Genomic DNA, 56,695 nt, shown 5'->3' on the forward strand with positions numbered 1-56,695 from the left:
GTGCGCTCAAACGCCGCGCGGGCTATCTATGGCCCCGCCGGCGTTTGAGGCGCGGGGGTCTGGGGGCGGAGCCCCCAGGGAACGGGCGAAGGGTGGGTAGGGGACCTCCGCCCCGCGCAGCGGCCCACACCGCGCGCCGAACCCACCCGAACGGCACAATGGCGACATGCGTACGCACCGCGCCACCGCAGTGGCCGGGGCCGCGATACTGCTGGCCGTCGGCACGGCCGCGGCGGAGCCGACCCCTCCCCCGCCCCCCAAACCCCGCATCAGCGACGCCGCCGTCGCCAAGGCCGTGGCCGGCCTCGACGCCGCCGTCGCGGACGTGATGCGCCGCACCGGCATCCCCGGCGTGGCGGTGGCCGTCGTCCACCGCGACAAGGTGCTCTACCTGAAGGGCTTCGGCCTCCGCCGCACCGGCGAGTCCGCCAAGGTCGACCCGGACACCGTCTTCCAGCTCGCCTCCGTCTCGAAGCCGATCTCCTCCACCGTCGTCGCCGGCGCCCTCAAGGACCCCGACGCCTGGGACGAGCCCCTCGCCTCCTCCCTCCCCGGCTTCGCCCTGAAGGACCCCTGGGTGACCTCCCACGTCACCCCCGCCGACCTGTTCTCCCACCGCAGCGGCCTCCCCGACCACGCCGGCGACCTCCTGGAGGACCTCGGCTACGACCGGTCGTACATCCTCGGCCACCTCCGCGAGGAGCCCCTCACCCCCTTCCGCTCCAGCTACGCCTACACCAACTTCGGCCTCACCGCCGCCGCCGAGGCCGTCGCCCGCGCCCACGGCACCACCTGGCAGAAGCTCAGCGCGGACACCCTCTTCAAGCCCGCCGGGATGACGCACACGAGCGCCGAGTTCTCCGCCTTCGCGCACGCCCCCGACCGCGCCTACGGCCACGTGAAGACGGGCACGTCGAAGAACGGCGCCGGCATCTGGAGCCCCCGCTACGTGCGCGACCCCGACGCCCAGGCCCCGGCCGGCGGGGTCAGTTCCACCGCCCGCGACATGGCCCGCTGGCTGCGCCTCCAGCTCGGCGACGGCGTCCTCGACGGGAAGCGGATCATCCCCGCCGACACCCTGAACCGCACCCGCCTGCCCGAGATCGTCTCGCAGGCCGACACCCTGCGCGGGGTCCCCCAGTTCTACGGGCTCGGCTGGAACGTCAGCTACGACGACGCCGGCCGGCTGCGCCTGGGCCACTCGGGCGGCTTCGAACTCGGCGCCAACACCAACGTCACCCTGCTCCCGCTCGAACAGCTCGGCATCGTCGTCCTGACCAACGCCGCCCCGGTCGGCCAGGCCGACACGATCGCCCTGGACTTCTTCGACACCGCCGAGCACGGCAAGCCGACCGCCGACTGGCTGGCCCTGACCGGCGCGCTGTACGCGCAGGAGCTGAACGAAGGCCACCGCTCCCGCACCGACTACGCGCACCCGCCCGCCGCCGCCGAGCCCGCCCGCGAGGCCGGCACCTACACGGGGACCTACCGGAACCCCTTCTACGGCCCCCTCACCGTCACCGCCGACGCCAAGGGCGCCCTGACCCTCTCCCTCGGCCCGAAGCCCCTGCGCTTCCCCCTCACCCACTACGACGGCGACACGTTCAGCTTCGAGACCGCCGGCGAGAACGCCGTCGGCCGCACCGGGGTGTTCTTCTCCGACGGCACGGTCCGCATCGAGTACCTGGACGCCGAGCACCTGGGCACCTTCACCCGGAAGTAGCCGCCTACCCTGGTCCCGATGAGCCGCAGATCCCACATCCCGCCCGCACCCCTCCCCCAGCAGGACGGCATCGACCCGGTCCGGATGCGCCTTCCCCCCGACCCCGGGGGACGCTGGCCGCACCTGGGCGACTACCTGACCGAGCGCTACGCCGGCACCCGCGGCGCCGAGTCGATGGCCCGGCTGCTCGCCGGCGGCCGGGTGCTCGGCGAGGGCGGGCGGGTGCTGCGGCCGCAGGACCCGTACGAGCCCGGGGGCTGGCTCTGGTTCCACCGGGACATGCCGGCCGAGCCGCCCGTGCCCTTCCCCCTGCGCGTCGTCTACCGCGACCGGCACCTGCTGGTGGTGGACAAGCCGCACTTCCTGGCGACCACCCCGCGCGGCAGCCACGTCACGCAGACCGCCCTGGCCCGGCTGCGCCGGGAGCTGGACCTGCCCGCGCTCAGCCCGGCGCACCGCCTGGACCGGATGACGGCCGGACTGGTGATGTTCAGCATCCGCCCCGAGGACCGCGGCGCCTACCAGCTCCTCTTCCAGCAGCGGCGGGTCCGCAAGGAGTACGAGGCCCTCGCCGCCTACGACCCCGGCGTCACCCTGCCCCGGACGGTGCGCAGCCACATCGAGAAGGTCCGCGGGGTGATGGCGGCGGTCGAGGTACCGGACGCCGAGCCCAACGCCGAGAGCCTGGTCGAACTCACCGGGACCCGGGGCACGGTGGGCCGCTACCGGCTGACCCCGCACACGGGCCGCACCCACCAGCTGCGGGTGCACATGAACGGCCTGGGCCTGCCCATCCTGGGCGACCCGGTCTACCCGGTGGTCGCCGAGCCGGCCGACCCGTCGGACTACCGGCGTCCGCTCCAGCTGCTGGCCCGGACCCTGTCCTTCACCGACCCGGTCACGGGTCTCGTCCACCGGCTGGAGACGGGGCTGACCCTCCAGGCCTGGGACGACCCGCAGGGCTGGGAAGCCGGCCCCACCCCCGGACAGACGGCCTAGCGCGCCACCCCGGCGATCCGCAGCGCCGCGTCCGCGGCGGCCTCCGCGAAGGCCGCCACCGGGCGGGCCGGGTCGGAGCGGCGGATCAGCATGACGCCCTCGATCAGGCCGAAGACCAGGTCGTTGCGCAGGGCCAGTCCGGACGTGTCCCCGGCCAGTTCGGCGCCGACAGGGGTGGCGTGGAGCAACGCCCGGTAGTTGTCGCGCAGTTCGTCGCGCATCCGCCGGAAGCGGCCCAGCCGGGGCCGGTCCAGCTCGGGCAGCAGGTAGAGGGCGCCCAGGTTGTACGGCCCCCCGCACAGCAGGAGCACGTCCGAGCGGCACAGCTCCCACAGCCGACGCGCGGCGGGGCGGTCGGTCTCGGCCAGCAGCCGGCGGGAGAGCACGAGCGAGGGAGCCACCGTGGACTCCAGGAGTTCGGCGAGGAGTTCCTCCTTGCCGCCGAAGTAGTGGTACATCGTGGCCTGGCGCATTCCGGCCCGTTCGGCGACCGCCCGCGTGGTGGTGGCCGCGTATCCGCGTACGGTGAACAGCTCGGCCGCCGCGCAGAGGAGTTCCTCGCGCGGCGGCCGGCCGCTCGACGGTCTCAGCTGATCAGCACGCGGACGGCCGACCCGTCTCGGCCCTTCGCCCGTTCCCCCACTCATGATCCGATCGTCGCACAGGACACCACTGAACGATCATGGCAAGAGATGAGATCCGGCCATCGACGGCTTCGGAGGAAGCCCCAAAAAGGGCTACCCGACCGAGCTGTAGGCCACTACGCCCCGCAGCAGGGCGTCGACGGCCTTGCGCGCGTTCTTCGCCACCGTGCTCCCGCCCGCCGAGGACGGCGGGGCGGTGGAGGCCGGCGCCGCCGCCGCGATCTGCCCGAGGACGTCGATGACCTGCTTGCACCAGCGCACGAAGTCGCCGGCCGGCATCTCCGCCTCGCGCAGTACCTCGTCCAGGCTCTTGTCGGAGGCCCACTGGTACGCCGCCCACGCGAAGCCGAGGTCCGGCTCGCGCTGGCCCACGCCCTCCGCCTGGTTGATGCGGTGCTCCTCCTCCAGGGCGTCGAGCCGGCCCCAGATGCGGACCATCTCGCCCAGCGCCGCCTTCGCCGGACCGTTCGGCACCTTCGGCGGGGCCGCGTCGTCGGACTGACGGGCCTCGAAGACCAGCGCCGAGACGCAGGCGGCCAGTTCGGCCGGGTTCAGCCCCTCCCAGACCCCCTCGCGCAGACACTCCGAGGCCAGCAGGTCGAGCTCGCCGTAGAGCCGGGCCAGCCGCTTGCCGTGCACGGTGACCTCGTCCTCGCGCAGGTAGTCCAGCTCGGTCAGCAGCGCGTGGATCCGGTCGAAGGTGCGGGCGATGGTGTTCGTCCGGCCCTCGATGCGCCGCTCCAGCTGCTGTGTGTCCCGCTTCAGCCGGTGGTAGCGCTCGGCCCAGCGGGCGTGGTCCTCCCGCTCGTCGCAGCCGTGGCAGGGGTGCGCCCGCAGCTCGGCGCGCAGCCTGGCGATCTCGCGGTCGTCGGCCGCCTCGGCCCGGCCGCGCCGGTGCCGCTCGGGGTGGACGTGCCCGGCCTTGTTGCGCAGGGCGGTCGCCAGGTCCCGGCGGGACTGCGGGGAGCGCGGGTTGAAGGTCTTCGGGATCCGCATCCGGTCGATGGCCTCGACCGGCACCGGGAAGTCGATCGCGGCGAGCCGCTTGACCTGCCGCTCGGCGGTGAGCACCAGCGGGCGGGGGCCCTCGGCGTACTCGTACCCGCGGTGTCCGTGGACCCGCCCGGCCGGCACGCCCGGGTCGAGGACCAGGGCGAGGCCGGCGAACTTGCCGGTGGGGACGTGGATGATGTCGCCGGGCTTGAGCCGCTCCAGCGAGCCGGCCGCCTGGGCGCGGCGCTGCGCCGCCCCCTGCTTGGCCAGTTCGGTCTCGCGGTCCTTGAGTTCGCGGCGCAGCCGCGCGTACTCCTCGAAGTCGCCGAGGTGGCAGGTCATGCCCTCGCGGTAGCCCTCCAGGCCCTCCTCGTTGCGCTGGACCTGGCGGGAGATCCCGACGACCGAGCGGTCGGCCTGGAACTGTGCGAAGGAGGTCTCCAGCAGTTCGCGGGAGCGGTGCCGCCCGAACTGGGAGACCAGGTTGACGGCCATGTTGTACGAGGGCCTGAAGCTGGAGCGCAGCGGATAGGTGCGGGTGCCGGCGAGTCCGGCGAGCTGCACCGGGTCCATGCCGCGCTGCCAGAGCACCACGGCGTGGCCCTCGACGTCGATGCCGCGGCGTCCGGCCCGGCCGGTGAGCTGGGTGTACTCGCCGGGGGTGATGTCGGCGTGCTGTTCGCCGTTCCACTTGACGAGCTTCTCCAGGATGACCGTGCGCGCGGGCATGTTGATGCCCAGGGCGAGGGTCTCGGTGGCGAAGACGGCCTTCACGAGGCCGCGGACGAACAGTTCCTCCACGACCTCCTTGAAGGTGGGGAGCATGCCCGCGTGGTGGGCGGCGATGCCGCGCTCCAGGCCTTCGAGCCACTCGTAGTAGCCCAGGACGTGGAGGTCCTCGGCGGGGATGGAGGCGGTGCGCTCCTCGACGAGCTCGCGGACCTTCAGCCGTGCGGTGTCGTCGTTGAGCCGCAGGCCCGCGTACAGGCACTGCTGGACGGCGGCCTCGCAGCCGGCCCGGCTGAAGATGAAGTTGATCGCGGGCAGCAGGTCGTCGTTGTCGAGGCGGGCGATGACCTCGGGGCGGCCGGGGGTCCAGATCCGGCTGCGGGAGCGGCGTTCGCGCTCGCGGTCGGCCTCGCGGACCATCTTGCCGCGCCGCCGGTCCTTGGGGCTGTAGGTGCGGCTGTTCTCCTCGCGGGCCATGCGCAGGAGGTCGGGGTTGACCTCGCGGCGGGCGGAGCCGCGGCCTCCGTGGTCGGACTCCTCCTCGAAGAGGTCGTAGATCCGGCGGCCGGCCATGACGTGCTGCCACAGCGGTACGGGCCGCTCCTCGGAGACGATCACCTCGGTGTCGCCGCGCACGGCGTCGAGCCAGTCGCCGAACTCCTCGGCGTTGGAGACGGTGGCGGAGAGCGACACCAGGGTCACCGACTCGGGGAGGTGGATGATCACTTCCTCCCAGACGGCGCCGCGGAACCGGTCGGAGAGGTAGTGCACCTCGTCCATCACGACGTAGCCGAGCCCGCTCAGCGCCTGGGAGCCCGCGTACAGCATGTTGCGCAGGACCTCGGTGGTCATCACGACCACGGACGCGTCGCCGTTGACGCTGTTGTCACCGGTCAGCAGGCCGACCTTGTCGGCGCCGTAGCGCTTGACGAGGTCGGCGTACTTCTGGTTCGACAGCGCCTTGATGGGCGTCGTGTAGAAGCACTTGCGCCCCTGCTGGAGGGCGAGGTGCACGGCGAACTCGCCCACGATGGTCTTGCCCGAGCCGGTCGGGGCGGCCACCAGGACGCCTTTGCCGGCCTCCAGTGCCTTGCAGGCCTCGACCTGGTACGGGTCCAGGTCGAATTCGTACATGTCGCGGAAGGGGGCCAGGGCGGAGGCCTCTTCGGCGGCGCGGATCCGGGCAGCGGCGTACCGCTCGGCGGGTGAGAGTTCTTCGGTCATCTTGCTGTCGAGCCTACCCGCCGCCTCCGACAACAGTCGCGATCATTTAAGTGATCAGCCTGAGGGCCCCGGGAGCGCATTCGGCGGTCACCGGGAGGGGGCCGAGGGGTTCCCCGTCGGCGTAGGCGGTCAGGTCCGGTGCCTCCAGGACGACCTTCGCGGCCCGGTGGACGGTGACCGCGGGGTGCGTGAGGTGCGTGCCCTTGTAGACCTGCGGGAACACCTTCAGCAGGGTCGCGCGGCTGCAGTCGCCGACGATCGTGACGTCGAAGAGCCCGTCGTCGGGCACGGCGTCCGCGCAGATGCGCATCCCGCCGCCGTACGAGGAGCCGTTGCCGACGGCCACCAGCGTGGCCTCGGTCTCGATCACGGGCCCGTCGTCGAGGGTGATCCGGTAGGGCACGGGCCGGAAGGCGGCCAGCTCGGCGAGGATGGCCAGGTCGTACTTGAAGCGGCCCAGCGGCAGCCGCATCCGGTTGCCGCGGTCGTTGACCCGCGAGTCGAAGCCGGAGCACAGCACGGTCCCGTACCAGGTGTCCGCGACCCGGCCGAGGTCGGTCTCGCGGATCCGGCCCTCCTTGAGGGCCTCGGCGGCCAGCCGGCCCGCCCGGGCAGGTTCCCGTACGGGCAGTCCCATGGCCCGCGCGAAGTCGTTGCCGGTGCCGGCCGCGACCACGCCGAGCGGTACCAGGGTGCCGGCCAGGGCCTGGAGGGCGAGGGAGACCATCCCGTCGCCGCCCACCGCGATCACGGCGCCGGTGCCCTCGCGGACGGCGGCGCGCAGCCGGGCCAGGGCGTCGGCGGCGTCCGTGCCGACGACGGTCCGGACCGAGAATCCGGCCTCCCGGAGCGCGGAAGCGGCCGGCTGCGCGGCGTGCGCGCCCCGGCCGCGTCCTGCGGTGGGATTGACGAAGAGGGTGATCTCCGCACTCATCACCTGGGCCCCCTCCCAGCGGTAGCTGGGGGAGAATCTACAGGTCAGGTGGCGTCGTCGTAACCGTTGATCTGGCGGCGTCCGCCGTCGGACTGCTCGGGCAGGACGGAGGGGGCCGGGGCCGTGTCCGTCGCGCCGATCGACGAGGGGGTGAGGTCCAGGTCCGAGGCCTCGTCGTCGTCGAGGTCGGCGTCCGGGTTGGCGCGCCGGCGACGGCGGTCGTTGAGGAGGCAGATCCCGAGGGCGAGGAAGTAGAGGGCCACGATCGGCGAAGCCAGGGTCAGCATGGTGACCGGGTCGCCGGTGGGCGTGGCGAAGGCCGCGAAGATCGTGATGCCGAGGACCATGGCCCGCCACCAGCTGGCCAGCCGCTTGGCGCTGAGCACTCCGGTGAAGTTCAGCAGGACCAGGATCAGCGGGAGCTCGAAGGCGAGGCCGAAGACCACGACCATGCGCGTGACCAGGTCGAGGTAGTCGTCGACCGGCAGCAGGTTCTTGACGTGGTCGGGGGTGAAGCCGAGGAGGATCTCCGCGGTCTGCGGGAGGATCTTGTACGCGAGGACCGCGCCGGCCAGGAACAGCGGCGCGCCGACGGCGACGAAGCTGAGCGTGTACCGCTTCTCGTTCTTGTGCAGGCCGGGGGCGGCGAACGCCCACAGCTGGTAGAGCCAGACCGGTGCGGACAGCACCAGGCCCGCGGAGAGGCCGACCTTCAGCGCGATGGAGAAGGGCCCGGTCAGGCCGTTGGCGGTCATCTCGGCGCAGGGGGCGCCGTTGCTCTGGTGGGTGGCCCCGTTGACGCAGCCGACGGAGGAGAGCATCGGCTCCAGCAGGAAGTCGATGATCGGCCGGAAGTAGTACGCGGCGACGATCGTGACCACGACGATCGCCAGCACCGACTTCAGCAGGCGGTTTCTCAGCTCACGCAGGTGCTCGACGAGCGGCATCCGCCCTTCGGCGTCCTTCGGAAGCCGATCTCGTTTCTCCTGCTTGCGGGCAGACTTGAGCAACCCACGTCCCTTGTCTCGTTGCAAATGACCGGCGTGCTGGGGGTGACCCCCCGGGGCTCAGCCCTGGGTGGTGCGGCCCGGCTCGCCGACCGGACGGGAGCTGGTGACGTCGCCGGGCGCGGCCTGGATGGTGCGCGGGGCCACGGGCTGCTGGGCGTCGGCGGCCGGGGCGGCGGCGGGCGCGTCGTCGGCCTCGCCGTCCTTCTTCATGGCCTTGGCCTCGCTCTTGAGGATGCGGGCCGACTTGCCGAGCGAGCGGGCCATCTCGGGGAGCTTCTTGGCACCGAACAGCAGCACGATGACAGCGATGATCAGGAGGATCTCAAGGGGCTTCAGATTGCCGATCATGTGTGTCTTCCTTCTCACCGAGACGGCTGGTTGTGGTGGCCTCGCGATACCGGAACAGACGTCCGGCACCTCTCTGACATGGATCGTAACCCCCGAGGGTTAACGCCCGGCAATCCCCGGGGGTGTCCGCGCTTGACTGCGGCTCCGAACGGTACGGGTCCGCCCCCACGGTTTCCATATCCTGAGGACTACATGCTGGTGAAGCTTCCCTCGCGGCGTGCCGCTCCGGCCAGGTCGGTCGCGGCCCGCTCCAGGTCACCCGAGGCCTCGGTGATCCGGCGGCTGGCCAGGGCCACCTGCCCCGAAAGCCGCCGCACCTCCCGGAAGACCCGCAGGGCCTGCACGGACAGGACGGCGACCCCGAGGAATCCCAGGGCAATCGCAAACATCGGCCACAGCATGGGACGAGCCTAGCGCGCCCGTCTCACAGGCTGCGCAGGGTGCTCACTCCCCCGCCGGTCAGCAGCTCCACGATGCGCTCACCGGCGGGTTTGCGGACCTGGGCGGCGCACTCGGGGCAGGTGAAGGAGTAGAAGGTGGTCCGCCGGCTGCCGCCGATCGCCAGCCGCAGGGCGTCCGCCGCGAGCTCGAAACGCGCCCGGCACTCGGGACAGGCGGCCTTGAAGGTGACCGGTTCCGGACCGGAAGATGGCGACATCTCTCCGCTCTCCCTCTAGACCTGTTCCCCGTACCCCGCGAGTGCTTCTGTGGCGGCCCTGCGGGCGCTCTGTGCCAGCTCCGGGGGCGAGACGATCCGGCCGTCGCGGCCCAGGCGCAGCGCCAGGCGGCGCAGGGAGGCCGGGTCGGGGCTGCGCAGCACGATCCGCAGGCCCCCGTCGGAGAGCTCCTCGGCGCTGTCGTGCGGGTAGTACTCGGCCACCCAGCGGCCGCCGGGGCCGACCTCGACGACCACCTCCGGGTCCTCGGCGGCCGGCTGGACCAGGCCCTCGGACAGGTCGCGGGGCTCGATGGCCGGCGGCTCGGCGCGCTCGTCGAGGAGGCGGATCTCGGCCACCCGGTCCAGGCGGAAGGTGCGCCGGGCCTCCGAGAGGTGGCACCACCCCTCCAGGTAGGTGTGCCCCACCGCGAAGAGCCGGATCGGGTCGACGGTGCGCTCGGTGAGCTCGTCGCGGGCGGGCGAGTAGTAGCGCAGCCACAGCCGGCGCCGCTCGGAGATGGCCCGGTCGACGTCGGCGAAGACCCCGCCCTCGGACTCGAAGGTCACCGACAGCCGGGAGCTGGCCCCGGCGGCCTCGCCGGCGGCCGCCTCCAGCTTGGCGGTGGCCCGCAGCAGTGCGTCCCGGTCGCTCTCGCGCAGGCCCGGCAGGGTCGCGACCGCCCGGGCGGCGACCAGCAGGGACGTGGCCTCGTCGGCGGCCAGGCGCAGCGGCTCGGCGGTGGACTCCCCCGAGGCGTCGGCGTTGTGCCACCAGATGCGGTCGCCGTCGGTGTCGATGTCGAGCAGGTCCCCGCCGCGGAAGCTGGTGCCGCACATGGGCAGCACGTCGAGGTCCGAGATCAGCTCGTCCTCGGTGATCCCGAAGGCGCGGGCGACGTCCGCGACGTGCGCTCCGGGGCGCTCGCGCAGGTAGGTCACCAGGGACAGCATCCGGCGGGTCTGGTCGATGGCGTTCGCGGCCATGCTGGTAGGTCTCCCCCTCAGGGCGTTGCTAGTGAAGTTCCGGTCAGCCCTGGGCGACGGCGCGCAGCCGGTCCACCACGTCGGCCCGCAGGTCGGCGGGTTCCACCACCACGACGTCGGGGCCGAACTCCACGAGCCAGGCGTCCAGCCCGTGCCCGTACGGGATCTCCAGCTCGTCCCAGCCGTCGGTGCCCTCGCGGACCTCGGTGGCCTTGGCCCGCAGCGGATAGCCGGCCCCGGCGCGCAGCCGGATCAGCGCCGAGCGCTGGGCGCCCTCGCCGGCCCAGGCCGCGACGGTCTCCCGCACGGTCACCACGTCCGGTACCCCGGCGGTGTACTTCCCGGCGCGCGAGCGGACCTTGCCGGTGATCCGGGAGAGCCGGAACACCCGCTCCGCGCCGCGGTCGCGGTCGTAGCCGGCCAGGTACCAGTGGCCCCGCCAGCACTCCAGGGCCCACGGCTCGACCTGGCGCGGCTCGGGCCGGGCGGCGTTGGACTTGCGGTAGTCGAAGACCACGGGCCGGCGGTCGCGGCAGGCCAGCATCAGCGGCTCGAAGGCCGCCTCGTGGACGGGGATGCGCGGCTCGATCGCGCTGTGCTGGCCCTCGTACGGGTCGCCGGCCTCCGGCATCCCGCCGGCGCGCAGCTTCTGCAGCGCTCCGCTGGCCGCGCCCGCGAGGCGGGCCTGCTGCCAGACCTTGGCGGCCAGCCCCAGGGCGGCGGCCTCCTCGGTGTCCAGGGAGACGGGCGGCAGCCGGTTGCTGTCGCGGCGGGCGAGGTAGCCGGTCTCGCCCTCCAGGTTCTCCACCGTCTCGATGACCAGGCCGAGTTCCCGCAGGTCGTCCTTGTCCCGCTCGAACATGCGGTTGAAGGAGTCGTCGTTCCCGGCTTCCAGGTAGGCCTCGATCGAACCGCGCAGCTCACGCTTGCTGAGGGGACGTCGGGTCCCCAGCAGACACAGCGCCAGGTTCATCAGCCGCTCGGCCTTGGCAATCGCCATCGACGCCCTTCCCCCACTTCCAGGACACACACGCTCGTGACCGTTGACCGTACCGCCAAGGCGCTCCCGGACAAAAGCGAGGGCCCCCGCCTCACGGCGGGGGCCCTGCGCGGTGACAGCCCGTGGATCAGGCGGCCATCAGGTCGCAGACGAAGATCAGCGTCTCGCCCGGCTTGATGGCGGCGCCCGCGCCGCGGTCGCCGTAGGCGAGGTGGGCGGGGATCACCAGCTTGCGGCGGCCGCCGACCTTCATGCCCTGGATACCGCGGTCCCAGCCGGTGATGACCTGGCCGGCACCCAGCTTGAACTGCAGCGGGGAGCGGCGGTTCCAGGAGGCGTCGAACTCCTCGCCGGTGGAGTAGGCCACGCCCACGTAGTGGACGGAGACCATGGAGTTGGCCTTGGCCTCGGCGCCGTCGCCCACCCAGATGTCCTCGATGACCAGGTCGTCCGGGACCGGGAAATCGGGGAAGTCGATCTCGGGCTTTTCGAGCTTGTCGCTCACGGAACTGCTCCTCATGCGTACGAATGCGGGCCCCTCACCGCGGAGGCGGAAAGGGGCGACCTCACCAGTCTTACACTGCTCCGACGATGTCCACGACGAAGACGAGGGTGGAGTTGGCCGGCAGGTCCTCGCCCTTGGCCTGGTCCTTGTAGGCCTGCTCCGGCGGGATCACCAGCAGGACGCGGCTTCCGACCTTCTTGCCCACGAGACCCTTGTCCCAGCCCTCGATGACCTGGCCCTCGCCGATCTTCGTCGAGAACGGGGCGCCCGTCTTCCAGGAGGTGTCGAAGAGCTTGGCGGAGTCCTTGCCGGCGTTCGGCGCCCAGGCCGCACCGCTGTACTGCATGTACACGGTCTGGCCGGACTTGACCTCCGCGCCCTTGCCCTCGATCAGGACCTTGTCGACCAGCTCCTTCGGCGGGTCGTTCTTCGGGATCGTGATCGTCGCGGCCTTCTCCTCGTCGGCCTTGACCTGCGGCAGGTCCGACGGGATGGGGGCCTGGGTGCCCTCGGCCTTCTTCGGCATGACCGTGTCGAGGTCCATCACGAAGACCAGGTTGTCCTTCGGGCCCACGCCCAGCTGCGGCTGGCCCTGGTCGCCGAAGGCCGCGGCCGGCGGGGCCACGACCAGCAGACGGCTGCCGACCTTCTTGCCGAGGACGGCGTCGCTGAACAGCGGGAGGATCTGCTGCGAACCGGCCGGGACGACGACCGGCTGGCCGTCCTTGTCGTAGGAGCCCTGGAGCTCCTTGCCGCTCTTCCAGACCTTGCCCGTGTACTTGGTGACCACGAGATCGTCCTTCTTGATCTCCGGGCCGGTGCCGTCCTTGAGGACGTTCACCACGAACTTGCCGCTCGGCTCACCCTTGGGGATGGTGATCTCGGCCTTCTTGCCCGCGTCACCGGCCACCGTCGGCATCGGGTCGGCCGACGCGACCGGCTTCGGCACCTCGGCGGGCTTGGAGGCGTCGGCGGAGGGAGAGGAGTCCTTCTTCTTCCCCGAGTCGTCGCCCCCTCCGCAGGCTGCGGTGAGCATCAGAGCCGGCACGATGAGCGCGGCAGCAAGTCGGCGTCGCACAATGGTCCTCAGGGTCGCTGGAATGGTCCGTCGTAGCGGCCCACTCTACGGGCTGGCCCCTGCGCCACAAGGCTCTGGCATGCGAAGACCCCGCACGCGCACGCGTACGGGGCCCCCTGCCGGACCGGTCACATACCGGCGATGAGCTTCTCCACCCGGTCGTCCACCGACCGGAACGGGTCCTTGCACAGCACGGTGCGCTGCGCCTGGTCGTTGAGCTTGAGGTGCACCCAGTCCACGGTGAAGTCCCGCCGCTGCTCCTGCGCCCGGCGGATGAAGTCACCGCGCAGCCTCGCCCTGGTGGTCTGCGGGGGCACCGACTTGCCCTCGAAGATCTTCAGGTCGTTGCAGACCCGCTCGGCCTGTCCCTTGCGCTCCAGCAGGTAGTACAGGCCGCGCCGGCGGTGGATGTCGTGGTACGCGAGGTCTATCTGGGCGACCCGCGGGTTGGACATGGTCATGTTGTGCTTGGCCCGGTAGCGCTCGATCAGCTGGTACTTCATGACCCAGTCGATCTCGCGGCCGATCCGGTCCAGGTCCTCGGCCTCGATGGCGTCGAGGGTGCGGCCCCACAGCTCCAGCACCCGCTCCACGACGCCGGTGCGGATCCCCCGCCGTTCGGCGAAGTCCAGCGCCTTGTCGTAGTACTCGCGCTGGATCTCCAGGGCGGAGGCCTCGCGGCCGCTGGCCAGGCGCACCTTGCGCTGGCCGGTGATGTCGTGGCTGACCTCGCGGATCGCCCGGATCGGGTTCTCCAGGGTCAGGTCCCGCATCACCGTGCCCGCCTCGATCATGCGCAGGACGAGGTCGGTGGCGCCGACCTTGAGCAGCATGGTCGTCTCGGACATGTTGGAGTCGCCGACGATCACGTGGAGGCGGCGGTAGCGCTCCGCGTCCGCGTGCGGCTCGTCGCGGGTGTTGATGATCGGCCGGGAACGGGTGGTGGCGGAGCTGACGCCCTCCCAGATGTGCTCGGCCCGCTGGCTGACGCAGTAGACCGCGCCCCGGGGGGTCTGCAGCACCTTCCCCGCGCCGCAGATCAGCTGGCGCGTCACGAGGAAGGGAATGAGGATGTCCGCCAGACGGGAGAATTCACCGTGCCGGGCCACGAGGTAGTTCTCGTGGCAGCCGTACGAATTGCCCGCCGAGTCGGTGTTGTTCTTGAACAGGTAGACGTCGCCCGCGATTCCCTCCTCGTGCAGGCGGCGTTCGGCGTCGACGAGCAGGCCTTCGAGAATGCGCTCGCCGGCCTTGTCGTGAGTGACCAGTTCGGTCAGGCTGTCGCATTCGGGAGTTGCATATTCCGGATGCGATCCCACGTCGAGGTACAGGCGGGCGCCGTTCCGCAGGAAGACATTGCTGCTGCGGCCCCATGACACAACACGGCGGAAGAGGTAGCGCGCCACTTCGTCAGGAGACAGTCGGCGCTGTCCCCTGAACGTGCACGTGACGCCGTACTCGTTCTCCAGCCCGAAAATGCGGCGGTCCATGACTGAACATTACGCCTTCTGCCCTCTTCTGAAACCGGGTTCGAGAGCGGCGTTCGGATCAGTTTTTGATCAACTGCTCCGCGGAAGCCCCTTCGGAGCCCGCCACGGCCCGGCTGCGGCCGCCGCCGGCCAGCACGGACTGAGTGGCCGTCAGGACCAGCAGGGCGGCCACGCCCGCGCCGCCCGCCACCGCGAAACCGGCCGTCGTCCCGCCCAGTTCCACCGCCGGACCGGCCACCGCCGTGCCGAGGGCCGCGCCCACCCCGAAGAAGGTCACCAGCCAGGAGAAGGCCTCGGTCACCGTGCCCGCCGGAGCGTGCCGGTCGACCACGATGAACGCACAGGCCAGCGAAGGCGCCAGGAACACGCCCGACAGCGCGGCCAGCGCCGTCATCGCCACCGGCCCGACGCTCAGCATCAGCGGCAGGTAGCCCACGGCCAGCAGGCCCACCAGCAGCCGCAGCCGGCGCTCCGGGGCCCCCGCCCACTGCCGGCCGCCGTAGACCACACCGCCGACCAGTGCGCCCAGGCCCAGCGCCGCCATCAGCCAGCCGTACACCGCCTGGCCGCCGTGCCCGTCCGCGTACGCAACGGCCGCCACCGCGATCGAGCCCAGCGCCATGCCGACGAAGAAGAATGCGCCCAGCAGCGCCAGCAGCCCGCGCGAGCGCAGCGCGCCCAGCCAGTGGGCCTCGCGCGGGGCGGAGCGCCAGGTGCGGGAGGGCTCGGAGAGGATCACCATCAGCACGCCCACGACGCCCACGCCGTTGAGCACGAGCAGCGCCACGGCCGGCGACCACAGGGCGACGCACAGGGTGACCAGCAGCGGGCCGACCGTGTACATGATCTCCTGGGCCACCGCGTCCATCGCGTACGCGGCGTGCACCCGCTCCTCACGGCCGCCGAGCACCGACGGCCACAGGGCCCGCAGTCCGCCCTCCAGGGGCGGGGTGAACAGGCCGGAGACCAGCACCGCCGCGTAGGCGGCGGCCATCGAACCCGTGCCGGCGACGGCCAGCCACACCATGCCCAGCGCCGAGACCAGCGCGGCCGGAAGCTGCACCCGCGGCTGCCCGTACAGGTCCACCGCCCGGCCCAGCAGCGGCTGCCCCACGGCGTTGGCCAGCCCGTACGCGGCGGCCAGCGCGCCCGCGAGGCTGTAGCTGCCCCCCTCGGAGCGGATGAAGAGGACGATCGCGATGGCGGCGGTGCCGTTCGGCAGCCGGCCCAGCAGCGTGCCCGCCAGGAGCCTCGCCGCGTACCGGGTCCTGAGCAGCTCCGCGTATCCCGCGGCCATGTGCGCCCCCTTCTGCCCGGACTCTCCGCCGGGGTAATACGTATAACTCGACCCGTCATACGTACCATGGCCGCAGACCCGGGGTCCACCCCGCGGACCAGCCCCACCCGCCCCACCTGGCACTTCAGGAGTTTCCTGTGACGAGACCCACCAGCCGCGACGTCGCCACCGCCGCCGGGGTCTCCCAGGCCACCGTCTCCCTCGTCCTCGGCGACAAATGGCGCGGCCGCGTCTCCGAACGCACCGCCGCCCTCGTCCGCGAAGCCGCCTCCACCCTCGGCTACCGCCCCAACCTCGCCGCCCGCAACCTGCGCCTCGGCAGCACCCGCACCGCCCTCCTCGTCGTCCCCGCCCTCACCAACGAGTTCTTCGCCCGCGTCTACACCGGCGCCGCCCGCGTCGCCGCCGCCCACGGCTTCGGCGTCGTCCTCTACCCCTCCCCCGACGGCACCGGCCCCGCCCGCGACCCCTTCGCCTCCGCCCGCGCCGCCCTCGACGGGGTCATCGCCTCCTCCATGGCCGCCGGAGCCCTCGACGCCATCGGCGGCGACGACCTCCCCCTCGTCATGCTCGACAGCGACCCCGCCTCCGGCCGCGCCGCCGCCCACGTCAACCTCGCCATGGCCGACGGCGTCCGCCAGGCCGCCGAACACCTCCTCGGCCTCGGCCACCGGCGCCTCCTCCACCTCGCCGCCGACGTCGACACCTGGACCTTCCACATCCGCGCCCGCGCCCTCGCGGACCTCCTGGGCCCCGGCACCGAGCTGCGCACGGTACGGGCCGCCCTCAGCGTGGACGCCGCCCGTACGGCCATGGAGACGGCCCTGACGGCCCCCGGGGACCGGCCCACCGCCGTGCTCTGCGACGACGACGTCCTGGCCGCCGGCGTCTGCAAGGCCGCCCGGCGCCTGGGCCTGCGCGTCCCGGAGGACCTCTCCGTCACCGGCATCGACGACCTCGGCCTGGCCACCGCCGTCGAACCCGAGCTCACCACCGTCCGCCTGCCCGCCGAGCAGGTCGGCGAACAGGGCATGACCGCCCTCCTCGCCGTCCTGGAGGGCAACCCCTGGACCGCCCCCGACATCCCCGTCGACCTCGTCGTCCGCGACTCCACGGGCCCCGCCCCCGCCCCCTGACACGGCGAAGGCCCCGGCCCGCCCCCGTGCGGGGCGGGCCGGGGCCTCCCGGACTCCCACCGCTACTCGGCGTCGTCCTCCGGCGCCTCGTCGTTCGACACGGCATCCACCTGGGCGGCGGCCGGAACCTCCGCCTCCAGCAGCCGCGCCAGCTGCCGGCCCCGGATCCGCTTGAACTTGCGCTGCTGCGACCGCGTACGGTCCAGCACCGCGACCTCCAGCCGCTCCGCCGGGATGGCCTTGTCCGCCCCGCCGGCCTGGCTGGACAGCGCCTGCACCGCCAGCTTCAGCGCCTCGGACAGGTTCATCCCGTCCTGGTGCCGCTGGTCGAGGTAGTTGCTGATCTGCTCCGCGTTGCCGCCGACCGCGACCGAGCCGTGCTCGTCCACGATCGAGCCGTCGTGCGGCAGCCGGTAGATCTGGTCCCCGGCGGCCGTCGCACCGACCTCCGCCACCACCAGCTCCACCTCGTACGGCTTCTCGCCGGCCGAGGAGAAGATGGTGCCGAGGGTCTGCGCGTAGACGTTCGCCAGCCCACGCGCCGTCACATCGTCACGGTCGTAGGTGTATCCGCGCAGATCGGCGTAGCGCACGCCACCGATCCGCAGGTTCTCGTACTCGTTGTACTTGCCGGCGGCCGCGAAGCCGATCCGGTCGTAGATCTCGCTGAACTTGTGCAGCGCACGGGACGGGTTCTCGCCGACGAACACGATGCCGTCGGCGTACTGCAGCACGACGAGGCTGCGGCCGCGGGCGATGCCCTTCCGGGCGTATTCCGCCCGGTCGGCCATGGCCTGCTGGGGTGACACATAGAACGGAGTCGACACCGGTTGTCCGTCCCTTTCTTCTGGGCGACGAGAGGACTGGTCAGAGCAGGGCGGCGCGCGGACCGTCGGGCTCCTGGAGCCGGCGGTCCGTCACCTTGCGGGCGAGCGACTGCGACTCGTCCTCGTCCAGCCTGCGGAAGCCCTCGTCGGTGATGACGGTGACGATGGGGTAGATGTGGCGGTACAGGTCCGGCCCGCCGGTCGCCGAGTCGTCGTCGGCGGCGTCGTACAGCGCCTGCACGACCAGCGTGGTGGCCTGCTCCTCCGTCAGGTCGGGGCGGTAGAGCTTCTTCATGGAGCCCCGGGCGAAGATGGAACCGGAACCGGTGGCGGCGTAGCCGTGCTCCTCGGAGCGGCCGCCGGTCACGTCGTAGGAGAAGATCCGGCCCTTCTCCTTCGCCTCGTCGTACCCCGCGAACAGCGGCACGACCGCCAGCCCCTGCATGGCCATCCCCAGATTGCTCCGGATCATGGTCGAGAGCCGGTTCGCCTTGCCCTCCAGCGACAGCGTCGCCCCTTCGACCTTCTCGAAGTGCTCCAGCTCCAGCTGGAACAGCTTGACCATCTCCACGGCCAGGCCGGCCGTACCGGCGATGCCCACCGCGGAGTACTCGTCGGCCGGGAACACCTTCTCGATGTCCCGCTGCGCGATCATGTTCCCCATGGTCGCGCGCCGGTCACCGGCGAGGACGACCCCGCCGGGGAAGGTCGCGGCGACGATGGTCGTCCCGTGCGGGGCCTCGACGATCCCCTCGGGGAGCTTCCGGTTGCCCGGCAGCATCTCGGGCGCGTGCGCGCCCAGGAAGTCCATGAAGGACGACGACCCCGGCGTCAGGAAGGCTGCCGGTAGACGCCCTGTGCCACGAGTGTTGGGTTCCACAGGTTTCCTTCCACGTATGCGGCTGCACGCCCTGTGACGTCCGGCCGATCTTGAACTACGCCCCGGACCCTACCCGTCCGATGATCGTGATCCGTCGGGACCCGGGGCCCGCTCCAGGGTGGGAGCCAGCGCCCCACGACGCCGGCACGACACCGGACGGCTCTCGTGGACATACCCCCACCCCAGCAAATGACCTTCGATTCGAAGATCAAATGGTGTTACTGGCCACCCTTTTGCACGAAGGACCGCACGAAGTCCTCGGCGTTCTCCTCGAGCACATCATCGATTTCGTCGAGTACCGAGTCGACGTCGTCCGAGAGCTTCTCCTGCCGCTCCTTGAGGTCGGACTGCGCTTCCGCGGCCTGCTCCTCGACCTCCTCGGTCGAGCGAGTGGCCTTCTGCTGTCCGCCGCCGGTGTCCTTGGTCGCCATGTCTACCTCACCCCGCTCGGTTCGCACGCTCACACGGAGAGACCCCGGGATTCGGGACCTCTCAAGATCAGACCCTATGCCGGACCCTACAAGGAGGGTCCGACATTCGTCCCCGTACTTTCACAACGTCCGGCTGCTTTCATGATTCCCTGACCGGAGGCTTTTCAGGCCCGCTCACTGTCCCGAAAGCACCCGCACCAGGTCCTCCGCCGTGCGGCAGCGGTCCAGGAGCTCCTTGACGTGCTTGCGGGTGCCCCTGAGGGGCTCCAGGGTCGGGACCCGCTGGAGGGAATCGCGGCCCGGGAGGTCGAAGATCACCGAGTCCCAGGAGGCCGCCGCGACGTCGTCCGCGTACTGCTCCAGGCAGCGGCCGCGGAAGTACGCCCGGGTGTCCTCCGGGGGCTTGCTCTCGGCCCGCTCCACGGCCGGCTCCTCCAGCAGCCGCTTCATCTTCCCTCGGGCCACCAGGCGGTTGTACAGCCCCTTCTCGGGGCGCACGTCCGAGTACTGGAGGTCCACCAGGTGCAGCCGTGCCGCGTCCCAGCCCAGTCCGTCGCGCCTGCGGTAGCCCTCCAGGATCTCCCGCTTGGCGATCCAGTCCAGCTCGCCCGCCAGGCTCATCGGGTCGGTCTCCAGCCGGCCCAGCACGTCCTCCCAGCGGCTCAGGACGTCCTTGGTCTGCTCGTCGGCGTCGGCGCCGAACCGCTCGTCCACGTACTTCCTGGCCAGCTCGAAGTACTCCATCTGGAGTTGTACGGCGGTCAGGGTGCGCCCGCTGCGGAGCGTGATCAGGTGCCGGAGGTCCGGATCGTGGGAGACCTGGTGCAGGGTGCGCACCGGCTGGTCCACGGCCAGGTCGACGCTGACGAACCCGTCCTCGATCATGGACAGGACCAGCGCGGTCGTGCCCAGCTTGAGGTACGTGGAGATCTCGGAGAGGTTCGCGTCCCCGATGATCACGTGGAGCCGGCGGTACTTCTCCGCGTCCGAGTGGGGCTCGTCGCGGGTGTTGATGATGGGGCGCTTGAGGGTGGTCTCCAGCCCGACCTCGACCTCGAAGTAGTCCGCGCGCTGGCTGATCTGGAAGCCGTGCTCGCGGCCGTCCTGGCCGATGCCGATCCGGCCGGCGCCGGTGACCACCTGGCGGGAGACGAAGAAGGGCGTCAGGTGGCGCACGATGTCCGAGAAGGGGGTCTCCCGCTTCATCAGGTAGTTCTCGTGCGTGCCGTAGGAGGCGCCCTTGTTGTCCGTGTTGTTCTTGTAGAGGTGGATCGGCTGGGCCCCGGGCAGCTGGGCGGCCCGCTCGGCGGCCTCGGCCATGATCCGCTCGCCGGCCTTGTCCCAGAGCACCGCGTCGAGGGGGTTGGTGACCTCCGGCGAGCTGTACTCGGGGTGCGCGTGGTCGACGTAGAGCCGCGCCCCGTTGGTGAGGATGACGTTGGCGAGGCCGATGTCCTCGTCGGTCAGCTGGCTGCTGTCGGCGGCCTCGCGGGCGAGGTCGAAGCCGCGGGCGTCCCGCAGCGGGTTCTCCTCCTCGAAGTCCCAGCGGGCGCGTCGCGCCCGGTGCATCGCCGCCGCGTAGGCGTTGACGATCTGGGACGAGGTGAGCATGGCATTGGCGTTCGGGTGGCCCGGAACGGAGATCCCGTACTCCGTCTCGATCCCCATTACTCGCCGTACGGTCATGCGGCCCTCCTTGCCCGGCGGCGCTCCCGTTCGGGGCGGCGCTCAAGTACCGCTGGTGCTCCGGTGCGTCATGTGCGGTGCCCGTCCCGCACTGCGCGACCGGCGGTACGGAAGAGCCTAGAACCACTCCGCGCTGGTGGGGAGATCATTTCAGTCATTGACTTCGCCTTGTCACGGCCGGAAAAGGCGGGCGGTAAAGAAGACGGCCGCGGGTGCCCCGTGAGGCACCCGCAGCCGCCTCGTGCCGTCAGAGGTACTGACCGGTATTCGCCACCGTGTCGATGGAGCGTCCGGTGTCCGCGCCCTGCTTTCCGGTGACGAGGGTGCGGATGAATACGATCCGCTCGCCCTTCTTTCCGGAGATCCGGGCCCAGTCGTCCGGGTTGGTGGTGTTCGGCAGGTCCTCGTTCTCCTTGAACTCGTCCACGCAAGCCTGGAGGAGGTGGGAGACGCGCAGGCCCTTCTGGTTGTGTTCGAGGAAGGCCTTGATGGCCATCTTCTTCGCCCGGTCGACGATGTTCTGGATCATCGCTCCGGAGTTGAAGTCCTTGAAGTACAGGACTTCCTTGTCGCCATTGGCGTACGTGACCTCAAGGAAGCGGTTTTCCTCGGATTCCGCGTACATCTGCTCGACGACGGTCTGGATCATGCTGTGGACGGCCACCTCGGGCGAGCCGGAGTGTTCGTTCAGGTCGTCCGTGTGCAGCGGGAGCGAGGCCTTCAGGTACTTCGCGAAGATGTCCTTCGCGGCCTCGGCGTCCGGGCGCTCGATCTTGATCTTCACGTCGAGGCGGCCGGGCCGCAGGATGGCCGGGTCGATCATGTCCTCGCGGTTGGAGGCGCCGATGACGATGACGTTCTCCAGGCCCTCCACGCCGTCGATCTCGGCGAGCAGCTGGGGGACGATGGTGTTCTCCACGTCCGAGCTGACGCCGGATCCGCGGGTGCGGAAGAGGGACTCCATCTCGTCGAAGAAGACGATGACGGGGGTACCCTCGCTCGCCTTCTCCCGGGCACGCTGGAAGACGAGGCGGATGTGCCGCTCGGTCTCGCCGACGTACTTGTTGAGGAGCTCGGGGCCCTTGATGTTCAGGAAGTAGGACTTGCCCGCCGCCTGTCCGGTGACCTCCGCGACCTTCTTGGCAAGGGAGTTGGCGACGGCCTTGGCGATGAGCGTCTTGCCGCATCCGGGCGGGCCGTAGAGCAGGATGCCCTTCGGGGGCCGCAGTTCGTGTTCCTTGAAGAGGTCCGGGTAGAGGTAGGGGAGCTCGACCGCGTCGCGGATCAGCTCGATCTGGTCGCCCAGGCCGCCGATCTTGTCGTAGTCGATGTCCGGGACCTCTTCGAGGACGAGGTCCTCGACCTCGCTCTTGGGGACCACCTCGTAGACGTAGCCGGAGCGGGGTTCGAGCAGGAGGGCGTCGCCGGGGCGGATGGTGATGTCCAGGAGCGGCTCGGCGAGCCTCACCACCCTCTCCTCGTCGGTGTGCCCGACCACCAGGGCGCGCTCGCCGTCCTCCAGGATCTCCTTGAGGGTGACGATGTCCCCGGCGCGCTCGAACTCCATGGCCTCGACCACGTTGAGCGCTTCGTTGAGCATGACCTCCTGGCCGCGCCGGAGGTCTTCCGGGTCGACGCTGGGGCTGACGTTCACACGGAGCTTGCGGCCGCCGGTGAAGATGTCGACGGTGCCGTCCTCGTTCGCCTGAAGGAAGACACCGAAGCCGGCCGGCGGCTGTGCGAGCCGGTCGACTTCCTCTTTGAGGGCCACGATCTGGTCCCGGGCCTCACGGAGGGTATTCGCCAGTCGTTCGTTCTGCGCGGAGACGCCTGCCAGATTCGTCTGGAGCTCGACGATCCGCTCTTCGAGAATCCTCGTGTGACGCGGAGAGTCGGCGAGCTTGCGTCGCAGGACGGCGATTTCCTGCTCGAGATAGGCAACCTGGCCAGCGGGGTCCTCAGACCCTCGCCCGGGCCGGATGCCGCGGTTGATGTCGTCGTCGTGGGCTGCCACGGTCCTCACCTCCTCCAAGGGGAGCTGGACGCTTCCTGACCCTACCTGGGCTGGTGGTGATTGAAACCCCTAGATCACAAAGACGGTAGGGGTGTGTCCGATCTTCACCCTTGCGTACTCCCTCACGCCAGGGAAATACCCACCCTTCAACATCGGAAAGCAGCCGGTTGTAAGGTCGAGGAGTTCAACACCCGTCCGGGCCCGCGCGACTTGCCGAGAGCCGCCTCCGGAACGGGTCGGTCAGCGCAGGGAACGGCAGGAGATATGACCGTGCAGCAGGACGCCCCGACGGGCGGTGCCGGCGGAGCCGGAGAGCCGCTTGAGGTCTGGATCGACCAGGACCTCTGCACCGGGGACGGCATCTGCGTCCAGTACGCCCCGGAGGTGTTCGAGCTGGACATCGACGGTCTGGCGTACGTGAAGAGCCCCGAGGACGAGCTCCTCGTGGAGGCGGGAGCGACGACTCCGGTTCCCCTCACGCTCCTGCGGGACGTGGTCGACTCGGCGAAGGAATGTCCGGGCGACTGTATTCACGTAAGGCGCGTTTCGGACAGGGTCGAGGTGTACGGCCCGGACGCCGAGTGACGGTTCAAACACGTCCGGCGGTCGAGTCCGTCAGCTCCTGGCGGAATTTCCCGCCGGTCCAACGCCACTTGGCGAACTGCTTGACGTCGGGGCTGTAGCGCGGGACCGCGGGCGAGGAATAGCCCAGGAGGTTCGCGGTGACGGTCCGGTCGCGCACGGTGAGGTCGGTGGCGGTCTGCCGCCTGGCGGGGTCGAGCAGGGTGGCCACAACGCGGGGCGTGGCCCCGGGGCCGGCCTGCTGCGTCAGTACGTAGATGGCGTGGGGCGGGGTGCCGGAGCCGGCGTCGCAGCGGACGGCCGCCACGGTCTCGGGGCGGCCGTCGCCGTCGAGGTCGCCCTCGGCGGTGGCGGTGACGGTGTGCGCGGCGCCCTTGCAGTCGAGGGGGTACGGGGCCGCCTGTGCGTCGGGCGCGGCGGCCTGCGGGCCGCTCGACGGCCCGGGTCCGGGGGTGGCCCCGGTGGCCCGGCCGGGCTGGAGCAGGCCCGCGCCGGCTATGACGGCGGCCATGGCGGTGGCGGTGGCCACCCAGTGGACGGGTTTCGTGCGGTGGTGCGCGAGGTCTTCGGGCGACAGGTCTTCCCACGACGGGGACGGGTCGGTGGGGCTGTGCGTCACGCTTGGTGTCTCCTGTGCGAAGGGTGACGGTGAGCCAGCATCGTGCCACACCTCACACCGGGGTGGAACGGCCGGGTCCGCGTGCGCGGGGGCGGCAACGAAAAGGCGCTGTGGCGCAGTTCCCGGGTCGGTCCGGTAACTGCGCCACAGCGCTTTCGTGTTGGTGGGTCGGCGGCTACGCGGAGCGGTCGCTGCCGGGGCCGTCGTAGTCCTCGCCGTAGGCGCCCTTGGCGGGGCGGCGGCGGCGCATGGGCGGCTCGACGCCGTCGGCGAGGCGGCGGGCGGTGACGAGGAAGCCGGTGTGGCCGATCATCCGGTGGTCCGGGCGGACGGCGAGGCCCTCGACGTGCCAGTTGCGGATCATCGATTCCCAGGGCTGCGGTTCGGCGAAGCAGCCGATCTCGCGGATGGACTCGACGGTCTTGGACAGCTGGGTGGTGGTGGCCACGTAGCAGCAGAGGATGCCGCCGGGGACCAGCGCCTTCTTGACCGCCTCCAGGCACTCCCAGGGGGCGAGCATGTCCAGGATCACGCGGTCGACGTCGGTGTCGGACAGGTTGTCCTGGAGGTCGCCGACGGTCAGCTTCCACGCCGGGTGGGGGCCGCCGAAGTAGCGCTCCACGTTGGCGGTGGCGATCTCGGCGAAGTCCGCGCGGCGCTCGTAGCTGTGGAGCATGCCCTGGTCGCCGATGGCGCGCAGCAGGAAGCTACTCAGGGAGCCGGAGCCCACCCCCGCTTCCACGACGCGGGCGCCGGGGAAGATGTCGGCGAAGGCCAGGATCTGGCCCGCGTCCTTGGGGTAGACCACGGCGGCGCCGCGGGGCATGGACAGGACATAGTCGGGGAGCAGGGGGCGCAGCGCGAGGTAGGCGACGTTGCCGGTGGTGCGGACAACGCTGCCCTCGGGAGCGCCGATCAGCTCGTCGTGCGGGAAGGAACCCTTGTGGGTGTGGAAATTCTTCCCGGCTTCGAGCGTGAACGTGTAGTGGCGGCCCTTGGGGTCGGTCAGCTGTACCTGGTCCCCGACCTCGAAGGGCCCGCGTCGGCGGGCGGCACCGGTCGGTTCGGACATGTGACCAGTGTATTGGCTTCAGGACTGGGGCCGCGCCATGGCCTTCACGAAGGCCTTCTCGACGTCGAGGGTGGACAGGACGCCGTAGATCTCGCCGCCGGTTTCGACGACGAGGTATTCGGTGGCGGGGGTGGTGCGGAGGTGGTCGAGGAGTTCTTCGCCGGTGAGCTCCGCTGAAACCTTCATGCCGTCGGTGAGGTCCTGGGCGAGGGTGCTGACGGCGACCCAGGGGCGGCGGTGTTCGGGGACGGAGGCGATGGCGGTCTCGCGGACGATGGCGGTGGGGTCGCCCTGGCCGTCGACGACGACGAGGGCGCGGGCTCCGGCTTCGTTGGCGCGGCGCAGGGCCTCGGAGAGGGGGGTGGCGCTCTGGACGGGGATGGCGCGCCGGGTGAGGGTGCGGGCCCGGAGCTCGGGGAGGTGTTCGCGGAGCCGGGCCATGCGCAGGCTGTTGCCGGCGCCGGTCCAGATGATCGCGGCGAGGATGGCGGCGAGGAGGGCGTCCATGACGGTGTCCATGCCGCCGATGTCCTGGGGCGGGTTGCCGAGGAGGCCGGTCTGGGTGATCAGGGGCAGGCCGAGGAGGACGGTGACGGCGAGGGCGCGGCCGACCCAGGCGGCGGCGACGGTGCCGGTCATGGGTTTGCCGGTGATGCCCCAGATGAGGGCGCGGAGCATGCGGCCGCCGTCGAGGGGGAGGCCGGGGAGCAGGTTGAAGGCGGCGACGAGCAGGTTGGAGACCATCAGGCCGGCGAGGAGGACGCCGGGGACGCTGGCGGGGTCGACGGCCTTCATGCCGAGGTAGAAGATCCCGGCGAGGGCGAGGGAGAGCAGGGGGCCGACGAAGGCGAGGACGAATTCGCGGCCGGGGGTCTCGGATTCCTTCTCGATCTCGGAGACGCCGCCGAAGAACTGGAGCTGGATGCGGCGCACGGGGAGTTTGAAGCGGAGTGCGGCGATCGTGTGCGCGAGTTCGTGGACGAGGACGGAGGCGTAGAAGGCGACGGCGAAGAAGAGGGAGACGAGGTAGCGGGCGGGGCCGAGGTCGGGCAGGACCCGGTCGAGCTGGTCGCCGAAGACCCAGGTGATGAGGGCGGCGACGAGGAACCAGCTGGGCGAGACGTAGACGGGTACGCCGAAGGGGCGGCCCATGAGGATGCCGCCGCCCGGGTCGGAGCGCTTGGCGGGGCGCTCGCCGGTTTCGTCGGTGTCTGCCACGGATTTCCTTCGTTCGGTGCGTTGTGCTTCCAGTGTGGTCCACGTCGTGGGTGGGGGCGGCGTGGGGGCGCTGTCGCGCGGTGTGATGCTCCGATCATGCAGGGCGATGGGCCCGGAGTCGATGGTATGCGTGTGCTGTCGGTCCCGGGTCGTAGGGTTTTACGCATGACGACGATCCCCGGCGCCGGTTCCGCCGACGCTTCCCCGGGTGCTGCCCGGCCCGCCTCGCTGTCGCCTTCGCGGGCGGGTGATTTCATGCAGTGCCCGTTGCTGTACCGGTTCCGGGTGATCGACCGGCTGCCGGAGAAGCCGAGTGCGGCGGCGACGCGGGGGACGCTGGTGCACGCGGTGCTGGAGCGTCTGTTCGACCATCCTGCGGCGGAGCGGACGGTGCCGCGGGCGAAGGCGCTGCTTCCGGGTCAGTGGGAGCGGCTGCTGGAGGCGAAGCCGGAGCTGGCGGAGCTGTTCCCGGAGGGGGACGGGGGCGCCGGGCTGGCGGGCTGGCTGGCGGAGGCGGAGGCGCTGGTGGAGCGCTGGTTCACGCTGGAGGACCCGACGCGGCTGGAGCCGGTGGAGCGGGAGTTCTTCGTGGAGACGGAGCTGGAGTCGGGGCTTCGGCTGCGCGGGATCATCGACCGGGTGGACGTGGCGCCGTCGGGTGAGGTGCGGATCGTCGACTACAAGACGGGCAAGGCGCCGCGGCCGGAGTACGCCGAGGGCGCGCTGTTCCAGATGAAGTTCTACGCGCTGGTGGTGTGGCGGCTGAGGAACGTGGTGCCGCGGCGGCTCCAGCTGGTGTACCTGGGCAGTGGGGACGTGCTGACGTACGACCCGGTGGTGGCGGACCTGGAGCGGGTGGAGCGGAAGCTGCACGCGCTGTGGGAGGCGATCCGGGAGGCGACGGAGACGGGTGACTGGCGGCCGCGGCCGACGAAGCTGTGCGGCTGGTGCGATCACCGGGCGGTGTGCCCGGAGTTCGGCGGCACTCCCCCGGTGTATCCGCTCCCGGTCGTCCCGGGGCCGGACCGCCCGGCGGGCTCCTGACCGCCCGGCCAGGGCAGAATGGGCGGCGCCCAAGCCGTCCGACGAATACGAGGTAGTTCCCGTGGCGATCCGCGTCCTGCTGGTCGACGACCAGCCACTGCTGCGCACCGGCTTCCGGATGATCCTGGAGGCGGAGCAGGACCTGGTGGTGGTGGGTGAGGCCGGGGACGGTCTGCAGGCGCTGGAGCAGGTGCGGGCGCTGCAGCCGGACGTGGTGCTGATGGACATCCGGATGCCGCGGATGGACGGGGTCGAGGCGACCCGCCAGATCACGGGTCCGGAGCGCGACGGGCCGGCGAAGGTGCTGGTGCTGACCACGTTCGACCTGGACGAGTACGTGGTGGAGGCGCTGCGGGCGGGGGCGAGCGGCTTCCTGTTGAAGGACGCTCCGGCCAATGAGCTGGTGCAGGCGATCCGGGTGGTGGCGGCGGGCGAGGCGATGCTCGCGCCGAGCATCACGCGCCGGCTGCTGGACAAGTACGCGGGGCATCTGCCGTCGGGTGAGGAGAGCGTCCCGGACGTGCTGGGGACGCTGACCGAGCGCGAGGTGGAGGTGCTGAAGCTGGTGGCGCGGGGGCTGTCGAACGCGGAGATCGCGGCGGACCTGTTCGTGAGCGAGACGACGGTCAAGACGCACGTGGGTCATGTGCTGACGAAGCTGGGCCTGCGCGACCGGGTGCAGGCGGCGGTGTACGCGTACGAGAGCGGCCTGGTGCGTCCCGGCGCGCAGTAGGGCGTGGACACGGCTCCGCCCCGGCACCCGCGAGGGGTGCCGGGGCGGAGCCGTGTGCGGGGCGGGTCAGCCCTTGCTGATCTCCCAGAAGCGGAAGACGGTCGAGGCGTCCAGGGACCACTGCAGGCCGGTCACGTTCTGGCGGGCGACGGCGTACTGCTTGCTCTGCCAGAGCGGGAGGACCGGGACCTCGTCGGCGACGATGTCCTGGAGGCGGGTGTAGTCCATGTTGGCCGCGGTGCGGTCGGACTTGGTGGAGGTCGACGGGATGATGGTCCCGCTGATCTCCTTGTTGTCGTAGTTGTTGTCCAGGACGTTGTCCGGGCCGAAGAACGGCTGCGTGAAGTTGTCGGCGTCCGGGTAGTCGGGGACCCAGCCCTTGACGTAGACGCCGTACTTGCCGGCCTTGATGTCCTTCTCGTACTGCTCGAACTCGACGGACTTCACGTCGACGTCGAACAGGCCGCTGTCGTTGAGCTGCTTGGCGATGACCTGGAACTGCTGGTCGGTGGAGGGGCCGTAGCGGGTCGGCGTGGAGTACAGGGTCAGCTTGACCTTGCCGCTGATGTTGGCGGCCTTGAGGACGGCCTTGGCCTTCTCCAGCTGGGGGATGCCGCCGTAGCGGTCGAAGAAGGGGGTGGTGTGTCCGGCGATGCCGGCGGGGACGATCGAGTACAGCGGGACGGCGGTGCCGGAGTACACGTCCTTGACGAGCGCCTCGCGGTCGACGAGGTACGCGATGGCCTTGCGGACGGGGAGCTTGCCGACGACGGGGTCGCTGACGTTGAAGACCATGTGCTGGACTTCGGCGCCGGTGCCCTGGACGACGTCGACCTTGTTGTCGCCGGTCTTGGTCGCGGCGAGGCCGGCGATGTCCTTGGCGGCGAGGCCGCGGAAGGCGAAGTCGACGTCGCCGCTCTGCAGGACGGTCTTGAGGCCGGCCTGGTCGCCGTTGAAGAACTTCAGCGTGACGCCGGTGTTCTTGGCCTTGGCCTTGCCGCTGTAGGAGTCGTTGACCGAGAAGTTGGCGCTCTTCTCGCCGAAGGCGTCCAGCTTGTAGACGCCGGAGCCGACGGCCTTGTTGTCGGTGCGGAGCTTGTCGGCCGGGTACTCGCTGTGGTCGACGATGGCGCCCGCACCCGAGGCGATCTTGCTCGGGAAGGTGGCGTCGGGCGTCTTCAGCTTGAAGACGACGGTCTTCTCGTCGGGGGCGTCGATGCTGGAGATGGAGGACAGCATGACGGCCGGGCCGTTGGGGTCGTTGATCTTCAGCGTCCGCTCGAAGGAGAACTTGACGTCCTTCGAGGTGAGGCTGTGGCCGTTGCTGAACTTCAGGCCGGAGCGCAGGGTGCACTTGTACACCCGGCTGTCGCCGCCCTCGAAGTTGCAGGCCTGGGCGGCGTCCGGCTCGGGCGTGGTGCCGCCCTTGGGGAAGCTCAGCAGGGACTGGAAGACGTTGTTGAAGAGCAGCCAGGAGCCCGGGTCGTAGCCGGACGCCGGGTCGGTGGACTTCACCTTGTCGGATATGCCCATGACCACGCCCTTGCCGTCGCCGGCGGCCGAGCCGTCCTGCGAGCCGCAGCCGCTGAGCAGCGCGGCGGCGGTCGCCGCCCCGAGCGGGGCCACCAGCCACTGGTTACGTCTCTTCACGCGATGTCCTTCACAGTTCTTGTCTGATCGTTGCGCCGGCCTGCGACGTCCGCCGCCGGTTCTGCCGGTCTCAGCCGCTGACGCCCCGGCCGAGCTCCCACAGCTGGAGGTCGGAGATGGCGTTGACGGACCATTCCACTCCGGTGATCCCGTCGCGTGCGGCGACGTACTGCTTGCCCTGCCACAGGGGCAGGACGGGCACGTCCTCGGCGACGATGTCCTGCATCTCCGTGATCGCGGGGACGGCGACGTTGCGGTCGGCGGCCTTGCGGGACTCGGGGATGAGCTTGGTGCGCACCGTGTTGTTGGCGTACGGCGTGCCCAGGAAGTTGTCCTGCTCCAGGAACGGGGCGAGGAAGTTGTCGGCGTCCGGGTAGTCGGGGAACCAGCCGAGCCCGTAGGCGGCGTAGTCGCCCTTCTTCTGGGCGGGGCGGAAGTCGCCCCACTCGTTGCCCTGGACGGTGATGTCGAAGAGCTGGGTGGAGTTCAGCTGGGCCCTGAGGGCCGCGAACTCGGCCGCGGTGCCGTCGCCGTAGTGGTCCGAGGTGTAGTTCAGCGTCAGCTTGACCGGGGTCTTGATCCCGGCGGCCTTCAGCAGGTCGGCGGCCTTGGCGGTGTTGGCCTCGCCGTACTTGTTGAAGAAGGAGTTGACGTGTCCGTTGACCGTGGTGGGGACCAGCGAGTACAGGGGCTGCGCGGACTTGCCGTAGACCTTGGAGATGACGTTGTTGCGGTCGACGGCGGCGGCGAGGGCCTGGCGTACGGCCTTCTCCTTGGTGACCGGGGCGTCGGTGTTGAAGCCGATGTAGCGGATCTCCAGGCCCGGCATGGGGACGAGCTTGACGCCCTTGGGGGGCTTGGCCGCGAGCTCGGTGATCTGGGCCGGCGAGAGGGTGCGGGAGACCATGCTGATGGAGCCGCCGGCGAGGGCCTTGGTGGCGGCGGCCGAGTCGGGGAAGGTGCGCAGTTCGACCTTGTCGTTCTGCAGCTTGAGGTCGCCCTTGTAGTTCGGGTTCTTGGAGAAGACGGCCCGGACGAGGTGGTTGTCCTTGACCTCGGCCTTCATCGTGTACGGGCCGGAGCCGTCGACGGCGAAGCCGGTGCGGAGCTTCTTGGCTTCGTAGTTCTTCTCGCTGACGATGCCGGCCGCGGGGGTGGAGAGCTTGTACGGGAAGGTCGCGTCCGGGGTCTTCAGGTGGAAGACGACGGTGTCGGCGCCCTTGACCTCGACGGTGTCGAGGGTGGAGAGGAGCGAGGACGGGCCGTTCTCGTCCTTGATGGCCCGGACCCGGTCGATGGAGAACTTGACGTCCTTGGCGGTGAGCGGGTCGCCGCTGGCGAACTTGAGGCCCGGCCGCAGGGTGCAGCGGTAGCTCTCGTTGTCGTTGTCGGTGAAACGGCAGTCGGAGGCCGCTTCGGGGACGGGCTGGCCGCCGCCGCGCGGGGTGTGCATCAGCGTCTGGACGGTCTGGCGGAGGATGTTCCAGGTGCTGGCGTCGTAGGCGTAGGCCGGGTCGAAGGGGGCGGGGGCGTAGTCGGCTGCCTCGAACCGGTCGGTGGTGCCGACGACGATCGCTCCGGACCCTGCTCCCGTTCCGCTCGCGCTGCCGCATGCGGACAGCGCGGGGGTGAGCAGGCCGATCGCGGCCGTCAGCACCATGGTCTTGCGGTTCATGCTGGAAGTACTCCCTCACCCGGCACTTGTTCAAAGCGGCGTAGAGGGCACTTCGCTGCGGTCGCCCGTTCAGGGCGGAACGATCGGGCCGGTGTTTGACGATCGGTCCACGCGCGTGCCGGTGCAGGGGTGTGCGTCCGGCGCGGCAGAGGTGCGTGCGGAGTGCCCGCGATGACATTAGTGGCCCGGGACGGGGTGGCTGGAACCAGCAGGAGTTGGGGCGTAATCGCACTGTGATGGGTGCGGACTGACCGCTTATGCCGGAGTCTTCGCAGATGGTGTCAGGAGATGATCAATCCGGACACATGGGAAGCCCCTGGAGGCTCGGGGCAGGTCCGGCGAAGGCTCCGCGGGTGACCAAAGTCACCCGCGCCCACCCTCGTCAGGGGGATGGAATTTCGGCCTCCGGGGCCAAGAGCGGAAGATCCTTCCGCTGGACCTGGTCCCCGCCCTTGTTCCGTTCGGCACTGACGGTGTGCGCTCAGTTCATCGTAGTGATGAGGGAGCGGAGGAAGGGCAGGTCCACGTCCTCCAGCGAGCGCACGACGGTCCGGCCGGGGGCGGCCTCGATCCGGCCCACGGAGGGCACGGCCACGACCCGGCAGCCGGCCGCCTCGGCGGCGGCCACACCGGTGGCGGTGTCCTCGATGACGGCGCACCGCGAGGGGTGCGCGCGGAGGCTGCTCGCGGCGAACAGGTACGGGTCGGGGTGGGGCTTGGTGCGGGGGACCTCGTCGCCGGCGACGGTCAGGTGGAAGCGGTCGCGGCCGAGGGTCTGCAGGACCTGGTCGATGACGCGCCGGTGGGAGGCGGAGACCAGGGCGGTGGGCACGTTGTGCCGGGCCAGCTCGCTCAGCAGCCGCTCGGCGCCGGGCATCAGGGGGACCTGGCCGGCGATCCGGGCCTCGAAGCGCTCGTTGAGCAGGACGCTCAGCTCGGCGAGGCCGATGGCGGCGCCGGTCGCCTCGATCAGGAAGGACGCGCTGCGGCTCATGGGGCCGCCGACGACGACGTCCCGCCAGGACTCGTCCAGACGGTGGCCCAGCTCCAGGAAGATCTCCGCCTCGATCTCCCACCAGAACCCTTCGGTGTCGACGAGGGTGCCGTCCATGTCGAGCAGCACCGCCTGCAGGGCGTGCCCGTCGGCCGTGTGGACAACGGGTGCGGGGACGGTGCTGGTCATGCCTACGCCTCTTTCCGGGGACGGCAAGGCCGGTCACCTCGGAACCGCGCGGGGCATTCCCCTCGGAACAGGTGACCGGCCTGTTTGGGACCGACCAGTGTACGCCGCTCAGTGTCAGCGTGCGTTGAAATACTTCGCTTCGGGGTGGTGGATGACCAGAGCATCGGTGGACTGCTCGGGGTGGAGCTGGAACTCCTCCGAGAGGTGGACGCCGATCCGCTCCGGCTGGAGGAGGTCGGCGATCTTCGCGCGGTCCTCCAGGTCGGGGCAGGCGCCGTAGCCCAGGGAGAAGCGGGCACCGCGGTACTTGAGGTCGAACATGTCCTCGATGGCGGCCGGGTCCTCGCCGCCGAAGCCGAGCTCGGCGCGGACGCGGGCGTGCCAGTACTCGGCGAGGGCCTCGGCCAGCTGGACGGACAGGCCGTGCAGCTCCAGGTACTCCCGGTAGGAGTCGGACTCGAACAGCTTGGCCGTGGCCTCACCGATCCTTGAGCCGACGGTCACCACCTGGAGGCCGATGACGTCGCTCTCGCCGGACTCCTCGGGACGGAAGAAGTCCGCGAGGCACAGGCGGCGGCCCCGGCGCTGGCGCGGGAAGGTGAACCGGGTCCGCTCGTTGCCCTGTTCGTCCAGGATGATCAGGTCGTCGCCCTTGGAGACGCAGGGGAAGTAGCCGTAGACCACGGCCGCTTCCAGCAGGTTCTCGGTGTGCAGCTTCTCCAGCAGGCCGCGCAGGCGCGGACGGCCCTCGCTCTCGACGAGCTCCTCGTACGTGGCCCCGCCGGCGCGGGCCTGCTTGAGGCCCCACTGGCCCTTGAACAGCGCGCCCTCGTCCAGCCAGGAGGCGTAGTCCTTGAGCGGGATGCCCTTGACCACGCGGGTCCCCCAGAAGGGCGGGGTGGGGACGGGGTTGTCCACGGCGACGTCGGAGCGGCCGCCCGGCTCCTCGGGCTCCTCCGCCTGGAGGACGGGCGTGTCGCGCTTGGCCACGCGGCGCTGCTTGAGCTCGGGCAGGGTGGCGCCGGGGACGCCGCGCTTGACGGCGATCAGGGCGTCCATCAGGCGCAGGCCCTCGAAGGCGTCGCGGGCGTAGCGGACCTCGCCCTCGTAGATCTCGTGCAGGTCCTGCTCGACGTAGGCGCGGGTGAGGGCCGCGCCGCCCAGGATGACCGGGTAGTCGGCGGCCAGCTTGCGCTGGTTCAGCTCCTCCAGGTTCTCCTTCATGATCACCGTGGACTTCACCAGGAGACCGGACATGCCGATCACATCGGCCTTGTGCTCCTGGGCGGCTTCGAGGATCGCGGAGACCGGCTGCTTGATGCCGATGTTGACGACGTTGTAGCCGTTGTTGGTGAGGATGATGTCGACGAGGTTCTTGCCGATGTCGTGGACGTCGCCGCGGACGGTGGCGAGCACGATGGTGCCCTTGCCCTCGTCGTCGGTCTTCTCCATGTGCGGTTCGAGGTAGGCGACGGCCGTCTTCATGACCTCGGCGGACTGGAGGACGAAGGGCAGCTGCATCTGGCCGGAGCCGAAGAGCTCGCCGACGACCTTCATGCCCTCCAGGAGGGTGTCGTTGACGATGTCGAGGGCGGGGCGGGTCTGGAGGGCCTCGTCGAGGTCGGCTTCCAGGCCGTTCTTCTCGCCGTCGATGATGCGGCGCTGGAGGCGCTCGTCCAGGGGCAGGGCGAGGAGTTCCTCGGCGCGGCCGGCCTTGAGGGACTTGGTGTTGACGCCCTCGAAGAGGGCCATCAGCTTCTGCAGCGGGTCGTAGTCGCCCTCGCGGCGGTCGTAGATCAGGTCGAGTGCGGTGTTGACCTGCTCCTGGTCGAAGCGTGCGATCGGCAGGATCTTGCTCGCGTGGACGATCGCCGAGTCCAGGCCCGCCTTGACGCACTCGTCCAGGAACACCGAGTTGAGCAGAACGCGGGCGGCCGGGTTCAGGCCGAAGGAGATGTTCGACAGACCCAGCGTCGTCTGCACCTCCGGGTGGCGGCGCTTGAGCTCGCGGATCGACTCGATCGTCGCGATGCCGTCCTTGCGGGACTCCTCCTGGCCGGTGCAGATGGTGAAGGTGAGGGTGTCGATGAGGATGTCCGACTCGCGGATCCCCCAGTTCGACGTCAGGTCCTCGATCAGACGCTCCGCGATGGCGACCTTGTGCTCGACGGTGCGGGCCTGGCCCTGCTCGTCGATGGTCAGGGCGATCAGCGCGGCGCCGTGCTCCTGCGCGAGGCGGGTGACCTTCGCGAAGCGGGACTCCGGGCCGTCGCCGTCCTCGTAGTTGACGGAGTTGATGACCGCGCGGCCGCCCAGCTTCTCCAGGCCGGCCTGGATGACCGGGACCTCGGTCGAGTCCAGGACGATGGGGAGGGTGGAGGCCGTGGCGAAGCGGCCGGCGAGCTCCTGCATGTCGGCCACGCCGTCGCGGCCGACATAGTCCACGCACAGGTCGAGCATGTGCGCGCCCTCGCGGATCTGGTCGCGGGCCATCTCCACGCAGTCGTCCCAGCGGCCCTCCAGCATGGCCTCGCGGAACTTCTTCGAGCCGTTGGCGTTGGTGCGCTCGCCGATCGCCATGTACGAGGTGTCCTGCCGGAACGGCACCGTCTGGTAGAGGGAGGCCGCGCCCGGCTCGGGCTGGGGGGTGCGCGGGGCGATCGCCGTGCCGCGGACCCGCTCCACGACCTGGCGCAGGTGCTCGGGGGTGGTGCCGCAGCAGCCGCCGACGAGGGAGAGCCCGTACTCGCGGACGAACGTCTCCTGGGCGTCGGCCAGCTCGGGGGCGGTCAGCGGGTAGTGGGCGCCCTGCTTGGTCAGGACGGGCAGGCCGGCGTTGGGCATGCAGGAGAGGGGGATGCGCGCGTTGCGCGCGAGGTAGCGCAGGTGCTCGCTCATCTCCGCCGGACCGGTGGCGCAGTTCAGACCGATCATGTCGATGCCGAGGGGCTCCAGCGCGGTCAGCGCCGCACCGATCTCCGAACCCAGCAGCATCGTGCCCGTGGTCTCGACGGTGACGGAGCAGATCAGCGGGACGTGGACACCGAGGGCCTCCATGGCGCGGCGGGCGCCGATGATGGAGGACTTGGTCTGGAGGAGGTCCTGCGTGGTCTCGACGAGCAGCGCGTCGGCGCCGCCGGAGATCAGGCCCTCCGCGTTGACCTGGTAGGCGTCGCGGATCTGCGCGTAGCCGATGTGGCCGAGGGTGGGCAGCTTGGTGCCGGGGCCGATGGAGCCGAGCACCCAGCGCTGCTGTCCGGTGGAGGTGGTGAACTCGTCGGCGACCTCGCGGGCGATGCGGGCGCCGGCCTCGGAGAGCTCGAAGTTGCGTTCGGGGATGTCGTACTCGGCGAGGGCCGCGAAGTTCGCACCGAAGGTGTTGGTCTCGACGCAGTCCACGCCCACCGAGAAGTACGCCTCGTGCACGGAGCGGACGATGTCGGGGCGGGTGACGTTCAGGACCTCGTTGCAGCCTTCGAGCTGCTGGAAGTCTTCCAGGGAGGGGTCCTGCGCCTGGAGCATGGTTCCCATGGCTCCGTCGGCGACGACCACGCGGGTCGCGAGCGCCTCTCGGAGGGCATCGGCCCGGGTCTGGGTGTCGGCGGGCGGGTTCGGCAACGAGGCCATGGTTGAGCTCCCTGGGATGCGACGGCTGTCGGCTTTGCACCCCCTCTGTGTCAAGGGTGCACGCGGTCAGGGTAACCGCGCGGCACCCGCCCCGGTGAGGTCGTCCCACGTGGCGGACTGCATTCTGTGCGCGGGAGTCGCGAGCGAGGGTGCCCTGGTCGGCGGCACACCGGGAAACACCCAACCATGCACAAGGTCGGCATCGACCGATACTGTTCAGCATTGTCGAACTACGTCAGCAGGAGGCTGCGCGATGGCACGGAACATCCAGTCGCTCGAACGAGCCGCTGCGATGCTGCGGCTCCTGGCCGGCGGGGAACGCCGGCTGGGTCTCTCGGACGTGGCGTCCTCCCTGGGCCTGGCCAAGGGCACGGCGCACGGCATCCTGCGCACGCTGCAGGCCGAGGGCTTCGTGGAGCAGGACCCGGCCTCCGGGCGCTACCAGCTGGGCGCGGAGCTGCTGCGGCTGGGCAACAGCTACCTGGACGTGCACGAGCTGCGCGCCCGCGCGCTGGTGTGGACGGACGATCTGGCCCGGGCGAGCGGCGAGAGCGTGTACGTGGGGGTGCTGCACAAGAGCGGGGTGCTGATCATGCACCACGTGTTCCGGCCCGACGACAGCCGTCAGGTGCTGGAGGTGGGGGCCATGCAGCCGCTGCACTCCACGGCCCTGGGCAAGGTGCTGTCGGCGTACGACCCCGTCGCGCACACGGAGGCCATGGACGCGGAGCGGGAGGCGTTCACGCCGCGGACGGTGACCGACGCGGTGGGCTTCGAGGAGGTCCTGGACCTGACGCGGGCCCGCGGCTGGGCGGCCGATGTGGAGGAGACCTGGGAGGGCATCGCCTCGGTGGCGGCGCCCATCCACGACCGGCGGCGGATGCCGGTCGGCGCGGTGGCCGTCGCGGGCGCCGTGGAGCGGGTCTGCGGGGAGTCCGGGGAGCCGCGTCCGGCCCTGGTGGCCTCCGTACGGGACTGCGCGCGGTCGGTTTCGCGCGACCTCGGAGCAGGCCGGTTCTGAGCTTGACCTGATGCATCCGGTCCACCCCATGGCCGCGTCCCGCGCCATTCGGGTGGACTTCGCCGTTTCCCGGCCGTCCATTGGCCTGATTTGGGCGATCGTACCGAGTGGTAACGATCCGGTTCTTTGACCTGGTCAGGCCTTGACGCGTTCTGAACCCAGGCGGAAAACTGCCGTTCATCGGTCGGCATTGTCGAACACCTACCGGCAATACGCGTTAGGCTAGGGCGAGGCCATGGACCGGTGAAGCACTCACCGAGTGTGCGGACCACCGGAGGGACCCGGTGTCCGCCCACCCCTGGACGTAAGACAAAGGAGTCGCGGGTGTCCAGCTCCGACATCTTCATCGGCGAGACCATCGGTACCGCCCTGCTCACACTGCTCGGTGGCGGCGTGTGCGCCGCTCTCACGCTCAAGAGCTCCAAGGCCCGCGGTGCGGGCTGGCTCGCGATCACCTTCGGCTGGGGTTTCGCCGTCCTGATCGCCGCCTACGTCTCCGCGCCGCTCTCCGGCGCGCACCTCAACCCGGCGGTCACGGTCGGCATAGCCGTCAAGACCGGCGAGTGGGGTGACGTCCCCGTCTACTTCGCGGGCCAGCTGCTGGGCGCCATGCTCGGCGCGGTCCTGATGTGGATCACGTACTACGGCCAGTTCGCCGCTCACCTGGCCGACCCGGAGAACATCAAGGACGCCCGCCTCGGCCCCGAGGACCCGCACCCGCACGACGTCGCCGGCCCGGTGCTCGGGATCTTCTCCACCGGCCCCGAGATCCGCAACGTGGTCCAGAACCTCGCCACGGAGATCATCGGCACCTTCGTCCTCGTCATCGCGATCCTGACCCAGGGTCTGCAGGACGATGGCAAGGGCCTCGGCGTCATCGGCGTCCTGATCACCTCCTTCGTCGTCGTCGGCATCGGCCTCTCGCTGGGCGGCCCGACCGGCTACGCCATCAACCCGGTCCGCGACCTCGGTCCCCGTATCGTCCACGCCCTGCTCCCGCTGCCCAACAAGGGCGGCTCGGACTGGGGGTACTCCTGGATCCCGGTGGTCGGCCCGCTCGTCGGTGCCGCGCTCGCCGGCGGTCTGTACAACATCGCGTTCGCCTGATCAGCTTCGGCCGCGCTCGTAAGATCCGCACCGCCCTCCTGATTCCGCCTACTCAACAGACCTGCCAGGAGCAGCCATCATGACCAGCAGCACCGGCCCCTTCATCGCCGCGATCGACCAGGGCACCACCTCCTCCCGCTGCATCGTCTTCGACCGCGACGGCCGCATCGTGGCCGTCGACCAGAAGGAGCACGAGCAGATCTTCCCGAAGCCGGGCTGGGTCGAGCACGACGCGACCGAGATCTGGACCAACGTCCAGGAGGTCGTCGCCGGCGCCATCGCGAAGGCCGAGATCACTGCCGCCGACGTCAAGGCGGTCGGCATCACCAACCAGCGCGAGACCACCGTCCTGTGGGACAGGAACACCGGCGAGCCGGTGCACAACGCGCTGGTCTGGCAGGACACCCGCACCGACGCCCTGTGCAAGGAGCTCGGCCGCAACGTCGGCCAGGACCGCTTCCGCCGCGAGACCGGCCTGCCGCTGGCGAGCTACTTCGCCGGCCCGAAGGTCCGCTGGCTGCTCGACAACGTCGAGGGCCTGCGCGAGCGCGCCGAGGCCGGGGACATCCTCTTCGGCACCATGGACTCCTGGGTCATCTGGAACCTCACCGGTGGCGCCCAGGGCGGTGCGCACGTCACGGACGTCACCAACGCCTCGCGCACCATGCTGATGAACCTGCACACCCTGGCCTGGGACGAGAAGATCGCGGAGTCGATGGGCGTCCCGCTCAACGTGCTCCCCGAGATCAAGTCCTCCGCCGAGGTCTACGGCCACGTCAAGGACGGCGTCCTCGCCGGTGTCCCGGTAGCCTCGGCGCTCGGTGACCAGCAGGCCGCCCTCTTCGGCCAGACCTGCTTCGCCGAGGGCGAGGCCAAGTCCACCTACGGCACCGGCACGTTCATGCTGATGAACACCGGCGACAAGATCATCAACTCCTACAGCGGCCTGCTGACCACGGTCGGCTACCAGATCGGCGACGAGAAGCCGGTCTACGCCCTGGAGGGCTCCATCGCCGTCACCGGCTCGCTCGTCCAGTGGATGCGCGACCAGATGGGCCTGATCAAGTCCGCGGCCGAGATCGAGACCCTGGCCTCCTCTGTCGAGGACAACGGCGGCGCCTACTTCGTGCCGGCCTTCTCCGGCCTGTTCGCCCCGTACTGGCGCTCCGACGCCCGCGGTGTGATCGCCGGCCTCACCCGGTACGTCACCAAGGCGCACATCGCCCGTGCCGTCCTGGAGGCCACCGCCTGGCAGACCCGCGAGATCACCGACGCCATGACCAAGGACTCCGGCGTCGAGCTGGCGGCCCTCAAGGTCGACGGTGGTATGACCTCCAACAACCTGCTGATGCAGACGCTCTCGGACTTCCTGGACGCCCCCGTGGTCCGTCCGATGGTCGCCGAGACCACCTGCCTCGGCGCCGCCTACGCCGCCGGCCTGGCCGTCGGCTTCTGGCCGGACACCGACGCCCTGCGCGCCAACTGGCGCCGCGCGGCGGAGTGGACCCCGCGCATGCCCGCCGAGCAGCGGGACCGCGAGTACAAGAACTGGCTCAAGGCCGTCGAGCGGTCCATGGGCTGGATCGACGACGAGAACGCCGGCTGACCGCACCAGCTGTCGAAATGACGAGGAGCTGAAGAGACATGAGCACCCTGCAGAGCGTCCCCGCACTGGGAACGCACCCGACCGCCGGCCTGAACCCGGGCCGCGCCGAGACCCGTGAGCAGCTGGCGAAGGCCACGTACGACCTGCTGGTCATCGGCGGTGGAATCCTGGGCACCTCGGTGGCCTGGCACGCCGCGCAGTCGGGTCTGCGGGTGGCCATGGTGGACGCCGGCGACTTCGCCGGCGCCACCTCCTCCGCCTCCTCGAAGCTGGTCCACGGCGGTCTGCGCTACCTGCAGACCGGCGCGGTCAAGCTGGTGGCCGAGAACCACCACGAGCGGCGGGTGCTGGCCAAGGACGTGGCCCCGCACCTGGTCAACCCGCTCACGTTCTACCTGCCGGTCTACAAGGGCGGCCCGGTGGGTGCGGCCAAGCTGGGCGCGGGCGTCTTCGCCTACTCCGCCCTCTCGGCCTTCGGCGACGGCATGGGCAAGGTCATATCCCCGGCCCGTGCCGTCGCCGACAACCCCGGCCTGAAGACGGACAACCTCAAGGCCGTCGCGGTCTACTACGACCACCAGATGAACGACTCCCGCGTGGCCGTCATGACGGTCCGCGCGGCCGTCGAGTCGGGTGCGGTCGTCCTCAACCACGCCGAGGTCACCGGTCTGCGCATGACGCGCGGCCGGGTCTCCGGCGCCGAGCTCAAGGACCGCCTCGACGGCACCGAGTTCGGCATCGACGCGCGCGTCGTGCTCAACGCCACCGGCCCGTGGGTGGACCACCTGCGGCGCATGGAAGACAAGCACGCGCTGCCGTCGATCCGCCTGTCCAAGGGCGCGCACATCGTCATGAAGCGCAAGTCGCCGTGGAAGGCCGCCATGGCCACCCCGATCGACAAGTACCGCATCACCTTCGCCCTGCCGTGGGAGGACCAGCTCCTGCTCGGCACGACGGACGAGGTCTACGAGGGCGACCCGGCGGACGTGCGCGCCACCGAGTCCGACATCCAGCAGATCCTCGACGAGGCCGCCTTCTCGGTGAAGGACGCCGACCTCGACCGCTCCCTGATGACGTACGCCTTCGCCGGCCTGCGCGTCCTGCCCGGAGGCCCCGGCGGCGTCGAGAAGGCCAAGCGCGAGACCGTCGTCTCCGAGGGCGCGGGCGGCATGCTGTCCGTGGCCGGCGGCAAGTGGACCACGTACCGGCACATCGGCCGCGTGGTCATGGACAAGCTCGCCAAGCTCCCGGGCAGCCCGCTGACCGATGACATGGAGCCGGTGAAGTCCCTCGTGCGCCGCGTCCCGCTGCCCGGCGTCGCCAACCCGAACGCCGTCGCGCACCGCCTGCTGGTGGACCGCGAGCCCGGCACGCGGATGGACCCGCTGACCGCCCGCCACCTGGCCTCGCACTACGGCTCCCTGGCCTTCGACATCGCCCGTCTGGCGAACGAGGACCCGGCGCTGGCCGAGCGCATCCACCCGGACGGCCCGGAGATCTGGGCGCAGGTCGCCTACGCCCGTGACCACGAGTGGGCCGAGACGGCGGACGACGTGCTGCGCCGGCGTACGACGCTGACGATCCGCGGCCTGGACGACGAGTCCGTACGGGCCCGCGTCGAGGAGATGCTGGCCCGCAAGGCATAGCTCGCACGCAGGTGGGGAAGAGGGGCGGTTCCGAGGGGAACCGCCCCTCTGTCGTGGGCTGTGGCGGCCGACCCCACAAGGCTTAGGCTTTCCCACGTACACGAGGAACTTCGGAAGGAGACCTGGGTGATCGAGCTTGAGGGCGTGCCCGAGCTGATCGACCCGGTCATGGTGGCCGCGTTCGAGGGCTGGAACGACGCGGGTGACGCCGCGTCCGGTGCGGTGGCGCACCTGGACCGGGAGTGGAAGGGCGAGGTCTTCGCGGCGCTGGACGCCGAGGACTACTACGACTTCCAGGTCAACCGGCCGACGGTGTTCCTGGAGCACGGGGTCAGGAAGATCACCTGGCCGACGACGCGGCTCTCGGTGGTCCGGATCGGCGGCGCGAAGCCGCGCGACCTGGTGCTGGTGCGGGGCATCGAACCGTCCATGCGGTGGCGGTCGTTCTGCAACGAGCTGCTCGGGTTCGCGCACGAGCTGGGCGTGGAGATGGTCGTCATCCTCGGCGCGCTCCTCGGGGACACCCCGCACACCCGGCCGGTGCCGGTCAGCGGGGTGACGTCGGACCCGGACCTGGCGCGGACGATGGACCTGGAGGAGACCAAGTACGAGGGCCCGACGGGCATCGTCGGCGTGCTCCAGGAGGCCTGTACGCACGCGGGTGTTCCGGCGGTGTCGCTGTGGGCGGCGGTGCCGCACTACGTGTCGCAGCCGCCGAACCCGAAGGCGACGCTGGCGCTGCTGAACCGGCTGGAGGACCTGATCGACATCCGGATCCCGCTGGGCGAGCTGCCGGAGGACGCGCGGGCGTGGCAGCTGGGGGTGGACCAACTGGCCGCCGAGGACAGCGAGGTGGCGGAGTACGTCCAGACGCTGGAGGAGGCGCGGGACACCGCCGATCTGCCGGAGGCGTCGGGGGACGCGATTGCGCGGGAGTTCGAGCGGTATCTGCGGCGGCGGGACCCTTCGGCGTCCGCCGAGCCCGGGGACGGGTCGTACCTGCGGGACACCTCTGCGGGGCCCCGTGCCCCGAAGCGCAAGCCGGACCCCTCCGCGGAGGAGCCTCCGGCTGCGCCGCCGGAAGAGGAGCCGGGGGGCGACTCCCCCGAGACCCCGCAGGCCTAGCGGTCCACCGTTCCCTGGGGGCTCCGCCCCCAGACCCTCCCCCAGCGCCTCGAACGCCGGCGGGGCTGTGAATGGCCCCGCCGGCGTTTGAGGCGAATCTTGGAACTACAGGGCTACGCCGAGGAGGGCGTCGACCGTGCGGGAGACCAGGCCCGGGGCCGTCTCGTCCGGTTCGTCCGAGGCCAGCTGCGCCTCGACCCAGCGGTCCACGGCCGCGAGCGCGGCAGGGGCGTCCAGGTCGCGGGCGAGGGCCTCGCGGACCTCCTCCACCAGGGCGTCGGCAGGCAGGCCGTCCGGCCGGGACACGGCCGCGCGCCAGCGGGCCAGACGGGCCTCCGCCTCGGCGAGGACCGCGTCCGTCCACTCCCAGTCCGCCCGGTAGTGGTGCGCCAGCAGCGCCAGGCGGATGGCGGCCGGGTCCACCCCGGCACGCCGCAGGGCCGAGACGAAGACCAGGTTGCCCTTGGACTTCGACATCTTCTCGCCGTGCAGGGAGACCATCCCCGCGTGCACGTACGCCTTGGCCATCGGGAACTCGCCCGTCAGCGCGTGCGCGTGCGAGGCGCCCATCTCGTGGTGCGGGAACGCCAGGTCGGATCCGCCGCCCTGGACGTCGAAGCCCATGCCCAGGTGTTCCAGGGCGATGGCCACGCACTCGATGTGCCAGCCCGGGCGGCCGCGCCCCAGCGAGGCGCCGTCCCAGCTCGGCTCGCCCGGGCGGGCGGCCATCCACAGCATCGGGTCGAGGGGGTTCTTCTTCCCCGGGCGGTCCGGGTCGCCGCCGCGCTCCGCGGACAGCAGCCGCATCGCCTGGGCGTCGAGGTTCGAGACCCCGCCGAAGTGAGGGTCGGACTCCACCGAGAAGTAGATGTCGCCGTCGAGGTCGTACGCGGCACCGGCGTCCCGCAGCCGTTCGACCAGCGGCACGATGCCGGGTATGGCCTCGACGGCGCCGATGTAGTGCTGGGGGGGCAGCATCCGCAGGGCGGTCATGTCCTCGCGGAAGAGGGCCGTCTCGCGCTCCGCGAGCTCGGTCCAGTCGTGCCCGTCGCGCTCCGCGCGCGCCAGCAGCGGATCGTCCACGTCCGTGACGTTCTGGACGTAGTGGACCTGGCGCTTGTTGTCGAGCCACACGCGCTGCACGAGGTCGAACGCGTTGTAGGTCGCCGCGTGACCGATGTGGGTCGCGTCGTACGGCGTGATTCCGCAGACGTAGAGGCGGGCGACGGGACCGGGGTCGAGAGTGACCGTCCCCTGGGTCGCGGTGTCGTGGATCTGGAGGTCGCGGCCCTTGCCGGGCAGGGCGGGGACCTCAGAAGCGGGCCAGGCATGCATGCTTCGAGCCTAACCGGACGACTGTTCCGGAAACGAATGCGACCAGCACTGTTGGCTTGATCCACACTCTTGCGGTCTGGCCGGATCTGTGCGTCGGCCCCTCCTCCGCCGGGGCCGGGTCCCCGCTCCGGTCAGACGGGCGGCCAGGGGATCGACGGCCACTGCCCGGACGGCTTGGGGTGCGTCCCGCTGCGCAGCAGCTGGGCCACACGGGCCCGTACGGCGGCCAGCTCGACGGGGGTGATCAGTTCGGCCAGCCGGGTGGCCAGCGGGCCGTCCTCGGCCAGCTGGACCTCCAGGGAGGACAGCACCGAGCGTGCTTCGCCGGTCAGCGGCTCGCCCGCCCAGCCCCAGAGCAGGGTGCGCAGCTTGTCCTCGGAGTGGAAAGTCACACCGTGGTCGATCCCGTAGAGCCGGCCGTCGGGCCCGGGGAGCAGGTGGCCGCCCTTGCGGTCACCGTTGTTGATCACGGCGTCCAGCACGGCGAGGCGGCGCAGCCGAGGGTCGTCGGCGTGCACCAGCAGGGCGGTGCGGCCCTCCCCCACCTCGGCGAAGGCGACCGGCTTCCAGCCCTCCCCGGCCTCCTCGCCCTCCACCAGCGCGAGGAGCTCGGGCTCCGGCCGTTCTCCGGCGTCGATCCAGTGCTGCACCATCCCCTCTCCGTAGGGGCCGTCGCGCAGCACGGTCGTGGGCACCAGCCCCCAGCCGGTGGCCTCGGAGACGAGGTAGGCGGCGCGCTCGCGCCGGGCGAGGTTGCCGTCGGGGAAGTCCCACAGCGGCCGCTCGCCCTTGACCGGCTTGTAGACGCACTCGGCGCTGCGGCCCTCGTGGCTCACCGTGCACAGCAGTACGGCGTTGGAGGCCTCGGGGATCCGGCCGCGGACGGTGAGCTCACCGCGGGTGAGCAGCTCCTCTATCGGGGTCACGGCGCTCACACCTGGCGCCGGTACCCGTTCTGCCGGGGGCACACGTGTCCCTCGGGGTCCAGCGGCAGGCTGCACAGCGGGCACGGCGGGCGGCCCGCGTTGACCACGTCGAGGGCCCGCTTGGCGAAGGCCCGGGCCTGGGCGCCGGAGAGCCGGACCCGCAGCATGGGCGGGCCGTTCTCCTCGTCCTGGAGCAGCCGCTCCTCCGCCTCGGCGAGGTCCTCCTCGGAGTCGGCGTCGAGTTCGACGAGCGCCTGGGCCTCGACGATCATCCGCTGCTGTTCGCCGTCCCAGGCGAGGGCCATGGTGCCGACGCGGAACTCCTCCTCGACGGGGACGTCGAGCGGTGCGGTGTCGGCGGCCTCGGTGGAGGCGACGGCCGGGACGGGGGCGTTGCCGCCGGTCCGCCGTACGACCTCGTCCAGCAGTTCGTCCATCCGCTCGGCCAGCGCCGCGACCTGGGTCTTCTCCAGGGAGACGCTGGTGACGCGGGGGCCCTGGGAGGCCTGGAGGAAGAAGATGCGACGTCCAGGCAGACCGACGGTGCCCGCCACGAAGCGGTCCGGCGGGTCGTAAAGGAACACCTGACGGGGCACGACCGGTCTCCAAGTCTGGGGCAGGGGCAGGGCTGCGCGCTTGCGTTGGCCCTGCCACCCTACTGCGCCGTCCGATCAGGCCGCGCCCGCGCCGCCGCCCACGACGGCGTTGCCGCCGCCCTCGGCCGCGTTCTCCGCGGGGGGCGCGGCGGCCGGGATCAGGGGGGCGAGGTCGCCGGTGTCGCCGAGGCGCAGCAGGAAGGGCCGGGTGGGGGTGTAGCGGACGGCGGTGACCGAGCAGGGCTCGACGTGGATGCGCTGGAAGAGGTCGAGGTGCATGCCGAGGGCGTCGGCGACGACCGACTTGATGATGTCGCCGTGGGAGCACATGAGGAAGACGGCGTCGGCGCCGTGCTCCTCCTCGATCCGTGCGTTCCACTCGCGTACGGCGTCCACGGCGCGGTTCTGCATGGCGCGCATGGACTCGCCGCCGGGGAAGGCGGCGGCCGAGGGGTGCTGCTGGACGATCTTCATGAGGGGGTCGTCGACGAGCTCGGAGAGCTTGCGGCCGGACCAGTCGCCGTAGTGGCATTCGCCGATCCGCTCGTCGGTGTGCAGGGGCAGGCCGGGCCGGGCCGCCAGCAGCGGGGCCAGGGTCTCCTGGCAGCGCTGGAGCGGGCTGCACACGGCGGCCGCGAGGGGCACTCCGTCGAGCCGTCCGGGCAGTGCGGCGGCCTGGCGGGCGCCGCGTTCGTCGAGGGAGACGCCGGGGGTCCAGCCGGCGAGCAAGCCTGCGGTGTTGGCGGTGGACCGCCCGTGTCGTACGAGGATCAGCGTGGCCATGGGAGCCAGCCTAGGCGGTGCGGCCGACGTGCGGGCGGGGCGCGGTGAGGGAAGAATGCCCCGCGTGATTGTGGACTGCGCGATGTACCGGGACGGCCGCCGCTCCGAGGCTCCCGGGGACCTGTCGGAGGCCCTGGCCCAGGCGCGCGCGGCCGGTGACGCCTTCCTGTGGATCGGGATGTACGAGCCGACCGAGGAGGAGTTCGAACACGTCAGCCACGAGTTCGGGCTGCACAAGCTGGCGGTGGAGGACGCGCTGACCGCGCACCAGCGGCCGAAGCTGGAGGTGTACGACGACTCCCTGTTCGTCGTCCTCAAGCCGGTGATGTACGACGACGCCGCGGACACCGTGAGCACGGGCGAGCTGATGCTGTTCATCGGCGACTCGTTCGTGGTGACGGTGCGGCACGGCGAGGGGGCCGCGCTGGCCGCCGTACGCCGTCGGCTGGAGCACGAGCCGGAGGTGCTGCGGCACGGCCCCACGGCGGTGCTGTACGCGGTGTCCGACGCGGTGGTCGACCATTACATCGAGGTGGCGGCGGAGCTCCAGGCGGACCTGGAGGAGCTGGAGGCGGAGGTCTTCGCGCCGAACGCCACGGACACCAAGAACACCGCCGGCCGGATCTACGGGTTCAAGCGGCAGGTGCTGGAGTTCCGCCGGGCGACGAGCCCGCTGCTCCAGCCGATGGACCGGCTGGCCTTCGGGAACGTGCCGTTCGTCCACGACCACGCCAGGCCGTTCTTCCGGGACGTCGCCGACCACCTGACGAAGGCGAACGAGTACGTCGAGGGCCTGGACCGGCTGCTGTCGGACGCGCTGGCCGCGCACCTGGCGCAGATGGGGGTCCGGCAGAACGACGACATGCGCAAGATCTCCGCGTGGGCGGCCATGGCGGCCGTGCCGACGATGGTCGCGGGCATCTACGGGATGAACTTCGACCACATGCCGGAGCTCAGGGAGTGGTGGGGCTACCCGGTGGTGGTGCTGCTCATGGTGGTCCTGTGCCTGGGGCTGCACCGGATGTTCAAGCGGCGCGGCTGGCTGTGAGCGACGCCCGGTCCAGGTCAGGTCGTCCTGGCTAGTCGTCAACGGCCCCCGGGGCCAGGGCCGGGGCCGGGAACGCGAAGCGGGCCTCGGCGCCTGACCACCAGACGCCGACGGCGAAGACGGCAGTGGCCTCCAGCAGGGCAGCGCGAGCAAGCCCGCCGCAGGGCAGAGGCGTGCAGTCCATGGAGGTGATGATCTCCGTCACCCGCGTGGCGGCGCCCGGCTGGTCGGTGCAGAACGGGACCGCCAGCGGGGACCCTTCGAAGGACGGCCGGTCCAGGGTCCAGATGCTCTCGTGGCACACCCCGAACGCCTTCACCACATGGGCGCCGGGGGCGGCGTCCGCGATGAGCCGGGCGACGGAGATGGCGCCGCCCGTGGTCAGGGCCGGGCCGTCCTCGCCCGGCGCCATGGGAACGGTGCAGTCGATCACCGTCCGCCCGGCGAGCAAGTGGGCCAGTTCCTTGGCCAGCCGCGGCGCCGCGCCCGCCGGCACGGCGAGGAGGACCACGTCCCCGTGGGCCGCGGCCTCGGCGAGGCTGCCGTGCGCGGAGGCGCCGGTGAGCAGGGCGGTGCGGGAGGCCGCTTCGGGGTCCCGACCGCCCACCCGAACGTCATGGCCGGCGCCTACCCAGGCCGCGCCGAGGGCCGTGGCCATCGCCCCTGTACCAAGAATGCCGATGCGCATGTGCGTGCTCCTGTCGTCCGTGTCGCGAGACGTGCGAGGTGTGACGGAAAGGACGCTAGGCGCGCCGACGCACACCACATGGTGTGCATCGGGCCGGGCAGGATGATCGCGTGAGCGACACGGCGGCAGGGGCAGACGAACAAGGCATGGGCGAGGACCTGGGCGAGGACCTGGGCGGTGGCGAGTACGCCGCGGACTGCCAGGCGAGGGTGGCCTTCGAAGTCCTGTCGAACCGCTGGGACAGCGTGATCGTGTACATCCTCGGCGAGAGCGGGCCCATGAGGCCGCGCGCGCTGATCATCCGCATCGGCGGGATCAGCCCCAAGGTCCTCAACGAAGCCCTGCGCCGCCTTGAGTACAACGGCCTGGTCGCACGCCAGGCGTACGCCGAGGCCCCGCCACGCGTCGACTACTCACTCACCGAGGCGGGCCTCGCGCTGCTGGGCCCGATCCGTGCGATGGGCGCGTGGGCGGGACGCTACACCGAAGCCGTCCTGGCGGCCCAGGCCCGCTTCGCACCCCGAGAAGACCGCCCGTACAGGAGCTGACCGGGACGTTTCACTACACCTACAGCGGTGCCGTGGAGTCGTACAACCCGGCCACCAATGCCTGGACAGCTCTGCCGTCGCTGCCGAAGCCTCGCAATCAGCTCGCAGCGGCCGCCATGCAGTGCCCTTCCGGGATCACCGGCACGTGTGTCTATGCCTCCGGCGGATACGGGACCGGCATCTCCGCCACCTTCGAAGCCCTCGACCCCCCACCAGCAGCAGGACGGCACTAGGCGAAGCCGGGCGCGGGGGCCGGTCTGCCGCCGAGGGGGTTCGTGAGCTCGGGCGGGCGGAGGTCGATCATGCGGTGCCAGCCGCTGAAGCGCTCGTACGCGTACATCCCGCGGATGCCGGCGCCGAGCGCGGCCGCCTTGGGCGCGGGCCAGCGCAGCAGCCGGCCCATGTGCTCCATGACGGCGAGGCTGACGTCGCGGTAGACGGCGATCTCGGCGAGGGCGCTCTCGCGCAGGACCTGGTGGATGGCGCGGCCGTGTCCCCCGCGGGCCAGCCGCAGCAGTTCCTCGTGGCAGTAGGCGAGGTGGTTGTCCTCGTCGTGGCTGATCACCCTGATGGCCTTGCCGACCTCGGGGTGGTCGCCGAAGTGGCGCCGGAGCATCTCCATCTGGTCGGCGGCCCGTTGCTCGGTGACCCGGCTGTGCGCGAGGTAGACGATGATGTCCCGCTCGGTCAGCGGCTGTTCGCGGCGCAGCTTGTCGTGGGCGAGGCCGATGCCACGGCGTTCGAGGAGCATCGTGTAGTCGGTCTCGGGCGGGACGGGCACGGCGGGCAGGCCGCGGTTGCGCAGCAGGGCGCGGAAGATCCGGCCGTGCTTGTCCTCGTCCGCACCGTGCCGGGTGATCTTGGGCGCGAGGTCGCGCATGCCGTCGGGGACGAGGGCGGCGATCCTGGCGTTCTCCCAGCCGCCCTGGGACTCCCCGCTGGCGGCGATGGAGCAGAACAGCTGGAAGGACTCGTCGTGGTCGACGATCTCCTGGAACAGGCTGCGCGCAGAGAGCATGCAACGAGTCAAAGGCGGATGGAACGGGCGGGCAACCGATGCGTCGCTCCGCTCGGCCGAATGAACGAAACCCCCGCCCGCGCCGGGGGCCGTAACCCCGGGGGCGGGCCGCGCGTTGTTGGCTGTGTCGGCCGTGGCGGGGAAGACCCCCCGAGCCCCCACCACGGCCGCTGAGCCCCTCGGGGCCTGTCGTCAGGCCCCCGCGTCAGGCCAGCCCGGCCAGCTCCAGCGCCTCGGTGCCGGCCCGCAGGGCGGTGAGCCGCTCGTCCAGGGTGAAGCCGGCGGGGGCCAGGGTGAGGGTGGTGACCTCGGCCTCGGCGTAGGCCCGCATCCCGTCGGCGATGCGCTCCACGGAGCCGAGCAGGGTGGTGGAGTCGATCAGCGAGTGCGGGACGGCGGCCGCCGCGCCCTCCTTGTCGCCGCCCAGGTACTTGGCCTGGATCTCGGCGGCTTCCTTCTCGTAGCCCATCCGCTGGGCGAGCTGGTTGTAGAAGTTCTGCTTCGGGCTGCCCATGCCGCCGACGTACAGGGCGGTGTAGGGGCGGAACATGTCGGCGAGCGCGTTCACGTCCTCGCCGACGGCCAGCGGCACGGTCGGGCAGACGTCGAAGCCGTCCATCGTCAGGCCGGCCTTCGCGCGGCCCGCGCGGATGTGCCGCAGGGCCGTCTCCTCCAGGTGCTCGGCGGCCGGGAAGATCAGCAGGGCGCCGTCGGCGATCTCGCCGGTCTGCTCCAGGTTCTTGGGGCCGATGGCGGCGATGTAGAGCGGGATGTGCGGGCGCTCGGGGTGCACGGTCAGCTTGAGCGGCTTGCCGGGGCCGCCGGGCAGGGGCAGGGTCCAGTGCTGGCCCTCGTAGCTGAGCCGCTCGCGGCTCATGGCTTTGCGGACGATCTCCACGTACTCCCGCGTACGGGCGAGGGGCTTGTCGAACTTGACGCCGTACCAGCCCTCGGACACCTGGGGGCCGGAGACGCCGAGGCCCAGGCGGAAGCGGCCCTTGGTGAGGGAGTCCAGGGTGGCGGCGGTCATGGCCGTCATCGCCGGCTGGCGGGCGGGGATCTGGAAGATGGCCGAGCCGACGTCGATCCGCTCGGTCTGGGCGGCGACCCAGGCCAGTACGGTCGCCGCGTCCGAGCCGTACGCCTCGGCCGCCCAGCAAACGTCGTAGCCGAGGCGGTCGGCCTCCTGGGCGACGGCGAGGTTGTCGGCGTCCATGCCCGCACCCCAGTAGCCGAGATTGATGCCGAGCCGCATGTGTCGTCCCCTTACGATGTGCCGGTTTACCGATCAGTAACGTAGGTCTGCGCAGGGACTGTAGCGCGCCCGACGGCCTCGCGTCAGTGCCCCAGTAGTCTCAGCGGTCATGGAGCAGAGGCATCTCGGCCGCACCGGACTGCGCGTCTCCCGGATCGGCCTCGGCACCCTGACCTGGGGCCGCGACACCGGCGAGGAAGCCGCCGCCGAGCAGTTGAAGACGTTCTGGGAGGCGGGCGGCACGCTCGTCGACACCGCCGACGTGTACGCCGGCGGGGAGTCGGAGTACCTCCTGGGGCGGCTGGTGGGATCCCTCGTACCGCGCCGGGACCTGGTCATCGCGACCAAGGCGGGCAGCGTCCCGGACCCGGACCGCCGCTTCAACGGCTCGCGCGGGCACCTGCTGTCGGCCCTGGACGACTCCCTGGACCGCCTGGGCACCGACCACGTGGACCTGTGGCAGGTCCACGCCTTCGACCCGGAGACCCCGCTGGAGGAGACCCTCCAGGCCCTGGACCTGGCGGTGAGCAGCGGCCGGGCCCGCTACGCGGGGGTGTCCAACTTCAGCGGCTGGCAGTTGGCGAAGGCCGCGACCTGGCAGCTGGCGGCGCCGGGCGTCCGGACCCGGCTGGCCTCGACCCAGATGGAGTACTCCCTGCTCCAGCGGGGCGTCGAACGGGAGGTCCTCCCGGCGGCCCTGGACCTGGGCGTGGGCCTGCTCCCCTCCTCGCCCCTGGGCCGCGGGGTCCTCACCGCCAAGTACCGCGAGGGCACCCCGGCGGACTCCCGGGGCGCGTCGGCGTCCCTGGCGGCCTTCGTGGAGCCGTACCTGGACGACGCGGCGGGCCGGATCGTGGACGCCGTCGTCACGGCCGCCCAGGGTCTCGCGGTCACCCCGCTCCAGGTGGCCCTGGCCTGGGTCCGCGACCGCCCCGGAGTCGCCGCCCCCGTCGTCGGCGCCCGCACGTCGGCGCAGCTGGAGGCGGCGCTGTCGGTGGAGGCCCTTAGTCTTCCGGAGGAGATCCGCCGGGCGCTGGACGACGTGTCCGCACCCGTGCACCGCTACCCCGACCAGGACTGGAGCACGCTGTGAGTACGGACCCCGAGGCCACGCCCGCCGACCCGGCCCCCGCCGACCCGGCCACCGCGGAGGACCCGGGGACCACCCCCGCCACCCCGGAGCCCCCATCCGACACCGCCGAACCCGGCGGGGCGCAGGCACCCGCGCAGCCCGGGACCCCGGCCGACGCCGCCCCCGACGCCGCCCCCGACGAAGCCGGGGACTCCGAGGAGCCCGGCCCGGCCGGGACGGGCGAAACCGCACCGGAGGCCGCGCCAGCGCTCAGTGAGGCTCAGGCCGAGCTGGCCGCGCAGCGGGTCGAGCGGGAGCGGATCGCACGGCGCAAGGCCGAACGGGACCCCGTCGACGCGGGCGGCAAGCTCAGCGGCCGGGCCGCCGACCTGCTGGCCGCCGTACGGGCCGTGGAGAGCGGGGCCAAGGCGCCCGCCCTCACCTTCGACGAGGCGCCGGCCGCACCGCGCAGGGCCGCCGCCCCCGCTCCCCCGCAGCCCCGCCCGCAGGCGGCCCCCCGGCCCGTCGGGGACGTCTCGGCCGTACGGGCCGTGCTGGTCCGCGGCGGCGCCCCGGAGGCCCTGGCCGGCCCGGCCGCGGAGGCGCTCGGGGAGGGCGCGGCGGACCGGCTGGCCGAGGACCCCTGGCTGCTGCTGGCCGTCCCCGGGGTGCGCCCCGCCCAGGCGGACGGCTTCGCGCAGGCCCTGCTGGGCCCCGCGGCCGGCCCGGCCGACGAGCGCCGCGGTGCCGCCCTGCTGGGCTGGCTGCTGGCCCAGGCCGCCGAGCGCGGGCACACCGCGCTGGAGGCCCCGGTACTGGAGAAGGCCCTGGCCCAGTACGGGGTGCCCGCCCCCGCCGAGACCCTGGAGGCGGGGATCGGCGACGGCGCGGTGCTGGTGTTCCACGAACCGCTGGGCGAGCCCGTCGCCGAGGACGAGGAGCAGCCCGTACGGATCCTGGTCGGCCTGGAGGAGCACGCCCTGGCGGAGGAGAGCCTCGCCGACGGCCTGGCCCGGCTGGCGGCCACCTTCTCCGCCGCCGCCGACTGGGAGGCGAGCGGCACCGGCGCCGAGCTGGTCCGGGCCGTGGCCGGCGCCGGCCTGGTCACCCACTCCGGCGGCGAGGCGGCCCGCGCCGAACCCCTGGCCCTCGTGGCGGCCGCCCGGGAACGGGGCCTGCGCACCGTCCTGGCCGCACACGCCCCCGCGCCCGGCGCCGTCACCGTGGCGGACCTGCTCACCGGGGCACAGGGTCCCGGGCGGGACGCCGACGGCCGCTTCGAGCTGGACCTCCTCGTCGTCCTGGACGCCCCGCAGCTGGACGTGGAGACGGCCGCCGCCCTGGTGGAGTCGGTGCCGGACGGGGCCCGGCTGGTGCTCTCCGGCGACGCCGGCGTCCTCGGCTCGGCCGGACCCGGCCGGGTGTTCGCCGACGTGCTGGCGGCCCGCGCCTTCCCCCACGTGGTGTCGCGGACCCCGGACCCCGGCCCGATCGGCGAGCTGGTCTCGGGGATCGGCGTCGGCGAGCTGAACCAGGTGGACGCCCCCGGCAAGGAGGTCGTCATCGTGCCGGTGCGGGACGCCGGTGAGGCCGTCCACCGCACCGTGCAGCTCGTGGCCGACTCGGTACCGCGCGCCTTCGGCGTCCCGGCGGAGGCCGTGCAGGTCGTCACCCCGGGGCACGGCGGCCCGGCGGGCACCCGGGCGCTGAACGCGGCCCTCAAGGAGCGGCTGAACCCCGGCCCCGGCCGGTTCCTCGGTTTCGACCCCGGCGACCGGGTGGTGCACGTCCCCGCGCCCGGGCGGGCGCTGCCGGCCCGGGTGGTGTCGGCCGACGCCGAGGGGCTGCACCTCGACGCGGCCGGCGCGCGGATCGTCGTACCGAGGGAGCGGGTGGAGTCGCGGGTGCGGCACGGCTGGGCGGTGACGGCGCACCAGGCCGTCGGCTCGCGCTGGCCGGCGGTGGTCGTCGTGCTGCCGGGGGACGCCGCGCAGGCCCTGTCCCGGGACTGGGTGTACACGGCGTTCGGGCGGGCCGAACGGCACCTGTCCGTGGTCCACGGCGTCGACCAGGCGCTGGCGCACGCGGTGGCCCAGGTGCCGCCGAAGCCGCGCACGACCCGTCTGACGGGCCTGCTGCGGTCCCTGACGGCCGCCCAGCACGAGCAGCCGTAGGACCGGGAAGGGCGCACGGCGCGCCGCCCGCGCCCCCACCGGGGCGGGGCGGCGCGCCGTGTCCTCAGGCCGGGGCCAGTCCGGACGCCGCGGGGCTCTCCTCGTCGTCGGCGTCGTCGGCGTCGTCGTCCTCGAAGTACTCCGCGTCCTCGTCGAAGACGGAGCTCACGTCGAACCGGTGCAGGACGTCCTGCGGGTCGGTCTGCCCGAAGGGCGAGCCGAGCCAGTCCCCCGGTTCCGCGACCTCCTCCAACGCCGCGATCCAGAGGGTGGAGTCGCCCTCCTCCAGACCGAAGTCCTTGGAGCGGGAGGCGATCTCGTCGGGCTCGTACTCCCCGAAGAGCACGCCGAGCGCTCCGCCGGTCCCGCCGTCGTCGATGAGTTCGGCGTCGCGGTCGTGCGCGGCGACGCGCTCGGCCTGGGCGATCAGCCGGGCCGGTTCGACGACGGCGTAGTCCCGGCGGATGAGCACGCTGAAGGCGGCGGGCTCGGCGGGGCCGGTGTAGCGGGCCCCGGTCTCGGGCGTGGGGATCTCGAAGGGGGTGACCTCGTCGTAGCGGTCGTAGAGGAGTTCGTCGTACTCCTCGGCGGCGGCGGCGAGTTCGTTGAAGGCGGCGTAGACGGCCGGGTCCTCGTCCCCGATCCTGCTCTCGACCGCGGCGAGGTGACGGTCGAGAGCGGCCTTGACCGCCTCGGCGGCGGCGCGTACCTCGGCAACAGTGGGCAGAGCGGCATCAGACATAGTGCAGACGCTATCCGTAGCGGGCCGGTGCCCGCACAATAGATGCGATGCCGGAATACGAATTCGTCGACGTGTACGTGCCTCGTGGGACCCCCCGCAAAGAGGCGACCCGCCTGCTGACCGACCACGCGGAGTACGGGCATTGGGAGCTCGACCGCCTGACCCTGTACCGGGACGGCAGCCGCCGCGCGCGGTTGCGCCGCCGGATCATCCGCCAGGTCCGCGCGACCTGGTGACCCGCGCCCGGCGGACGCGGCGACGCGGGCCCCGGGGTGCGGGGCCCGCGTCGTGAGCGTCCGTCAGGCGGAGTTGCGGGCCCGCCGGTAGAGCACCGTGCCGGCCAGCAGCAGCCCGCCCGCGAGCGGGAGCCCGGCCGTCATGGCGTCACCGGCGCCGGTGGCGGCGAGAGCCGCGCCCGGCGCCGGGGCGGAGTGGGCGGCCGGGGTGACGGCGCCACCCGTACCGGAACCGGTGGGAGTGCCCGGGGTGCCGGGCGTGCCCGGGGTGTGCCCGCCGGGCGTTCCCGTGCCGGGGGTCTGGTGCCCGCCGCCCGGGGTGCCCGGCGTGTGGTGGCCGCCGCCCGGGGTTCCCGTGCCGGGGTTGCCCGGCGTGTGACCGCCCGGGGTTCCCGGGTTGCCCGGCGTGTGACCGCCCGGGGTACCGGGGTTGCCGGGGTGCCCGGGGGTGCCCGGGTTGCCGGGGTGCCCCGGGGTGCCGGGGTTGCCGGGGTGTTCCGGGTGCTGGGGCCCCGACTCGTTGGCGCAGTGGTTCCCGAAAGCCGGGTTCAGACCCCCCACCACCGTCACGGTGTTGCCGCAGGCGTTCACCGGCACGTCCACCGGCGCCTGCACGTTGTTCCCGGACAGGACGCCCGGAGAGTTCGCCGCGTGCCCGGAGGCGCCCGAGTCCGCCTGTGCGTAGCCGCCGCCGAGCGCCAGGACACCCCCCGCCGCGGCCATGGTGATCAGTGTCTTCCTCGTGACCTGGACCGGTCGTCGCATCTGTACTCGTCCCCTGGTGTGTGCGTTCGCGCGCGGCGCGCAGGCTGTACGGGCTCCCCCGCCTGCCACGCCGACTCGTCTGGATCCGGGCCGGAATGCCCGGCGGCCCCGGAGCGCTGGATTGCGCTCCGGGGCCAGAACTTCAGAAGCGTCAGGCGTTGACGCAGGTGTTGCCGAAGGCCGGGTTCAGCAGCGCGATCACGTTCACGGTGTTGCCGCAGACGTTGACCGGCACGTGGACGGGAACCTGGACGACGTTGCCGGACGCGACACCGGGGGAGCCGATGGCCGCACCCTGGGCGCCCGCGTCGGCGGCGGCGAGACCGGCGCCCGCGAGAACCAGACCACCGGTGGCAGCCGCAGCGGCGACAACCTTCTTGAGCATTGTTCCTCCTAGTAGGCAAGTGCGGTCCCAGCCGCGGACCGCACCACCTGTAACGAGGAGGGATCACCGGGGCTACGAGCGTATGAGCGCATTCACTCTTCCCAGTGGAATGCGCACACTTTCCCGATTCCCTGGCGTTAGGCGTTGTCGATGAAGCGGTCGAGCACCCGTACGCCGAACTTCAGGCCGTCGACCGGCACCCGCTCGTCCACGCCGTGGAACATCCCGGCGAAGTCCAGCTCCGGGGGCAGCTGGAGCGGGGCGAAGCCGAAGCAGCGGATGCCGAGGTCGTCGAAGGACTTGGCGTCGGTGCCGCCGGAGAGCATGTACGGAACGGCGCGCGCGATCGGGTCCTCGGCCCTGAGGGCACCCTGCATGGCGTCCACGAGCTTCCCGTCGAAGTCCGTCTCCAGGGCCTTGTCCGCGTGCACGTCCTCGCGCTTCACGCGCGGGCCGAGGATCCGGTCGAGGTCCGCGAAGAACTCGTCCTCGTAGCCCGGCAGGAAGCGGCCGTCGACGTGTGCCGTGGCCTGGCCGGGGATGACGTTGACCTTGTAGCCGGCGCCGAGCATGGTCGGGGCGGCCGAGTTGCGCAGGGTCGCGCCGACCATCTTGGCGATGCCGCC

General features: G+C 71.4%; 51 protein-coding genes and 1 pseudogene (1 of these 52 cut by a window edge). 16 read left to right on the plus strand and 36 right to left on the minus strand.

Features of this window, described 5'->3' with window-relative positions; genetic code table 11:
• The first annotated feature begins 166 nt into the window (after positions 1-166).
• Together AB0F18_RS09520 and AB0F18_RS09525 are read left to right on the plus strand one after the other, a co-directional pair.
• A complete protein-coding gene (locus AB0F18_RS09520; protein ID WP_362056699.1) occupies positions 167-1,723 on the plus strand; it encodes a serine hydrolase in 1,557 nt (518 codons plus the stop codon).
• A gap of 18 nt (positions 1,724-1,741) precedes the next feature.
• Positions 1,742-2,722 (plus strand): pseudouridine synthase, encoded by a 981-nt coding sequence (locus AB0F18_RS09525; RefSeq protein ID WP_362056701.1) that lies wholly within the window; start codon positions 1,742-1,744, stop codon positions 2,720-2,722.
• Here the strand turns inward: AB0F18_RS09525 and AB0F18_RS09530 are convergent.
• The 13 genes and pseudogenes from AB0F18_RS09530 to AB0F18_RS09590 form a co-directional block, all read right to left on the minus strand.
• Entirely contained in the window at positions 2,719-3,369 is a 651-nt protein-coding gene (locus AB0F18_RS09530) for a helix-turn-helix domain-containing protein (protein WP_362056703.1), read from the minus strand. The two genes, AB0F18_RS09525 and AB0F18_RS09530, sit on opposite strands and share 4 nt — an antisense overlap.
• 90 nt (positions 3,370-3,459) lie before the next feature.
• The gene (locus AB0F18_RS09535) at positions 3,460-6,312 is read right to left on the minus strand and encodes a DEAD/DEAH box helicase (RefSeq protein ID WP_362056705.1); all 2,853 of its coding nucleotides are present in this window, start codon (positions 6,310-6,312) and stop codon (positions 3,460-3,462) included.
• 46 nt (positions 6,313-6,358) lie between these two features.
• The gene (locus AB0F18_RS09540) at positions 6,359-7,246 is read right to left on the minus strand and encodes a diacylglycerol kinase (protein ID WP_362056708.1); all 888 of its coding nucleotides are present in this window, start codon (positions 7,244-7,246) and stop codon (positions 6,359-6,361) included.
• A 44-nt stretch (positions 7,247-7,290) separates the two neighbouring features.
• Positions 7,291-8,256: a twin-arginine translocase subunit TatC gene (gene tatC / locus AB0F18_RS09545; protein WP_362056711.1), complete on the minus strand. Its 966-nt coding sequence runs from the start codon at positions 8,254-8,256 to the stop codon at positions 7,291-7,293.
• A 57-nt stretch (positions 8,257-8,313) separates the two neighbouring features.
• Positions 8,314-8,604 (minus strand): Sec-independent protein translocase subunit TatA, encoded by a 291-nt coding sequence (tatA, locus tag AB0F18_RS09550; RefSeq protein ID WP_362056714.1) that lies wholly within the window; start codon positions 8,602-8,604, stop codon positions 8,314-8,316.
• A 188-nt stretch (positions 8,605-8,792) separates the two neighbouring features.
• A complete protein-coding gene (locus tag AB0F18_RS09555) occupies positions 8,793-9,005 on the minus strand; it encodes a hypothetical protein (RefSeq protein ID WP_362056717.1) in 213 nt (70 codons plus the stop codon).
• Positions 9,006-9,028: 23 nt separating this feature from the next.
• Complete coding sequence (locus AB0F18_RS09560; RefSeq protein ID WP_362056720.1) at positions 9,029-9,262, minus strand: hypothetical protein; 234 nt, start codon at positions 9,260-9,262, stop codon at positions 9,029-9,031.
• Positions 9,263-9,277: 15 nt separating this feature from the next.
• Positions 9,278-10,246 (minus strand): WYL domain-containing protein, encoded by a 969-nt coding sequence (locus tag AB0F18_RS09565; RefSeq protein ID WP_362056723.1) that lies wholly within the window; start codon positions 10,244-10,246, stop codon positions 9,278-9,280.
• Positions 10,247-10,289: 43 nt separating this feature from the next.
• Positions 10,290-11,246, minus strand: coding sequence for a WYL domain-containing protein (locus AB0F18_RS09570; RefSeq protein ID WP_362056726.1), 957 nt, complete (start codon positions 11,244-11,246; stop codon positions 10,290-10,292).
• 127 nt (positions 11,247-11,373) lie between these two features.
• A complete protein-coding gene (locus AB0F18_RS09575; protein ID WP_362056729.1) occupies positions 11,374-11,766 on the minus strand; it encodes an FKBP-type peptidyl-prolyl cis-trans isomerase in 393 nt (130 codons plus the stop codon).
• 55 nt (positions 11,767-11,821) lie between these two features.
• Positions 11,822-12,829, minus strand: a complete 1,008-nt coding sequence (locus AB0F18_RS09580) for an FKBP-type peptidyl-prolyl cis-trans isomerase (protein ID WP_362056731.1) — start codon at positions 12,827-12,829, stop codon at positions 11,822-11,824.
• 128 nt (positions 12,830-12,957) lie between these two features.
• Entirely contained in the window at positions 12,958-14,319 is a 1,362-nt protein-coding gene (pafA, locus tag AB0F18_RS09585) for a Pup--protein ligase (RefSeq protein WP_079425272.1), read from the minus strand.
• A gap of 9 nt (positions 14,320-14,328) precedes the next feature.
• Positions 14,329-15,616, minus strand: a pseudogene (locus AB0F18_RS09590) (MFS transporter).
• A gap of 137 nt (positions 15,617-15,753) precedes the next feature.
• On the opposite strand from AB0F18_RS09590, the gene AB0F18_RS09595 reads away from it, so the two are divergent.
• Entirely contained in the window at positions 15,754-16,752 is a 999-nt protein-coding gene (locus AB0F18_RS09595; RefSeq protein ID WP_362056734.1) for a LacI family DNA-binding transcriptional regulator, read from the plus strand.
• Between the two features lie 62 nt (positions 16,753-16,814).
• Here the strand turns inward: AB0F18_RS09595 and prcA are convergent, their stop codons facing one another.
• The 5 genes from prcA to arc all read right to left on the minus strand — a co-directional run bounded on the left by prcA (position 16,815) and on the right by arc (position 22,590).
• Positions 16,815-17,579, minus strand: a complete 765-nt coding sequence (prcA, locus tag AB0F18_RS09600; protein ID WP_362056737.1) for a proteasome subunit alpha — start codon at positions 17,577-17,579, stop codon at positions 16,815-16,817.
• A gap of 40 nt (positions 17,580-17,619) precedes the next feature.
• Positions 17,620-18,459, minus strand: a complete 840-nt coding sequence (gene prcB, locus AB0F18_RS09605) for a proteasome subunit beta (protein WP_362056740.1) — start codon at positions 18,457-18,459, stop codon at positions 17,620-17,622.
• A gap of 218 nt (positions 18,460-18,677) precedes the next feature.
• Positions 18,678-18,890 carry a ubiquitin-like protein Pup gene (locus AB0F18_RS09610; RefSeq protein ID WP_042803062.1) on the minus strand — a complete coding sequence of 71 codons (213 nt, stop codon included), beginning with the start codon at positions 18,888-18,890 and terminating at the stop codon, positions 18,678-18,680.
• Positions 18,891-19,064: 174 nt separating this feature from the next.
• A complete protein-coding gene (dop, locus tag AB0F18_RS09615; RefSeq protein WP_362056743.1) occupies positions 19,065-20,576 on the minus strand; it encodes a depupylase/deamidase Dop in 1,512 nt (503 codons plus the stop codon).
• 247 nt (positions 20,577-20,823) lie between these two features.
• The gene (arc, locus tag AB0F18_RS09620; RefSeq protein WP_362056746.1) at positions 20,824-22,590 is read right to left on the minus strand and encodes a proteasome ATPase; all 1,767 of its coding nucleotides are present in this window, start codon (positions 22,588-22,590) and stop codon (positions 20,824-20,826) included.
• A gap of 264 nt (positions 22,591-22,854) precedes the next feature.
• Between arc and AB0F18_RS09625 the strand changes: the two genes are divergently transcribed.
• Positions 22,855-23,175: a ferredoxin gene (locus AB0F18_RS09625; protein WP_362056749.1), complete on the plus strand. Its 321-nt coding sequence runs from the start codon at positions 22,855-22,857 to the stop codon at positions 23,173-23,175.
• Positions 23,176-23,179: 4 nt separating this feature from the next.
• Here the strand turns inward: AB0F18_RS09625 and AB0F18_RS09630 are convergent, their stop codons facing one another.
• The 3 genes from AB0F18_RS09630 to AB0F18_RS09640 form a co-directional block, all read right to left on the minus strand.
• Positions 23,180-23,683: a hypothetical protein gene (locus tag AB0F18_RS09630; protein ID WP_362056909.1), complete on the minus strand. Its 504-nt coding sequence runs from the start codon at positions 23,681-23,683 to the stop codon at positions 23,180-23,182.
• Positions 23,684-23,966: 283 nt separating this feature from the next.
• A complete protein-coding gene (locus AB0F18_RS09635) occupies positions 23,967-24,863 on the minus strand; it encodes a tRNA (adenine-N1)-methyltransferase (RefSeq protein WP_362056751.1) in 897 nt (298 codons plus the stop codon).
• 18 nt (positions 24,864-24,881) lie between these two features.
• Positions 24,882-26,081 carry a site-2 protease family protein gene (locus AB0F18_RS09640; RefSeq protein ID WP_362056754.1) on the minus strand — a complete coding sequence of 400 codons (1,200 nt, stop codon included), beginning with the start codon at positions 26,079-26,081 and terminating at the stop codon, positions 24,882-24,884.
• 165 nt (positions 26,082-26,246) lie between these two features.
• Between AB0F18_RS09640 and AB0F18_RS09645 the strand changes: the two genes are divergently transcribed.
• On the plus strand, positions 26,247-27,125 hold the full coding sequence (locus AB0F18_RS09645) for a PD-(D/E)XK nuclease family protein (protein ID WP_362056757.1): 879 nt from the start codon (positions 26,247-26,249) through the stop codon (positions 27,123-27,125).
• Between the two features lie 61 nt (positions 27,126-27,186).
• Complete coding sequence (locus AB0F18_RS09650) at positions 27,187-27,858, plus strand: response regulator transcription factor (protein WP_362056759.1); 672 nt, start codon at positions 27,187-27,189, stop codon at positions 27,856-27,858.
• A 66-nt stretch (positions 27,859-27,924) separates the two neighbouring features.
• On the opposite strand, the gene AB0F18_RS09655 is transcribed toward AB0F18_RS09650, so the two are convergent.
• The 4 genes from AB0F18_RS09655 to metH form a co-directional block, all read right to left on the minus strand.
• Positions 27,925-29,508, minus strand: a complete 1,584-nt coding sequence (locus AB0F18_RS09655; protein WP_362056762.1) for an ABC transporter substrate-binding protein — start codon at positions 29,506-29,508, stop codon at positions 27,925-27,927.
• Positions 29,509-29,578: 70 nt separating this feature from the next.
• A complete protein-coding gene (locus tag AB0F18_RS09660) occupies positions 29,579-31,183 on the minus strand; it encodes an ABC transporter substrate-binding protein (RefSeq protein WP_362056765.1) in 1,605 nt (534 codons plus the stop codon).
• Between the two features lie 481 nt (positions 31,184-31,664).
• Complete coding sequence (locus AB0F18_RS09665) at positions 31,665-32,366, minus strand: HAD family phosphatase (protein WP_362056768.1); 702 nt, start codon at positions 32,364-32,366, stop codon at positions 31,665-31,667.
• 114 nt (positions 32,367-32,480) lie between these two features.
• On the minus strand, positions 32,481-35,993 hold the full coding sequence (gene metH, locus AB0F18_RS09670; protein ID WP_362056771.1) for a methionine synthase: 3,513 nt from the start codon (positions 35,991-35,993) through the stop codon (positions 32,481-32,483).
• A gap of 253 nt (positions 35,994-36,246) precedes the next feature.
• On the opposite strand from metH, the gene AB0F18_RS09675 reads away from it, so the two are divergent.
• The 5 genes from AB0F18_RS09675 to AB0F18_RS09695 all read left to right on the plus strand — a co-directional run bounded on the left by AB0F18_RS09675 (position 36,247) and on the right by AB0F18_RS09695 (position 42,498).
• On the plus strand, positions 36,247-37,014 hold the full coding sequence (locus AB0F18_RS09675) for an IclR family transcriptional regulator (RefSeq protein ID WP_362056774.1): 768 nt from the start codon (positions 36,247-36,249) through the stop codon (positions 37,012-37,014).
• 324 nt (positions 37,015-37,338) lie between these two features.
• Positions 37,339-38,121, plus strand: coding sequence for an MIP/aquaporin family protein (locus AB0F18_RS09680; RefSeq protein ID WP_362056777.1), 783 nt, complete (start codon positions 37,339-37,341; stop codon positions 38,119-38,121).
• A gap of 79 nt (positions 38,122-38,200) precedes the next feature.
• The gene (gene glpK, locus AB0F18_RS09685; protein ID WP_362056780.1) at positions 38,201-39,727 is read left to right on the plus strand and encodes a glycerol kinase GlpK; all 1,527 of its coding nucleotides are present in this window, start codon (positions 38,201-38,203) and stop codon (positions 39,725-39,727) included.
• Between the two features lie 38 nt (positions 39,728-39,765).
• Positions 39,766-41,373: a glycerol-3-phosphate dehydrogenase/oxidase gene (locus tag AB0F18_RS09690; protein WP_362056782.1), complete on the plus strand. Its 1,608-nt coding sequence runs from the start codon at positions 39,766-39,768 to the stop codon at positions 41,371-41,373.
• Between the two features lie 126 nt (positions 41,374-41,499).
• Positions 41,500-42,498: a PAC2 family protein gene (locus AB0F18_RS09695; RefSeq protein WP_362056785.1), complete on the plus strand. Its 999-nt coding sequence runs from the start codon at positions 41,500-41,502 to the stop codon at positions 42,496-42,498.
• 105 nt (positions 42,499-42,603) lie between these two features.
• On the opposite strand, the gene mshC is transcribed toward AB0F18_RS09695, so the two are convergent.
• From mshC to AB0F18_RS09715, 4 genes are all read right to left on the minus strand, one after another.
• Positions 42,604-43,833: a cysteine--1-D-myo-inosityl 2-amino-2-deoxy-alpha-D-glucopyranoside ligase gene (gene mshC / locus AB0F18_RS09700; RefSeq protein ID WP_362056788.1), complete on the minus strand. Its 1,230-nt coding sequence runs from the start codon at positions 43,831-43,833 to the stop codon at positions 42,604-42,606.
• A gap of 131 nt (positions 43,834-43,964) precedes the next feature.
• Entirely contained in the window at positions 43,965-44,759 is a 795-nt protein-coding gene (locus AB0F18_RS09705) for an SCO1664 family protein (protein WP_362056791.1), read from the minus strand.
• Positions 44,760-44,764: 5 nt separating this feature from the next.
• Positions 44,765-45,355 (minus strand): DUF3090 domain-containing protein, encoded by a 591-nt coding sequence (locus tag AB0F18_RS09710; RefSeq protein WP_362056794.1) that lies wholly within the window; start codon positions 45,353-45,355, stop codon positions 44,765-44,767.
• Positions 45,356-45,430: 75 nt separating this feature from the next.
• Positions 45,431-46,138 (minus strand): histidine phosphatase family protein, encoded by a 708-nt coding sequence (locus tag AB0F18_RS09715; protein ID WP_362056797.1) that lies wholly within the window; start codon positions 46,136-46,138, stop codon positions 45,431-45,433.
• A 55-nt stretch (positions 46,139-46,193) separates the two neighbouring features.
• Between AB0F18_RS09715 and corA the strand changes: the two genes are divergently transcribed.
• Positions 46,194-47,186: a magnesium/cobalt transporter CorA gene (gene corA, locus AB0F18_RS09720; RefSeq protein ID WP_362056799.1), complete on the plus strand. Its 993-nt coding sequence runs from the start codon at positions 46,194-46,196 to the stop codon at positions 47,184-47,186.
• Positions 47,187-47,217: 31 nt separating this feature from the next.
• Here corA and AB0F18_RS09725 read toward each other — a convergent pair whose 3' ends face one another.
• Positions 47,218-47,952: an NAD(P)-binding domain-containing protein gene (locus AB0F18_RS09725; protein WP_362056802.1), complete on the minus strand. Its 735-nt coding sequence runs from the start codon at positions 47,950-47,952 to the stop codon at positions 47,218-47,220.
• Between the two features lie 68 nt (positions 47,953-48,020).
• On the opposite strand from AB0F18_RS09725, the gene AB0F18_RS09730 reads away from it, so the two are divergent.
• Positions 48,021-48,422, plus strand: a complete 402-nt coding sequence (locus AB0F18_RS09730; RefSeq protein WP_362056912.1) for a helix-turn-helix domain-containing protein — start codon at positions 48,021-48,023, stop codon at positions 48,420-48,422.
• A 229-nt stretch (positions 48,423-48,651) separates the two neighbouring features.
• On the opposite strand, the gene AB0F18_RS09735 is transcribed toward AB0F18_RS09730, so the two are convergent.
• Positions 48,652-49,440 carry a ferritin-like domain-containing protein gene (locus AB0F18_RS09735; RefSeq protein WP_362056805.1) on the minus strand — a complete coding sequence of 263 codons (789 nt, stop codon included), beginning with the start codon at positions 49,438-49,440 and terminating at the stop codon, positions 48,652-48,654.
• A gap of 205 nt (positions 49,441-49,645) precedes the next feature.
• Complete coding sequence (locus tag AB0F18_RS09740) at positions 49,646-50,695, minus strand: LLM class F420-dependent oxidoreductase (RefSeq protein ID WP_362056808.1); 1,050 nt, start codon at positions 50,693-50,695, stop codon at positions 49,646-49,648.
• A 109-nt stretch (positions 50,696-50,804) separates the two neighbouring features.
• On the opposite strand from AB0F18_RS09740, the gene AB0F18_RS09745 reads away from it, so the two are divergent.
• Together AB0F18_RS09745 and AB0F18_RS09750 are read left to right on the plus strand one after the other, a co-directional pair.
• A complete protein-coding gene (locus tag AB0F18_RS09745) occupies positions 50,805-51,788 on the plus strand; it encodes an aldo/keto reductase (protein ID WP_362056811.1) in 984 nt (327 codons plus the stop codon).
• Positions 51,785-53,941, plus strand: coding sequence for an ATP-dependent RecD-like DNA helicase (locus tag AB0F18_RS09750; RefSeq protein WP_362056814.1), 2,157 nt, complete (start codon positions 51,785-51,787; stop codon positions 53,939-53,941). The genes AB0F18_RS09745 and AB0F18_RS09750 overlap by 4 nt, the downstream gene beginning before the upstream one ends.
• Before the next feature lie 64 nt (positions 53,942-54,005).
• On the opposite strand, the gene AB0F18_RS09755 is transcribed toward AB0F18_RS09750, so the two are convergent.
• Entirely contained in the window at positions 54,006-54,683 is a 678-nt protein-coding gene (locus AB0F18_RS09755) for a hypothetical protein (protein WP_362056817.1), read from the minus strand.
• A gap of 47 nt (positions 54,684-54,730) precedes the next feature.
• Here AB0F18_RS09755 and AB0F18_RS09760 point away from each other — a divergent pair, with 47 nt between their 5' ends.
• Positions 54,731-54,919: a DUF5703 family protein gene (locus tag AB0F18_RS09760; protein WP_045950166.1), complete on the plus strand. Its 189-nt coding sequence runs from the start codon at positions 54,731-54,733 to the stop codon at positions 54,917-54,919.
• 63 nt (positions 54,920-54,982) lie between these two features.
• Here the strand turns inward: AB0F18_RS09760 and AB0F18_RS09765 are convergent, their stop codons facing one another.
• The 3 genes from AB0F18_RS09765 to AB0F18_RS09775 all read right to left on the minus strand — a co-directional run.
• On the minus strand, positions 54,983-55,684 hold the full coding sequence (locus tag AB0F18_RS09765; RefSeq protein WP_362056821.1) for a chaplin: 702 nt from the start codon (positions 55,682-55,684) through the stop codon (positions 54,983-54,985).
• Between the two features lie 151 nt (positions 55,685-55,835).
• On the minus strand, positions 55,836-56,069 hold the full coding sequence (gene chpH, locus AB0F18_RS09770) for a chaplin ChpH (RefSeq protein ID WP_042816431.1): 234 nt from the start codon (positions 56,067-56,069) through the stop codon (positions 55,836-55,838).
• A gap of 137 nt (positions 56,070-56,206) precedes the next feature.
• Positions 56,207-56,695, minus strand: the final stretch of a protein-coding gene (locus tag AB0F18_RS09775; RefSeq protein WP_362056824.1) for a M20/M25/M40 family metallo-hydrolase. 837 nt of this gene lie beyond the right edge of the window; 489 of the gene's 1,326 nt are visible here — the last part of the coding sequence; the start codon falls outside the window, past its right edge; the stop codon is at positions 56,207-56,209.

Origin of the sequence: Streptomyces sp. NPDC029216 (assembly GCF_040648015.1) — a bacterium.
Classification (GTDB): Bacteria; Actinomycetota; Actinomycetes; order Streptomycetales; family Streptomycetaceae; genus Streptomyces.

Bases quoted from the DNA above. Each gene is read 5' to 3' on its own strand.
- corA (WP_362056799.1), top strand. From the start codon at position 46,194: ATGCCCCGCGTGATTGTGGACTGCGCGATGTACCGGGACGGCCGCCGC.
- AB0F18_RS09555 (WP_362056717.1), bottom strand. From the start codon at position 9,005: ATGCTGTGGCCGATGTTTGCGATTGCCCTGGGATTCCTCGGGGTCGCC.
- AB0F18_RS09765 (WP_362056821.1), bottom strand. From the start codon at position 55,684: ATGCGACGACCGGTCCAGGTCACGAGGAAGACACTGATCACCATGGCC.
- metH (WP_362056771.1), bottom strand. From the start codon at position 35,993: ATGGCCTCGTTGCCGAACCCGCCCGCCGACACCCAGACCCGGGCCGAT.
- AB0F18_RS09540 (WP_362056708.1), bottom strand. From the start codon at position 7,246: ATGAGTGCGGAGATCACCCTCTTCGTCAATCCCACCGCAGGACGCGGC.
- dop (WP_362056743.1), bottom strand. From the start codon at position 20,576: ATGACCGTACGGCGAGTAATGGGGATCGAGACGGAGTACGGGATCTCC.
- AB0F18_RS09570 (WP_362056726.1), bottom strand. From the start codon at position 11,246: ATGGCGATTGCCAAGGCCGAGCGGCTGATGAACCTGGCGCTGTGTCTG.
- AB0F18_RS09610 (WP_042803062.1), bottom strand. From the start codon at position 18,890: ATGGCGACCAAGGACACCGGCGGCGGACAGCAGAAGGCCACTCGCTCG.
- AB0F18_RS09675 (WP_362056774.1), top strand. From the start codon at position 36,247: ATGGCACGGAACATCCAGTCGCTCGAACGAGCCGCTGCGATGCTGCGG.
- AB0F18_RS09525 (WP_362056701.1), top strand. From the start codon at position 1,742: ATGAGCCGCAGATCCCACATCCCGCCCGCACCCCTCCCCCAGCAGGAC.
- AB0F18_RS09560 (WP_362056720.1), bottom strand. From the start codon at position 9,262: ATGTCGCCATCTTCCGGTCCGGAACCGGTCACCTTCAAGGCCGCCTGT.
- glpK (WP_362056780.1), top strand. From the start codon at position 38,201: ATGACCAGCAGCACCGGCCCCTTCATCGCCGCGATCGACCAGGGCACC.
- mshC (WP_362056788.1), bottom strand. From the start codon at position 43,833: ATGCATGCCTGGCCCGCTTCTGAGGTCCCCGCCCTGCCCGGCAAGGGC.
- AB0F18_RS09740 (WP_362056808.1), bottom strand. From the start codon at position 50,695: ATGCGGCTCGGCATCAATCTCGGCTACTGGGGTGCGGGCATGGACGCC.
- AB0F18_RS09625 (WP_362056749.1), top strand. From the start codon at position 22,855: ATGACCGTGCAGCAGGACGCCCCGACGGGCGGTGCCGGCGGAGCCGGA.
- AB0F18_RS09520 (WP_362056699.1), top strand. From the start codon at position 167: ATGCGTACGCACCGCGCCACCGCAGTGGCCGGGGCCGCGATACTGCTG.
- pafA (WP_079425272.1), bottom strand. From the start codon at position 14,319: ATGGACCGCCGCATTTTCGGGCTGGAGAACGAGTACGGCGTCACGTGC.
- chpH (WP_042816431.1), bottom strand. From the start codon at position 56,069: ATGCTCAAGAAGGTTGTCGCCGCTGCGGCTGCCACCGGTGGTCTGGTT.
- AB0F18_RS09645 (WP_362056757.1), top strand. From the start codon at position 26,247: ATGACGACGATCCCCGGCGCCGGTTCCGCCGACGCTTCCCCGGGTGCT.
- AB0F18_RS09745 (WP_362056811.1), top strand. From the start codon at position 50,805: ATGGAGCAGAGGCATCTCGGCCGCACCGGACTGCGCGTCTCCCGGATC.
- AB0F18_RS09575 (WP_362056729.1), bottom strand. From the start codon at position 11,766: ATGAGGAGCAGTTCCGTGAGCGACAAGCTCGAAAAGCCCGAGATCGAC.
- AB0F18_RS09755 (WP_362056817.1), bottom strand. From the start codon at position 54,683: ATGTCTGATGCCGCTCTGCCCACTGTTGCCGAGGTACGCGCCGCCGCC.
- AB0F18_RS09535 (WP_362056705.1), bottom strand. From the start codon at position 6,312: ATGACCGAAGAACTCTCACCCGCCGAGCGGTACGCCGCTGCCCGGATC.
- AB0F18_RS09690 (WP_362056782.1), top strand. From the start codon at position 39,766: ATGAGCACCCTGCAGAGCGTCCCCGCACTGGGAACGCACCCGACCGCC.
- AB0F18_RS09715 (WP_362056797.1), bottom strand. From the start codon at position 46,138: ATGGCCACGCTGATCCTCGTACGACACGGGCGGTCCACCGCCAACACC.
- AB0F18_RS09635 (WP_362056751.1), bottom strand. From the start codon at position 24,863: ATGTCCGAACCGACCGGTGCCGCCCGCCGACGCGGGCCCTTCGAGGTC.
- AB0F18_RS09760 (WP_045950166.1), top strand. From the start codon at position 54,731: ATGCCGGAATACGAATTCGTCGACGTGTACGTGCCTCGTGGGACCCCC.
- AB0F18_RS09565 (WP_362056723.1), bottom strand. From the start codon at position 10,246: ATGGCCGCGAACGCCATCGACCAGACCCGCCGGATGCTGTCCCTGGTG.
- AB0F18_RS09665 (WP_362056768.1), bottom strand. From the start codon at position 32,366: ATGACCAGCACCGTCCCCGCACCCGTTGTCCACACGGCCGACGGGCAC.
- AB0F18_RS09735 (WP_362056805.1), bottom strand. From the start codon at position 49,440: ATGCTCTCTGCGCGCAGCCTGTTCCAGGAGATCGTCGACCACGACGAG.
- AB0F18_RS09660 (WP_362056765.1), bottom strand. From the start codon at position 31,183: ATGAACCGCAAGACCATGGTGCTGACGGCCGCGATCGGCCTGCTCACC.
- tatA (WP_362056714.1), bottom strand. From the start codon at position 8,604: ATGATCGGCAATCTGAAGCCCCTTGAGATCCTCCTGATCATCGCTGTC.
- AB0F18_RS09530 (WP_362056703.1), bottom strand. From the start codon at position 3,369: ATGAGTGGGGGAACGGGCGAAGGGCCGAGACGGGTCGGCCGTCCGCGT.
- AB0F18_RS09630 (WP_362056909.1), bottom strand. From the start codon at position 23,683: ATGGCCGCCGTCATAGCCGGCGCGGGCCTGCTCCAGCCCGGCCGGGCC.
- AB0F18_RS09730 (WP_362056912.1), top strand. From the start codon at position 48,021: ATGGGCGAGGACCTGGGCGAGGACCTGGGCGGTGGCGAGTACGCCGCG.